Origin of the sequence: Streptomyces cinnamoneus, assembly GCF_014650495.1 — a bacterium.
Lineage (GTDB): Bacteria > Actinomycetota > Actinomycetes > Streptomycetales > Streptomycetaceae > Streptomyces > Streptomyces cinnamoneus.
In genome coordinates this window covers 57,672-113,955 of the sequence record NZ_BMVB01000023.1, presented here as the reverse complement: position 1 = coordinate 113,955, position 56,284 = coordinate 57,672, and the positions used below count along the sequence as shown (strand labels likewise).

Genomic DNA, 56,284 nt, shown 5'->3' with positions numbered 1-56,284 from the left:
CCTCTCGGGCTTTCCTCCGGGCGCTTCCCTTCGTTGTTTCCAACCTTACCAGATCCGTTTTCCGTTCCGTTTCCGGTCTGGAATTCGTTTCCGGCTCCCTGTTGGAGCGGGGTTCCGACTTTATCAGAATCATTTCCGCCGATTTACATCGGCTTCTTCGATCCCGAAGGGAGTCGGATGTGCTCCGCGTGAATTCTATTCACTGGCCGAAGCTGGTCAGATACTAGCCGTTGCGCTGGATCCAGTCCAGTTCGTCGCAACCGTTCGAATCTACCTCCCCACCCAGCCCGTGTCAACGGTCTGTGTGCGGCGAAGAGAACAGTACCAGGTTCAGGGGGCTCCCCAGGGCGACGGCGGGCTCTCCAGGTCCTCCAGTTCAAGGCCCGGGGCCGCAAGCACCACGTCGCCGGCCAGGTGGACGGCGTACTGCTCCCCCGTGTCCAGGGCGCTGACCTGGTACTCGTCCACTTCGAGAGGGCCGTTGTCAGTGGCGTGTGCTGTCCTGGCGACCAAGGCCCACGACTGGTCGGTCGTGAGGGGGGCCAGCACGGGGGCAGTGAAGTGGACCAATCGGATCCGCTTCCCTTCCCGGCCGGGCGACAGACGGAGGAGACGGGCGATGGCCACGTAGAACGCGGGGGACGTGCCGGTGAAGGCGTGCGCGCGGACGTTTCCTTCCGTGGCGTGCTCACCCGTGGGGTCGGTGCGGACCCAGGTGACGCCGTCGAGGGCGGCTCCGCGCACCTGCCAGTCGGCACTGCGCATCTGCAGGCGGATGGGGCGGCCGAGGTCGTCGATGGCGAGATCGACCGAGCCGGCGGGCGAGCCGGACGGGCCGGTGATCTGCGAGACGTAGCGCCAGCCGGAGGGGCCGGTGGCGCAGTGGAAGTGCTCTTCGCCGAGGGGGGAGTGGTCGTGGGGGTCGTGGAGGGAGTAACGGCCGCGGGGCATGGTGGTGGGGTCCTTGACGGGAAAGGGACAGGCCCCCGCCATGGGGGCGGGGGCCTGTTCTACCAGTTACGGGGGCAGACGCTCCGGCAGGCGCTCGCGCGCGTGGCGGCACGCCGGCTGCTGTCAGTAGCGGTAGTGGTCGGGCTTGTACGGGCCCTCGACCGGAACGCCGATGTACTCGGCCTGCTCGGGGCGCAGCGTCGTCAGCTTCACGCCGAGGGAGTCGAGGTGGAGGCGGGCGACCTTCTCGTCCAGGTACTTGGGCAGGACGTAGACGTCGGTCGGGTACGACTCGGGCTTGGTGAAGAGCTCGATCTGGGCCAGGGTCTGGTCCGCGAACGAATTGGACATGACGAAGGACGGGTGACCGGTGGCGTTGCCCAGGTTGAGGAGCCGGCCCTCGGACAGCACGATGAGGACCTTGCCGTCGGGGAACGTCCAGGTGTGAACCTGCGGCTTGACCTCGTCCTTGACGATCCCGGGGGTCTTCGCCAGGCCGGCCATGTCGATCTCGTTGTCGAAGTGGCCGATGTTGCCGACGATGGCCTGGTGCTTCATCTTGGCCATGTCCGCGGCCATGATGATGTCCCGGTTGCCGGTGGTCGTGATGAAGATGTCGGCGGTCTCGACGACCTCGTCCAGGGTGGTGACCTGGTAGCCGTCCATCGCGGCCTGCAGCGCGTTGATCGGGTCGATCTCGGTGACGATGACGCGGGCGCCCTGGCCGCGCAGGGACTCGGCGCAGCCCTTGCCGACGTCGCCGTAGCCGCAGACGACGGCGACCTTGCCACCGATGAGGACGTCGGTGGCGCGGTTGATGCCGTCGATGAGGGAGTGGCGGCAGCCGTACTTGTTGTCGAACTTCGACTTGGTCACCGCGTCGTTCACGTTGATCGCGGGGAAGAGCAGCGTGCCGGCCTGCTGCATCTCGTAGAGGCGGTGGACGCCGGTGGTCGTCTCCTCGGTGACGCCGCGGATCTCGGACGCCAGCTGGGTCCACTTCTGCGGGTTCTCGGAGAGGGTGCGGTTGAGCAGGCCGAGGATCTGGGCGTACTCCTCGCTGTCCGCGGTGGCAGGGTCCGGGGCGGCGCCCGCCTTCTCGAACTCGACGCCCTTGTGGACGAGGAGGGTGGCGTCGCCACCGTCGTCGAGGATCATGTTCGGGCCGCCGGTGGGGGTGCCGGGCCAGGTCAGGGCCTGCTCCGTGCACCACCAGTACTCCTCCAGCGTCTCGCCCTTCCAGGCGAAGACGGGGACGCCCTGCGGGTCCTCGGCCGTGCCGTCGGGGCCGACCGCGACGGCGGCGGCGGCGTGGTCCTGGGTGGAGAAGATGTTGCAGGACGCCCAGCGCACCTGAGCGCCGAGCGCGACGAGCGTCTCGATGAGCACCGCCGTCTGCACCGTCATGTGCAGCGAGCCGGTGATGCGGGCGCCGGCCAGCGGCTGCGCCTCTGCGTACTCCTTGCGGATCGCCATCAGGCCGGGCATCTCGTGCTCGGCGAGGGTGATCTCCTTACGACCGAAGGCCGCCAGCGACAGGTCCGCGACCTTGAAGTCCTGACCGGTGGTGGTAGTCATACGGGCTGCTCCTCCAGAAGGGGCGAGCGGGCGTTGGGCACGGCTGTGCACGCGGTCGGGCCCAGCGTGGGCACGTTCCGGCTGCACGCTGTATGCCTGGCCGCAGCGCAGTCCGTCGGAGGCCCTCTCTCCCTCGGCCGGTCCGACGTGCGGGCCGCCCGACCGCCATCAGCAGCGACGTCTGGCTCTGGCACGAATCTACACCGGGGGCGGCGACGGGCCCCAGCCCCCTTTCGACAAGTTGTGGACTCGCCACGTCCCACCTGTCCGTTGGTGCACCGGGTGTTGCAGGATGCGGTCAGCCCGAGTTGTGAGGAGCTCCGTGTGACGCCGTCCGCCGATCCCCCCGCCTCCACGACGCCGAGCGGAGGACGGCTCAGGCTGCTCGCGGTGACCGCCTGTCCGACGGGCATCGCCCACACCTATATGGCGGCCGAGAAGCTGCAGCAGGCTGCGGAGGCGCTCGGGCACGAGATCAAGGTGGAGACGCAGGGCTCGATCGGTGCGGAGAACGCGCTGACCGACGACGATGTCGGTCGCGCGGACGGGGTCATCGTCGCCGCCGACAAGGACGTCGACCTCAGCCGCTTCGCGGGCAAGCGGGTGCTGGTGGTGGGGGTGGCCGAGGGCATTCACCATCCCGGGGAGCTGATCGAGCGGGTGCGTGCGGCGCCGGTGTACCAACCGGGTGGCGGGCCGGGTGGCGTCGGCTCGGGGGGTGTGCCGGGAGCGGTGGGCGCGGGTGCGGTGCCCGGGGGCGGAGGGGGCCGGGGTGGCCGGGGTGTTGTGTACAAGGCGCTGATGAACGGCGTCTCGTACATGATCCCGTTCGTGGTCGTGGGCGGTCTGCTGATCGCGGTGTCGCTGGCGCTGGGGGGTGAGCCCCGGCCGGACGGCGGGTTGGTGATCCCGGACGGGTCGTTCTGGAAGCACGTCTTCGACATCGGCGACATCGGTTTCAAGCTGATGATCCCGGTGCTGTCGGGCTACATCGCCTACGCGATCGCCGACCGGCCCGCGCTCGTGCCCGGAATGATCGGGGGCTGGATCGCCAACACGGGTGCGCTGTACGACTCCTCGTCGGGTGCGGGCTTCATCGGGGCGATCGTGACGGGCTTCCTCGCCGGCTACGTCGTGCTGTGGATCAAGAGGGTTCCGGTCCCCCGCTTCGTCCGGCCGGTCATGCCGGTCATCGTGATCCCGGTCCTGGCGACCTCGGTCGTGGGCCTGTTCTTCATCTATGTGCTGGGCCGGCCGATCTCCTGGCTCTTCGAGCACCTCACCACCTGGCTCGGCAGCCTGACCGGGGCGAGCGCGGCGGTGCTCGGCATGGTGCTCGGCCTGATGATCGCGTTCGACATGGGCGGCCCGGTGAACAAGACGGCCTTCCTGTTCGGGGCCGGGCTGGTCTCGCAGAACCCGGAGGTCATGGGCATGTGTGCGGCCGCCATTCCGGTGCCGCCGCTCGGTCAGGGGCTGGCCACGTTGCTGCGGCGCCGGTTGTTCGACGAGCAGGAGCGGGAGACGGGGCTGGCCGCGCTGTTCATGGGCTTCTTCGGCATCACCGAGGGGGCGATCCCGTTCGCCGCCGCGCGTCCGGCCCGGGTGATCCCGGCGAACATGCTGGGCGGTGCGGTGGCCGGGGCGATCGCGGGGCTCGCCGGGGTCACGGACAGCGTGCCGCACGGGGGGCCGGTCGTGGCCGTGCTCGGGGCGGTGGGCGGGGTGCCGATGTTCGTGATCGCGGTCGCGGTGGGGGCCGTGGTGACGGCTTTGACGACCGTCACGCTCATGGCGTGGGGGGCGCCGACGGCCGGCCGGGGCCTGCCGGCGGGTGGGGTCGTCGGTACGGCCGGGTCGGCCGGCCGGGGCCGTACGGGTGCCGGGGGGCCGGTGCGGACGGAGGCCGGCGTGGTGCCCGAGGTGCTCTCCGGCTACCTCACCGAGGGAACGGTGCGGCAGGAGCTCGCGGCGGGACGGAAGGACGCGGCGATCCGGGAGATGGCCGAACTCCTCGCGACCAGCGGCAAGGTGCGGGACGTGAACGCGCTCGTCACGGCGGCTCTCGCCCGCGAGGACCTGGGGACGACCGGGCTGGGGGAGGAGATCGCGGTGCCGCACGCGAAGACGGACGCGGTCACCGCACCTGTCGTGGGGTTCGCCCGGTCGCGTGAGGGGATCGATTGGGGGGCGCTCGACGGAAGCCCGGCGCGGCTCATCTTCATGATCGCCGTGCCGGAGGAGGCGGCAGGGGACGAGCATCTGCGGATCCTGGCGCTGTTGGCGCGGAAGTTGCTGGACGCCGGCTTCCGGGAGCGGTTGTCGCAGGCTACGGGGACGGATGCCGTGATGACGGTACTGGCGGAGATCCGGTAGCGCCGGCCGGACCGGCGGTCGGCGGCGGTTCGGCGGCGGTTCGGCGGCAGTCGGCGCCGGTTCGGCGGCAGTCGGCGCCGGTTCGGCGGCAGTCGGCGCCGGTTCGGCGGCCGACGACGGTGGGCACGTCGTCGTCGGCCTGCGGCAACGGCGGGCATTCGCCTCGGCACCGGGCCGTTGGGGCCGGGCCGTTGGGGCCGGGCCGTTGGGGCCGGGCCGGCGGCTCCCGCTCACGTGCAGGCCCGCCGGCCCCTCCCTCCGGGCCCTCCGTGCCCCTGACTACTTGCCCGTGCCGCCCGGTGTTGCGGCCGGGTCTTCGCCTGCCGCTGCCGCCTTCTCGTCGTAGATGTCCGGCTCCAGGTAGATGACCCTCGCGATCGGGACCGCCTCGCGGATGCGGACCTCTGCCGCGTCGATGGCGCGGGCCACCTGGGCGGCGGTGTCCTCGCCGCGTACTGCGATCTTGGCTGCCACCAGGAGTTCCTCGGGGCCCAGGTGCAGCGTGCGCATGTGGATGACGGAGGTGACCGACTCGCCGTCGACGGCCGCCGCGCGGATCCTGGCGACCTGCTCCGGGCCCGCGGCCTCGCCGAGCAGCAGGGACTTGGTCTCCGCGGCCAGAACGAGCGCGATGAGGACGAGCAGTGCGCCGATGCACATCGTGCCGATGCCGTCCCAGATGCCGTCGCCGGTGAGGAGCGTCAGGCCGACGCCGCCGAGGGCGAGGACGAGGCCGACCAGAGCGCCGAAGTCCTCCAGCAGGACGACCGGCAGTTCGGGGGCCTTCGCCGTGCGGATGAAGGAGCTCCAGCTCTGCTTGCCCCGCAGCTCGTTCGACTCCTGGATGGCCGTGCGGAACGAGAAGCCCTCGGCGATGATCGCGAAGACGAGGACTCCGATGGGCCAGAACCAGTTGTCGAGCTCGTGCGGCTCCACGATCTTCTCGTACCCCTCGTAGAGGGCGAAGACGCCACCGATGGTGAAGAGCACGATGGAGACGAGGAAGCCGTAGATGTAGCGCTCACGGCCGTAGCCGAAGGGGTGTTCCTCGCTGGCCTTCTTCTGGGCCTTCTTGCCGCCGAGCAGCAGCAGTGCCTGGTTGCCGGAGTCGGCGACCGAGTGCACGCCCTCGGCAAGCATCGACGACGAGCCGCTGAACGCGAACGCGACGAACTTCGCGACCGCGATGGCCAGGTTGGCGCCCAGCGCGGCGACGATGGCCTTGGTTCCGCCTGATGCACTCATGGGTGCGGGATGTCCCTTCCGCCACTGCGGCAGCTTTGCTATTCCTTTACGGGGTTACGGCCGGTCATTGTCGCAGTCGCCGCGGCGGAGTGCGCGTCAGGAGGCCACCGTGGCGCGGAAGGCGGCCCCCTCGCCGCCGAGCTCCACCCGCTCCCCCGCCCGGACGAAGGCGGATTCGCCCCGCCGCAGGGGCAGTTCCGTGCCGTCGGCGCCGCGCAGCAGTGCCGTGCCGGCGGTGCACAGGAGGATCTGAGCGGTGCGGGCGTCGAGGGCGTGCGGCGGCGCCCCGGCGGCGAGCGCGTACCGGGAGAGGCGGAACTCCTCCGCGGGCGTCACGTACACCTCCGCGCCGTCGACCTCGGCCTCCGGGCGGAGCACGGCGGGCGTCGTCGCCTCGAAGCGGACCACCCTCAGCAGCTCGGGGACGTCGACGTGCTTGGGGGTCAGGCCACAGCGCAGCACGTTGTCGGAGTTGGCCATGAGCTCCACGCCGAGACCTTCGAGGTAGGCGTGCGGGACGCCGGCACCGAGGTAGAGGGCCTCGCCGGGCTGGAGGCGGATGTGGTTGAGGAGCATGGCGGCGATGACGCCGGGGTCGCCGGGATGGTGGCGGGCGACGGAGGCGTACGCGGCGTACGCGGCACGGTGGGGGCCGTCCTGGCCGGCGAGCCGCTCGGCGGCCGCCGCCGCCAGGCCGACGGTCTCGGCCATGGCCGTCCGCTCGGCACTGAGCACGGCGGTGAGCACCTCGCGCAGGGCGGCGCTCTCCGGGTGGGCGTGCAGGAGGTCGACGTAGGGCTTGAGGGAGTCGACGTCGAGGGCGGCGAGCAGGTCGGCGGTGGCGTCGGGGGCGCGGAAGCCGCACAGGCCGTCGAAGTGGGTCAGGGCGCAGATCAGCTCGGGCTTGTGGCTGGTGTCCTTGTAGTTGCGCTGCGGGGCGTCGATCGGGACGCCGCGCGCCTCCTCGGCGGCGAAGCCGGCCCTGGCCTGGTCGAGGTCGGGATGGACCTGCAGCGACAGCGGATCGGCAGCGGCGAGGATCTTGAACAGGAACGGCAGCCGGGGGCCGAAGCGCTGCACCGCTTCGGCGCCGAGCTCGCCCTCGGGGTCGGCCGCGATCGCTTCGCCGAGCGGGACGGGGCCGTTGCCGCGGTCGACACGGGACGGGGCCCCGGGGTGGGCGCCCATCCAGAGTTCGGCCTGGGGCTCGCCGGTGGGCGCAGTGCCGAGCAGCTCGGGGATCGCGGTGGTGGAGCCCCAGGCGTAGGGGCGCACGGTGGTGACGAGGCGGTCCATGGGGCGGTTCCTGACTGTTGTGCGAAGACTCGGCTCGTGTGGCGATGCGAAAACTCGGGCGGTGACTGCGGTGACTCGGGCGGTGCGAAGCATGGTGCAAAGGCTCGGCCCGGGCCCGTCCGGGGAGGGCCGGGAGGGGCGGTTCGGTGCTCGGTCCGGCGCCGCCGCGCCGGCTCCTGCGGCCGGGCCTACGGGCTGGACGCGAGCGCCAGGTACACGGCGGCGAAGTCCGTGATGGCCAGGAGCTCGGCCACCGTCTCCAACGGGCTGCTGTCCGCCGTGGCCTCCAGCTCGCTGACGGGCGTGTCGCGGTGCAGGGCCAGCTCGCGGGCGGCGGGCGCGGGCGAGGTGACGGCGGGTTCCCGCTCGCGGAGGAGGACCACCCGGGCGTGCAGCGCCTCGGGCTCCTCGACGCGGTCGCGGAAGAAGTCCTCCGGGTCGGCCCCGGCGGCGAAGGCCCCGGCGAGGAGGGTGCCGTGGGCGGTGAGCGCCTCGGGGAGCTCGGCGGCCAGGGCGGGGCGGCCGGCGAGGGCGGCGAGCACCCTGGCGAAGCGCCGGCCGGCGGCGGCGGCGAGCTCGCCCTCCGTCCAGATCAGCGGGAGGGTGTCCGCCAGCTCGGCCGCCAGGGTCTTGGCGGGGTTGCTGTAGGTGGCGATGGCCGGTCCGCAGCGCTCGGCGATGCTGTCGAGGCGGTCGGCGAGCGATTCGAGGACCGCCGGCGGGGCGGTGAGCAGGCCGACGCGGTCGGCGATGGCCAGCAGCGGAGTGAGCAGCGACCAGAGCGTGCCGGGGCCGGAGGGCAGGACGGGGTCGCTGGGATCGCCCAGCATGCCGCCGGACTCGCCGCCCGCCATGGCGGCCTCGTACGGGGTGGTGGTCAGCGGGACGGCGAGGCCGCGGACCTGGAGGGTGGCCTCGGCGAGCGGGGAGCCGGCCGGGGTGACGCAGACGACGGAGCAGCCGCGCCGGTATGCCTGTTCGAGGAGGAGGGCGAGGCCCGGCTCCGTGCCGTCGGGGCTGGCGACGAGCAGCAGGTCGAGGGGGCCCGTCCAGCCGGGGAGCGTCCAGCGCAGGGCGCCGGGGGCGGGGGCCACGCCGGCGGGGCGGATCAGGGTGACGGGACAGCTGTCGCCGGCGAGGGCGGCGAGCAGGTCGGCCGTCGAGCCGCCTGCCGGGCCGGGGCCGGCGACGAGGACGGCGCGCGGGCGGCCGTCCGGCTGCAGGGAGCCGACGCCGGCCTCGGCCGCGTTGCGCACGGCCGTGCGGACCCGGGCGCCGGATTCGGCGGCGCCCCGCAACAGGCCGTGCAGGTCGGCGCGGGAGAGGCCGTCGGGGTTGTCGAGGAGGGACTCGTCGAACACCGTTGATCAGTCTCCGATCGCCGTGGGTACGGGGGCCTTGCCGGCAGCGGTGCGGGTCAGGCGGGGCGGCGCGCCTCGTCGACGAGGAGGACCGGGATGCCGTCACGGACGGGGTAGGCCAGGCCGCAGCTCTGGCTCTCGCACAGCAGCTCGGGGGTCTCCTCGGAGGCCGTCTCCTCGCGGAGGGGGGCGTGGCACGCCGGGCAGGCGAGGATCTCCAGGAGGCCGGCTTCGAGTGCCATGGGGTTCCCTTCAAGGTGAGCGGGTCTTGGGATCAGCGTAGCCCTTCGGCGGGCCGCACCGGCGTCGGACCTGCGGCCGGCGTCGCGGTTCGGCGACGCCGGAGCCGGTGCGGAGGGGGCGGTTCCGTCACCGCCCCCTTCCCCGGATCGTCCTCGGGTGGATCAGGCCCGGACGATGGCCAGGACCTCGTCCCTCACCCTGGCCACCGTGGCCTCGTCCCGGGCCTCGACGTTCAGGCGGAGGAGGGGCTCGGTGTTGGAGGCGCGGAGGTTGAACCACCAGTCGGCGGTGGTGACCGTCAGACCGTCGAGCTCGTCCAGCTCGGCGCCGTCGAGGCCCTCGTAGGCGGCCCGGACGGCGGCGGCACGGCCGGCCTGGTCGGCGACGGTGCTGTTGATCTCGCCGGAGGCGGCGTAGCGGTCGTACTGCCTGACGAGCTCGGACAGGGGGCCGGCCTGGCCGCCGAGCGCCGCGAGGACGTGGAGGGCGGCGAGCATGCCCGTGTCGGCGTTCCAGAAGTCGCGGAAGTAGTAGTGCGCGGAGTGCTCGCCGCCGAAGATGGCGCCGCTGCTGGCCATCTCCTGCTTGATGAAGGAGTGGCCCACGCGGGTGCGGACGGCCCGGCCGCCGTTCTCCGCGACGACCTCGGGCACCGACCAGGACGTGATCAGGTTGTGGATGATCGTGCCGCCGGGGTGCTTGGCCAGCTCGCGGGCGGCGACCAGGGCGGTGATCGCGGACGGCGGGACGGGCTCGCCGCGCTCGTCCACGACGAAGCAGCGGTCGGCGTCGCCGTCGAAGGCGAGGCCGATGTCGGCCTGGGCCTCGCGGACCTTGGCCTGCAGGTCGACGATGTTCTTGGGGTCGAGGGGGTTGGCCTCGTGGTGGGGGAAGGTGCCGTCCAGCTCGAAGTACATCGGGACGAGGTCGACGGGCAGTCCGTCGAGGACGCTGGGGACGGTGTGGCCGCCCATGCCGTTGCCCGCGTCCACGACGACCTTCAGGGGGCGGATCCGGCCGAGGTCGACCAGCGAGCGCAGGTGCGTCGCGTAGTCGGCGAGGACGTCGCGGCCCGTGATGGTGCCGGGCGTCCCGACGGGCTCGGGGGCGCCGGTGTCGGACCACTGCTCGACGAGCGCGCGGATGTCGGCGAGGCCGGTGTCCTGGCCGACGGGTGCGGCACCGGCGCGGCAGAGCTTGATGCCGTTGTACTGCGCGGGGTTGTGGCTGGCGGTGAACATGGCGCCGGGGAGGTCCAGTTGGCCGCTGGCGAAGTAGAGCTCGTCGGTCGAGCAGAGGCCGATCTCGGTGACGTCCACGCCACGGGAGGCGGCGCCGCGCGCGAAGGCGCGGGACAGCTCGGGCGAGGAGGGGCGCATGTCGTGGCCGGTCACGATGGCGGTGGCGCCGGTCACCTGCGCGAAGGCGGCGCCGAACAGCTCGGCCAGTGAGGCGTCCCACTGGTCGGGCACCACGCCGCGCACGTCGTACGCCTTAACGATTTGCGACAGATCAGCCACAGCCAACCCCTCCTGGAGTCCGATTCGGGACAACAAACCTACCTGCCGGGACCGGTGGTCCGGTCGGTGCAGGCGTCGGCCCGGTCGGTGCAGGCGGTCGACGTCCCGGGACGGGCCGTCAGGAGTCGGGCGAGCGCAGGACCCTGAGGTGGCCGCGGCGGGCGACCTCCATCGGGTCGACACTGCGGCCGGTGGAGGCGACGGCGCCCTGTCCCGCGCCCGGACCGGCCGCGCGCTCCTGGGGGCGCGCCGCCTCGCGCACGGCATTGGCCAGGGCTTCGAGGTCGTCGCCGCTGGGCCGGGCGGGGCCGCTGTCGACGGCGAGACGGACGACGTCCCAGCCGCGCGGCGCGGTCAGCCGCTCGGAGTGCTCGGCGCACAGGTCGTAGCAGTGGGGCTCGGCATAGGTGGCGAGCGGGCCGAGAACGGCGGTCGAATCGGCGTAGACGTACGTCAGCGTCGCGACGGCCGGGCGGCCGCATGCGGTGCGCGAACAGCGACGTACAGGGCTCACGAGGTTGGACGGTACCGCACTCTTGAGCGGGCCGCGACGACTCACCCCCGGCTCACCCCTCCGTGTCGTCCCGGTTCGTCCGGTGGACGCCGTTTACCGAAGGCCCTGGTCGCCCTGGGAGCCAGCGGGTGGGGCGGCGTCCCGCAGTGCGGAAAACTGTCACCAGCAGGTGCACATAGTGTCATTCGGGATGAGATCGCCGGTCCCGGAGGTGGCTCCAATTGATCGCATAGATGGCTGGAACGCTCAGCATGCGACATGCGCCGAGATGCGCAGCTACCGCGTGCGTACGGCCGGCCGGCGGATACCCTCGGGGGTGATGGACAGCCCCGTACCTCCCCCAGCCGACGCCGGGGGTGCCTCCGGTCCGAGCGGACCGCGACCGCGCCACCGCGACCGCCACGGACGCGGCATGCGCGGCCCGATCGCACCCCCACAGGTGCCGCTGTCGGTGAGCCGGGCGGAAGCCTTCGTCGACCTGGTCCAGGACTCGGCGGAGCGGCTGGAGCGGCGCTGGCCGCAGCTGGCGTCCGTCGACTTCCTGGTGCACGAGGTGCCGGTGCCGACCTCCGGGGCCGGGGCGGCGGACGCCGCCCTGGAGGCGCTGCTCGACGGCGAGAGCGTGCCGCTGGGCCGGTACCTCGCGGCGCACGGCGACACGCCCGACCGGATCGTCGTCTACCGCCGTCCGGTGGAAATCCGCACGAAGACGCGGGACGAGCGTGCTCTGCTCGTGCACGAGGTCGTGGTCGAGCAGGTCGCCGAGCTCCTCGGGCTCGCCCCCGAGTCGGTCGACCCGCGCTACGGGCAGGACTGAGCCCGGCCGGGCAGGCCCCTTCGACCACGGCAAGCACCCACGGCAAGCACTCACCGCATGCACCCACCGCAAGCACCCACCGCGGTGCCCGTCCGCCGTGGATGTCAGTCGTTCAGCAGCGACAGGTCCTGTTCGGCCTCCGGGACCGCCACCGTCGAGCGGTCGTCCGGCACCGGCTGGATCGTGAACATCGGCACGCCGTCCTTCGGCAGGGCCAGCATCCGCGAGGCGTGCACCGGGCCGCCGGAGACCTTCTCGACCGTCAGGGCGTACGCGCCCTTGCCGCCGTCCGGCTGCGGGGGCTCGACGGACAGCGTGGTGCCGGCCTTGACCGTGTAGGTCCTGCTGACCGGGCGTCCGCCCTCGGCGCCCGCCGACGCCGTCACCTTGACCTGGGCGTCCTTGCCGGGGGCGACCAGGGCCAGCGTGGCGGCCTTGGGACGGTTGTCGGCCACCGTGCCGCGTTCGAGGACGGCGGGGGTGGCAGGGATGAACGCCGTCTCCTGCTTGTCGTCCTTGCCGCGCGTCACGCGCAGCGCGGCGACCACCGGCGCGCTGCCGCGCTCGGCGGTCAGCAGCAGCGAGCCCGCCTCGCCCTTGGTGAGGTCCCCCAGGTCCACGGCCGTCGTCATGCCGCTCCTGATGTGCAGCGACTCGTGCCCGGCCGGAGTGATCGAGCCGCTCGGCCCCGCGAGCCGCAGCTTCACGTCGGCGTCGTTCGTGCCCGGCGCGAAGGCGACGAGCCGGACGGACGTGGCGTCGGCCGGAATGCCGGGCAGGACCAGGCTCGGCGACCCGTCGGCCGAGGCCGGCAGCCAGTCGCCGCCCGTCTTCTCGTCCGACGCCTGCACCGCGGCCCCCACCCGGCCGGAGCGGGCCGCCACGTGCAGGGTGAGGTTCTCGTCCGTCACGTCGGTGAGCGTGGACAGCAGAACGGGGACGGTGGAACGCGGCGGAACGTTGACGCCCTCCCCGGTGACGGACTTGATCCGGCCGTCCTTGCCGTACAGCTCCAGGTCGACGACGGCCGCCGCGCTGTCGGGGTTGGTCAAGTGGACGTAGTCCTGACGGCCTTTAGCAGTACTCGCGGCGGGAAACCAGAACGACGTGTCGGGTGCCGTGCACGCCAGTCCGTGCAGTCCGCGGCCGCTGCCGGCGGCGACCGCGGTGGTCTGCTGGACGGTCCAGCCCGGTGCGAGCGGACCGTCGGCGGTGCCGATGAGGGCGGGGGCGTCGGAGCGTTCCGTGCCGGCGGTGACGGGCCGGCCGGGCTCCTTCAGGGAGAGCACGGGCTTGTCCGGATCCTGCTTCTCGCCGCTCGCGCCCTTGTCCTTCTGCACGTCCTTCCGGGCTGCGTTCTTGCCGTCCTTCGCGGCGTCCTTGGCGTCCTTGGCGTCGTCCTTCTTGGCCGGTGTCCGGGCCGGGCCCGCCGCCGGCAGCAGGTCCGCTGCGGACGTCCGCCCTCCGCCGCCCTTCCCGGGCGGGGTGAAGGCGGTGTACGTGGTGTCGCCCACGTCCGAGGAGGTGGGCGCCGGGCAGAGCAGCGTGGAGCGCTGCACCGGCATGCGGGCGGCGGTCGTCCGCGTCCCGCTGTCGTCCCCGTCGGAGGGCGGGTTGAGCGCGGCCACGCCCGTGACGACGGCGAGGGAGGCCGTGACGGCGAAGAGGGAGAGGGTGGTGCGCTTCACTGCTGGTCGCTCCCGCCGCGGTAGGGCTGCTGCTGTCCGTAGCCGTACGGGTCGTACGCGCCGTCACCGTAGGGGCCGGGGTAGTGCGCCTGTTGCCCGTACGGATCCCCGTGCGGCTGTTGCCCGTACGGACCATCGTGGCCGGTGGCGTGGCCCGTGGCGTGGCCGGTGGCGTGGCCGCCCTCCTGGTACGTCTGCTGCCCGTAGCCGCCGTAGCCCTGCTCCCAGTCGGCGTACGGCTGCTGGTGCGGGACGGCGGCATAGGGGTCGGCGTCGGCGACGGGCTGCTGCTCGTAAGGGACGTACGGGCCCTCGTCCGGGGCGGGCGCCTGCTCCGGAACGGTGGCCGTGGCGCCGCCCGCGGCCGCGGCGCCCTCCGCCGCGGCCCGCAGCCGGCGGGCGCGACGGCCCTCGCCGGAGGTGGCCTGCGCCGGTACGGCGACCGCGGCGACGGCCTCGGCACCGCCCTCCGGCAGGTCGTCGTCCACCTGGCGCCGGCGGCCCGGCAGCGCGAGGACGACCAGCACGAGGGCCAGCAGCCCCTGCGCCCACAGCCACGCGGTCCGCGTGCCCGGGGTCTCGTACGTCAGGGCCAGCTTTCCGCCCTGTGCGGGCAGCGTGAAGCCCTGGGCCCAGCCGTCGACGGTGACGCGGGCGAGGGCGCGGCCGTCGAGGGTGGCCCGCCAGCCGGGCGCGGCCTTGTCGGCGACCCGCAGGACGCGGTCGCCGGAGCCGGCCGGAAGGGTGGCGTGCGCGGCGACGGGCCCGGCGGCGACCGGGACGGGGGCGGTGCGCAGGCTGCCGTCCGGCTGCCGCGCTCCGCTGACGATCGTGACGCGGGCGACCTGGCGGTCGACCCGCCACAGCGCACGGTGGTCCTCCTGGCTCAGGCGTGTCAGGCCGGGCGTGGCGTCCAGGACGCGGGCCGTCTGCCGGGGTGCGCTGTCCTGCAGGAGGACGTAGCCGACGGCGTAGTCGGCGAGACGGCCGGCCTGGTCGGCGCCGGAGCCGGCGACGAGGTGGGCGACCACGGCGCCCAAACGCTCGTCGCGGCCCGCGGCGGCGGCCGGCTCGGCGTCGCCCAGCCGGGCTCCCGCGCCGCGCACGAGGGTGTAGGCGACCCGGCCGCTGTCGCCGCCGAGCATCAGGGTGCGGGCCTGGTCGCGGGTGCCGGCCTCCTCGGCGACGAACGCCGGGACCTGCACCGGGTCGCGGCGCTCCAGCGGCCCGGCGGCGCCCCCGGCCGTCCACGCGACGGCGGCGACGAGAGGTGCGGCCCCGGCGGCCAGGGCGATGAGGCCCGCCACGGGCTGCCGCCAGCCGAAGTTCTGCGCCGCGACGCGGTCGCGGGCGCCCTCGGCGCCGATGGCGGCGGCCGCGATCAGGGCGAGGCCCTGGACGAGGGTCGCGGGGCCCGTCCAGGCCGAGCCGTTGGCCAGCGCCGCGCAGAGCAGTCCGGCCAGGGCCGCCGCCCAGGCCGTGCGCACCGCGAGCGTGCGGTCCGAGCGCAGCAGGGCGGCCAGCGCGGCCAGGACGATGCCGGCGAGCAGCAGCGCCCCGGCGGTCCGGGGGCCGCCGGGGTCGCCCGTGAGCAGCTGCAGCGGGGAGGCCGGGGCGTGCTCGTAGGCCAGGCCGGCCTCGGCGAGGAAGCGGGAGGGGTGGGCGAACAGCCCGAGGGACCAGGGCGCGAGCACGACGACCGGCGCGCCGGCCACCGCGAGCAGGCGCGGCCCGTGCACGGCCGCCGCCCGGGCCGCGCCGCCGCGCACGCAGTGCAGGACGAGCACGCCGAGGCCCAGCAGCACGGCCACCGGCCACACGACCGGCGTGAAGGCCGTGGTGACCGTCAGCAGCAGGGCGTAGGACCAGCAGGCCCGCCAGGAGGGCCGGGCGTCCGGGGTGCCGAGGCCCGCGGCCGTCACGGCCGCCCGGGACGTGAGCGGCAGCAGGACGGCGAGGACGGCGGTGCCCAGCCGGCCGGTGGCCAGCGCGCCGGTGACGGCCGGCAGGAAGGCGTACGCGACGCTCGCCCAGGCCCGCAGCGGGCGGGAGGCGACGAGCGGGCGGGAGGCGACGTAGGCGCTCAGGCCGGCCAGCGGCACGGAGCAGACCAGCAGCAGGGTGAGCGTGAAGCCCGTGGAACCGAGGAAGAGGGCCGCCAGTGCCGCGAGGACGGCCAGGTAGGGGGGTGCGCCCTCGGTGCTGCCCACGCCGACCGGATGCCAGCCGTCGCCGTAGGCGGCCCACAGGGCGGAGACGTGGTCGGGGACGGGCAGCAGGGCGCCGCCGGCGAGGGAGCCGCCGCCGAGGAGGCCGCGGCAGGCGGCGGCGGAGACGAGCAGCAGGAGGGTGAAGAGGACGGGGGCCGGTCTGCGCGCGATGCGTCTCAGCCGGGCGAACTGCTCGACCTCCAGGTAGTCCGCGTCGTCCCCGCCGGGGCCCGACTCGACGGCGCCGTGCCGGCCGGCGGTGGAGTGGGAGTCGTCCGCCCGGCCGCCGAGGTCGGCGGCGAGCTGCTCGACCGTGGCGCGCACGGTGGCGCCGGGGGGCGGGAAGAGGGGCCGCAGCTCGTCCGGTGCGCTGCGGGGCTCGCCGCGTCGCTTGCGCGCCGCCCGGATGCGCCCCGGGCGCAGCAGGACGCCCACCAGGCCGGAGATCTCGTCGAGCGCCTGTCCGGGCGCCTTGCCGACGAGGTAGCCGAGCATGCGCAGCAGGGTGCTCAGGACGATTCGGAACAGGACGTAGGGCAGGAGCGCACCGCGCGTGTTGGCGAGGAGGGTGTGGACGGCTCCGGCCTTGTCCACGCGGTGGGGTCCCACGGGCTTGCGGCCCGCGCAGTCGACGGGGCGCCGTTCGCGGGCGGCGGCCTCGGCGTGGCGCAGGACGGCCTCGGGGGCGACGAGGACGCGGTGGCCGGCGGCGTGGGCGCGCCAGCACAGGTCGACGTCGTCGCGCATGAGCGGCAGGCGGGTGTCGAAGCCGCCGAGTTCCTCCCACACGTCGCGGCGGATGAGCATGCCGGCGGTGGAGACGGCCAGGACGGGCCGCACCTGGTCGTGCTGGCCCTGGTCCTGCTCGCGGCGCTCCAGGCCGGTCCAGCGGCGGCCGCTGCGGGCGATGGAGACGCCGACTTCCAGCAGCTGTCTGCGGTCGTACCAGCTGCGCAGCTTGGGTCCGATGATTGCGGCGTCACGGCCGGCGGCGATCTCCGCGTCGGCGACGCGCAGCAGCTCGTGCAGGGCGCTCGGCTCGGGGGCGCAGTCGTCGTGGAGGAGCCACAGCCACTGCACGGGTTCGAGGTCGGTGTGGCCCTGGGGGAAGGCGGTGTCGTGGGCGTCCTCGGTCCAGGTGCGGCCGACCGGGTCCCATCCGCTGGAGCGCCTCAGGTACGGCAGGTCGTCCGCGCTCTGCACGGGTGCGGTGCGGACCGCTTCGGCGACGGCGGTGCCGAACCCGGCGCGGCGGGCGAGGTGCAGGACGTGGTCCGCGCCGAGGGCGTCGGCGAGCAGCCGCCGGGAGTCGTCGCCGCTGCCGGTGTCGGCGGCGACGGCGTGCTGCACGGGCCGCTCCTGGCCCAGCAGGCCGGAGAGGGCGTCGGGCAGCCAGCGGGCGCCGTCATGGGCGACGAGCACGGCGGTGACGACGTGACGGGGGAACGCGGGCGGGAGGGCCGGGTCGAGCAGCGCGGGGATGGTGGGGTCGAACATGGCAGGTGCGGGCCCCGGTTCAGGAGACTGCAGTGGACGTGTGAGCGACCCGGGGGGGCGTCGGCCCGCGAGGGTGTCGGTACGTCTCGGACGGGCCCCCACACTAGTGGCTGCGAACGCAGCGGTCCGCCTCTCGCGTGCGGGCTGCGAGAGGCGGACCGTGCGGTATGAAGCGTGCTGCGGGAGTGGGTGGGGCGGACGGCCCCTCAGCCCCGGTGGGCTGCCTCGGACACGACATCTCGTCAGGTCGTGACGCCCGGTCTCAGACCGCGGCCTTCTTGAGGCGGCGGCGCTCGCGCTCGGACAAACCGCCCCAGATCCCAAAGCGTTCGTCGTTGGCCAGGGCATACTCAAGGCATTCGGAACGGACTTCACAGGCAAGGCAGACCTTCTTCGCCTCACGCGTGGATCCGCCCTTTTCGGGGAAGAAGGACTCGGGGTCGGTCTGAGCGCACAATGCGCGCTCCTGCCAGCCGAGCTCCTCGTCCGCCTCCTCGACCAGCAGTTGCTGGAACAGCTCGGTCATGTGCGCCCCTCGTCTGTCATTGCGTCCCCGTGTGCTGCCGCGCGTCAGATGCGGCAGAACGACACGTGTGAAATTACAAGTGCGCCGATCCGGGCCAGTCAAGCCGGGATCTGCTATTGGGCCCCTTATTCACTCTGCGGAACCAAGGCTGAGCAGAAAGTTGCCAAACCGCCACAAGAGTGGACACTTCTCCCGCCCGCCACAGGCGCCCCGTCTCTCCCGGGCCCTCCCGTTCGCGGAAGCACACAGAAGAGGACGCAGCGCACGGCCGGGCCGTTGCGGAACCACCGCAGAACGATGTTTACGACGCCTCTCGTCGGGCGACTGTCCGCACACTCCGCGACCGAAACCTTCGCCCCCGGTAACCAACCGGACGAGTGAAGGATTGCCACCAAAACGGACACCCGGTTGACAGAGGCCGTGCCGAGCCGGTCTCCTTGTTGCCATGCCAGCGACCTCCCTCCCCCTGACTGCCGTCACGGGGACCCCCAGCTTCAGCCTGACCCGTGCCTACGGGTCCCGCTGTGCTGTCCAGGCGCGCTGTCGCTGTTCCAGCTGTTGATGCCGCAGAGCTCCCGCTTCCGCTCCAGCTGATCTTCCGGGCTCCCGGTCCCGCCGTCGTACGGCCGTGCCGCGCCCGCACATCCTTCGAGGAACGCATTCCCATGAACAGCGACGTCCAGATCGCCGGCGACCCGCTCGCCGTCCCGCACCTGATGCCGCCGCCCGCCGCCCACCCCGCCACCGTCGCCGAATTCGCCGGACTGGCCCGCACCCTCGCCGCCGACACCGGCAGCTGGGCCCCGCTCGTCCGCTACGACGCCGCCAGCCGCTGGTACCACCGGCTGCGCACCGGCCCCGGCTACGAGGTCTGGCTGCTCAGCTGGGTCCCCGGACAGGGCAGCGGCCTGCACGACCACGGCCGCTCCTCCGGCGTGATGACCGTGCTGCGCGGTGAGCTGACCGAGCACGCCGGCGACGCGCGGCGCACCCTGGCCGCCGGCACGCAGCGCGTGTTCGCCCCGGGCTACGTCCACGAGGTCGTCAACGACTCCCTCGAACCCGCCGTCAGCCTGCACGTCTACTTCCCCGGCCTGACCGAGATGCCCATGCACCCGGCCCGTCCCCACGCCCACTGCGCCTCCGTGCCCGGGACGGCCACCGCCGCGACGCGGTAGCCCGGCCCTTCTGCGGAGCCACGGCCCGCTGCTGACAGACTGCACCTCATGCAGCGCATTGTGGTTCTGGCCGGCGGGATCGGGGGCGCCCGCTTCCTCCGTGGCCTCAAGTCAGCAGTCCCCGACGCCGAGATCACCGTCATCGGGAACACCGGCGACGACATCCACCTGTTCGGGCTCAAGGTCTGCCCCGACCTCGACACCGTGATGTACACCCTCGGTGGCGGCATCCACGAGGAGCAGGGCTGGGGCAGGGCCGGCGAATCGTTCGCCGTGAAGGAGGAGCTGGCCGCCTACGGGGTCGGACCCGAGTGGTTCGGCCTCGGCGACCGCGACTTCGCCACGCACATCGTGCGGACGCAGATGCTCGGCGCCGGCTATCCCCTGAGCGCCGTGACCGAAGCGCTGTGCGACCGGTGGCAGCCGGGCGTGCGGCTGCTGCCCATGAGCGACGACCGCGTCGAGACGCACGTACTGATCGACGATCCGGACGGCGGCGAGGGCGCCCGCAAGGCCGTGCACTTCCAGGAGTACTGGGTGCGGATGCGGGCCTCGGCCGACGCGCACGCGATCGTGCCCGTCGGGGCCGAGCAGGCGAAGCCGGCGCCCGGCGTCCTGGAGGCGATCGCCGCCGCGGACGTCATTCTCTTCCCGCCCTCCAACCCCGTGGTCAGCATCGGCACCATCCTGGGTGTGCCCGGCATCCGGGAAGCCGTCGCCGACGCCACCGCCCCCGTGGTCGGACTCTCCCCCATCGTCGGCGGAGCGCCGGTGCGGGGCATGGCCGACAAGGTGCTCGCCGCCGTCGGCGTCGACTCCACCGCCGACGCCGTCGCCCGGCACTACGGGCCCGGGCTGCTCGACGGCTGGCTCGTCGACACCGTCGACGCCGCGGCCGTGGGCGGCGTCGAGGACGCCGGGATCCGGTGCCGCGCCGTGCCGCTGATGATGACCGACGTCGAGGCCACCGCCGCCATGGCCCGCGAGGCCCTGGCCCTGGCCGAGGAGGTCCGCCGGTGAGCGCCGCCGCCCCCTCCTACCGGGTCTGGGCGCTGCCCGGCATCCCCGAGGTGCACGAGGGCGACGACGTCGCGAAGCTCATCGCCGCCGCGGCCTTCACCGACGGCCTGCCCGGCCTCGCCGACGGCGACGTCCTCGTCGTCACCTCGAAGATCCTCAGCAAGGCCGAGGGGCGGATCCTCCGCGCCGAGGACCGTGAGGCCGCCATCGACGCCGAGACCGTGCGGCTCGTGGCGCGGCGGGGAACCCTGCGCGTCGTCGAGAACCGGCTCGGGCTCGTCATGGCCGCCGCCGGAGTCGACGCCTCCAACACCGAGGCCGGCACGGTCCTGCTGCTGCCTGAGGACCCCGACGCCTCCGCCCGGCAGATCCGGGAAGCGCTGCGCACCAACCTCGGCGTGGACGTCGGCGTCGTGATCACCGACACCGCCGGGCGGCCCTGGCGCAAGGGCGTGACCGACTTCGCGATCGGCGCGGCCGGGGTGCAGGTCGCCAACGACCTGCGGGGCGGCGTGGACGCCCACGGCAACCCGCTGGTTGCCACCGTCGTCGCGACCGTCGACGAGCTCGCCGCGGCCGGAGACCTGGTCAAGGGCAAGGCCGGTGGCCTGCCCGTCGCCGTGGTGCGCGGACTCCCGCACGTCGTGGGCGACGCCGGCGAGGAAGGCGCGCGCTGGCTCGTACGGCCCGCCGTCGACGACATGTTCCGGCTCGGCACCTCGGAAGCCGTGCGGGAAGCGGTCTCCCTGCGGCGGACGGTGCGGGAGTTCACGGACGACCCGGTCGACCCGGGCGCGGTGCGGCGGGCCGTCGCCGCCGCCGTGACGGCACCGGCGCCGCACCACACGACGCCGTGGCGGTTCGTCCTGCTGGAGTCCGAGGCCGCCCGGGTGGGGCTGCTCGACGCCATGCGGGACGCCTGGATCGCGGACCTGCGGGCGGACGGGCGCTCGGAGGAGAGCATCGCGCGGCGGGTGCGGCGGGGCGACGTCCTGCGGAAGGCGCCGTACCTGGCGGTGCCGTGCCTGGTGACGGACGGTTCGCACGACTACCCGGACGCGCGGCGGTCGGCGGCGGAACGGGAGATGTTCGTGGTCGCGGCCGGCGCGGCCGTACAGAACTTCCTGGTGACGCTGGCGAGCGAGCGGCTGGGGTCGGCGTGGGTGTCGTCGACGATGTTCTGCCGGGACGTGGTGCGGAGTGTGCTGGACCTGCCGGAGGGGTGGGATCCGATGGGGGCCGTCGCCATCGGGCGGCCTGCCGTTCCGGCGCCGGAGCGGGCCGCGCGGTCCGCCGACGCGTTCGTCGTGGTGCGGTGACCCCCGGTCGGGGCGGGGGTCGCCGGCTGTCCCCTAGATGCGGGTGAAGTCCCTCGGCGCGAAGCGCGGGGCCCTGCGGGGCGGGGCCACTCCGCTCAGGAGGATCAGGCGGCACGCCCGGTGGCGCTGGCCCTCGTAGGGGGACAGGAGTTCCAGCATCGTCTCGTCGGTCGTGCCTCGTGTGCCCGTGAGGGCGTAGCCCACGATCCTCGGCAGGTGCAGATCCCCGACCGTCACCGCGTCCGCCGAGCCGTTGGTGCGCTGCAGCGTCTCCGCCGTCGTCCACGGGCCGATGCCGGGCACCGCCTGCAGGCGCGCCGACGCCCGGGCGTCGTCCATCCCCGCCGCCTCTTCGAGGCGGGACGCCACGCGGGCCGCGCGCACGATCGTCGCCGCGCGCTTGTCGTCGACCCCGGCCCTGTGCCACTCCCAGGAGGGGATCAGGGACCAGGCGCGCGGGTCCGGCATCACGTGCATGCGGGGCGCCGGGCCGGGGGCCGGTTCTCCGTGGCGCTGGAGGAGCAGCCGCCAGGCGCGGTACGCCTCGTCGCTGGTCACCTTCTGTTCGAGGATCGACGGGACCAGCGACTCCAGGACCAGGCCCGTGCGGGCCAGCCTGAGGCCGGGGTTGCGGCGGTGCGTCTCGTGGACGAGGCGGTGGCGGGGGGTGAAGGCCGCCGGGTCGTCGGCCGCTCCCAGGAGGGACGGGAGGGTTTCCAGGAGCCAGTCGGCTCCCGGGCCCCATGCCTCTGCGTGGACCTCGCCGTCGACCGCCGTGATGCGGAGCGTGCCCGGGCCCTGCGGTGTGCGGCTGGCCCGCCAGATCGCGCCGTCCCCGGTCACCCGGTACGCGGGGTCGCCCGGGCCGCGCGCCAGGACGCACAGGGTGCGTCCCAGGTCGTACGGGCCCGGCGGGACCCACGTTCGGCTGGCCATCCGACCAGGGTATGCGGCTCTACTGGTCCGACGAGAAACGGATCGTTACTGGTCCGACGAGAAACGGATCGTTCCCTGCGGGATCCGGGCGTCGCACCAGATCCGGGCGCCGGCCCGCAGCTCGTTGTCGGGGCCGATGTGCGCGTGGTCACCGATGACCGCGCCGTCCAGGACCGTGCGGGCCCCGACGCGGGCGCCGGCGCCGATCAGGGAGTCGCGGATCTGTGCGCCCGCCTCGATCACCGCGCCGTCCAGGACCGTGCTGCCGTCGATGCGTGCGCCCGCCTCCACGCAGGCACCCGCGCCCACCGAGGTGCCGCCCATGAGCTTGGCGTCCGGGGCGACCCGGGCGCCGTCCAGGACCAGGCTGTCGCCGCACCGGCCCGGCACCGCCGGGGACGGGGCGCGGCCCAGGACCAGGTCCGCCGAGCCGCGGACGAACGCCTGCGGGGTGCCGAGGTCGAGCCAGTACGCGGAGTCGACCATGCCCTGGAGGTGGGCGCCTGCGGCCAGGAGGCCGGGGAACGTCTCGCGTTCCACGGAGACCGGGCGGCCGGCGGGGATGGTGTCGATCACCGAGCGGTTGAAGACGTACGCGCCCGCGTTGATCTGGTCGGTGACGATCTCCTCGGGCGTCTGCGGCTTCTCCAGGAAGGCCGTCACCCTGCCCGTCGCGTCGGTGGGGACCAGGCCGAAGGCCCGGGGGTCCTCGACCCGGGACAGATGCAGGGAGACGTCCGCCCCGCTGGTGCGGTGCGTCTTCACCAGCGCCTCGATGTCCAGGCCCGTGAGGATGTCGCCGTTGAAGATCAGCACCGGGTCGTCGGGGCCGGAGTGCAGGCGCGAGGCGACGTTGCGGATGGCGCCGCCCGTGCCCAGCGGCTCCTCCTCCGTCACGTACTCCAGGTGGAGTCCCAGGGCGGAGCCGTCACCGAAGTACGGCTCGAAGACCTCCGCCAGGTAGGACGTGGCGAGCACGATGTGCTCGACCCCGGCGGCGCGGGCCCGCGCCAGCTGGTGGGTGAGGAAGGGGACGCCGGCCGCCGGGACCATCGGCTTGGGCGTGTGCACCGTGAGCGGGCGCAGCCGCGTTCCCTTGCCCCCGACCAGGAGGATCGCTTCTGGAGAAGAAGTCAATGTGTCTGTCTCTGCTTCCTGCTGGGGCCGGGCCGTGATCGGCGGCCAGTGTATGCAGAACGTTCGGCTCCGCCCCGCCGGGTCAGCGGCCCTGGAGCCGGGCCGCCGCGGTGCGGACCGCGCCGAGCCGGTTGTAGAGGCGGTCGCCGGGGCATTCGGTGGAGTAGCCGTCGCGGTGCCCGGAGATCACCTTGAGCCTGACCGTGGTCCCCTTCTTGAAGAGGTTGCCGCCGCCGGACACCAGGCGCGCGGTGCCGAGCGGATTGACGTCGTAGAGGCCGAGCTTCCATGCGGTGAGGCCGGCGATGGCGTTCACCACGGCGGTGGGCGGGTTGGTCCCTCCGAAGGATCCGAGGACGGCGATTCCCATGCTGTTGGCGTTGAAACCGAGAGTATGGGCGCCTCTGACGGGTTTCGCCACACCGCCTGCCCGGCCCTCGTAGACCGTGCCGCACTTGTCGATGAGGAAGTTGTAGCCGATGTCCCGCCAGCCGCTGCTCACGACGTGGTAGCGGTAGATACCGCGGACGAGGGACGCGGACTGCGCACAGCTGTAGCCGTTGCCGGAGGCCGTGTGGTGGACGAAGGCGGCGCGCACGGTCGTGGTGTACGGGAAGCCGCGCTCGCGGATCGACTCGTCGGCGCCCCAGCCGGCCCGGGTGACGATGCGCGGGCGGCCGCCGACGTAATGGCCCCAGGGGTCCGCGTCGTCCGCCTCGGGGTCGGTGTCGTCGGCCGGCCCGGAGACGGTTTCGCCCGGCGCCTCGGCACCCTCGCCCTCCGGGTCCGCCTCGCCGCGGCCGTCCGCCGGGGGCCGGGCGTCGGTGGCGCCCGTGAGGTCCACGTGGGTGGCGTCGATGTCCTTCTCCGACTCCGGTCTGGCCAGCGCCGGGATCTCGGTGGCCCCCAGCGGTGCCAGCGGGTAGTTGGCGGCCGAGCTGGCCGTCTCCTCGTCGGAGGGCGACGGGGCGGGCGCCGGGGCCTGCCGGCCCAGGCCGCGGCCGCGCGGGGCCGGGTCCCGGCCGGGGTCGACGAGCTCGACGCGCAGGCCCGGGGGCAGCGCCGGGGCCCCGGAGGCCCGGCCGGCCGGGGCCTTGGGGTGCACCCGCACCTGGACGGCGTCGGAGGCGCCGACCCACAGGGGTGCGGTGGCGCCGCGCGGGCGGCCGCGGCGGGCCTCGGGCGAGAGGGGGTCGGGCCGGTCGTCGTCGTGCGTCTGGACGTCCTGCCAGGCCGACCACGTCGTGGTGCCCGCTCCCCGCGTACGGACCTGGGCGCGACCCCTCAGCTCGGTGGCGGCGTCGTCCCAGACGATGCCGACCAGGGAGAACCGCGCCACCTCACGGGGCGGCAGCCCGCGCGCCACCGCACGGGTGCCGCCGGGGCGCGCGGCGCGGCGGGCGGGGCCGAGCGGCACCAGCGGCAGTGACTGCGTGGCCCCCGGCACCCCGTGGGCGCCGGCCGGTGTGCGGGTGGCGGGAACTGAGGCTCCGTCGGGGGGAGCGGGGACGGCCGCGGACGGAATGGCGAGGAAGGGCAGGGTCAGAGCGGCGGCGGCGCACACGGTGACGGCCGAGGAGACAAAGATTCCACGCATACCTGAAATCCTGGACATACATGAACAAATATGTCCATTTCTGAACTGACGGCGAGTCGACCCCGGCAGCCCTCCCCCGCCCTCGCACAGCTGACCGCCGGGGCCGCCGACGCGTACCCTGGCGCCGATGAACGCCACCGATCGCACCCCTGCCGACCTGCTGCGTTCCGCGCTCGCCGCGGACCCGGCACGCCCGCTCGTGACCTTCTACGACGACGCCACCGGCGAGCGCGTGGAACTGTCCGTGGCCACCTTCGCCAATTGGGTGGCGAAGACCGCCAATCTGCTTCAGGGCGATCTTGCCGCCGAACCCGGCGATCGTCTCGCACTGCTGCTGCCCGCGCACTGGCAGACCGCCGTCTGGCTGCTCGCCTGTTCCTCCGTCGGTGTCGTCGCCGAGGTGGGAGGCGACCCGGCCGGTGCCGACCTGGTCGTCAGCGGGCCGGACACCCTGGAGGAGGCGCGTGCCTGTTCGGGAGAGCGCGTCGCGCTGGCGCTGCGCCCCCTGGGCGGTCGCTTCCCGCAGCCGCCCGCCGGCTTCGCCGACTACGCCGTCGAGGTGCCCGGCCAGGGCGACCGCTTCGCCCCGTACGCCCCCGTGGACCCGCACGCCCCGGCGCTCGTCGTGGACGGGCGGGAGCTGACGGGCGCCGAGCTGACCGAGCAGGCCCGCACCGACGCCCGTCAGCACGGGCTCGGCCCGGGCTCCCGGCTGCTGTCGGGCCTGTCGTACGACAACTGGGAGGGGCTCTCCGCGGGCCTCTACGCCCCGCTGGCCGCCGGCGGGTCCGTCGTGCTCTGCCGCCACCTCGACCGCCTGTCCGGCGGCGGCCTCGACAAGCGCCGCGAGAGCGAGCGCGTCACCGTGACGGCCCTCTGACGCTGCCGGACCGCCGCTCCCGGGCGATGATCGACGGTACGTGCGTGTGCCCCCGCGGGTGCGCACGCCGCCGACTCCGCACAGGAGGGACGCAGCGCAGCCGTGCACCGCAGCCCCGGCCAGCCCTCGCGGCCGGGCGGCCCCTTCGCCGGGGAGCCGCCCGGCCGAAGGCGCACGTCCCGCCGGCGGCGCTGGGTGCGCAGGCTGCTGGTGGGGCTGACGGTGCTGGTGCTCCTGCTCGCCGGCATCGGCTGGGCGCTCTACGAGCGGCTCGACAACAACATCACCACGGACACCGAGACCGCCGAGGAGCTGCGGCGCTGGGAGAAGGAGCGGCCCAGCGCGCTGGTCAGCGGCGCCCAGAACATCCTGATCATCGGCTCGGACACCCGGGCCGGCGCCGGCAACGGCAAGTACGGCGAGGACGGCGGCAGCCAGCGCTCGGACACCACGATCCTGCTGCACGTGGCCGCCGACCGGAAGAGCGCGACCGCCGTGAGCCTGCCCCGCGACCTGATGGCGACGATCCCCAGCTGCCGCAAGCCGGACGGCACCTACACCAACGAGCGCTTCGCCCAGTTCAACTGGGCGTACGAGCTCGCGGGCACCGCCTGCACGATCCGCACCGTCGAGAACATCACCCGGATCCGGATCGACCATCACATCGTGCTGGACTTCAACGGCTTCAAGCAGCTGGTCGACGCGATCGACGGCGTCGAGGTGTGCCTGAGGAAGCCCGTCGACGACCGCGAGGCCCACCTGCGGCTGGCGGCCGGACGCCAGGTGCTGCACGGGGAGGAGGCGCTCGGCTACGTCCGGGCCCGCTACAGCATCGGGGACGGCAGCGACACCGAGCGGATGGGGCGTCAGCAGCTCTTCCTCGGGGCGCTGGTGCGCGAGATGCAGAGCGACGGCGTGCTGCTCAACCCGGCGCGGCTGTACCCGGTGCTCGACGCGGCGACCAAGTCGCTGACCACGGACGTCGGGCTCGGCTCGCTCAAGAAGATGTACAACCTGGTGCGGACCGTGCGCAACATCCCCACCGAGCACGTCCAGTTCCTGACGGTGCCGCGCCGCCCGTACCAGTACAACAGCGCCCGCGACGAGCTCGTGCAGCCGGACGCGGACCAGCTCTTCGAGCAATTGCGCAACGACCGCCGCGTGTCGGTGAGCGCGCACGTCCGCCCGGCGGACAGCAAGCCGGGGGGCCGGCGGCCCGGGCGGGAACCGGGGCCGGACGGGCCCGAAGGACCGGAGGGATCGGGGAGCGCCGAGGGGGCCACGGGCGGCTACGAGCCCGGCGGCCCGGCGTACGTGCCGCCGGCACCCCCCGCCCGGCCTTCCGCGTCGCCGTACGCACCGCCGCGCGGATCGTCGTACGCCCCGGAGGCCCCCTCGGCGGCTCCCGCGGCGCCGACGGCCGCCCCGGCGGGCTCGCCGTCGGACCGGCCGACCACGCCGCCGACGTACGAGGGGACCACCGCCGCGCGCGGTGTCTGCGGCTGACGGACGTAAAGAACACTCATAATCACGGCAAAAGGCGCAGAAACCTTTTCGCCCCGGTGTTCGTTGCAACATCCGTCTCCGCGAAGGGATTGGGCAGATTGCCCAGTTGTAGGGGAGTGCAATTTGTCACCGGCGTCGCTTGACGCTGAACTGGGCGGATAGTGTGAGCGATCCGGTGCGCACGGCCGGCTGACCGCGCACTGCACAGACGACATTCGAGCGCCTCGGGGGGCAGGCGCCGCGTGGCACCGACGGAGGATTCAAGCGACCGTGGACGCGCAAGGCCGTGGGCAAGCGGGCGGCATCGACCCCGCCGACCAGTGGGTGTTCGACCCCGATACGGGCAGCTACGAGCTGCGTCTTGATCATGCCGGAGAGCCCGTGGCGGCGTCCGGCAACAGTCCCTCCGCGGCGCCCTCGCCCGCTCCCCGCTCCGACGCCAGACAGGGAGCCGCCGCCCGGCAGAAGCCGAAGCCCGGCGGCGGGCGTTCGGTGCCCGGCCAGCGCGGGACCGGTGGCGGGCGACGGGCCGGCGCGGCCAAGGCGGCCACCGGCCGCCGCAAGCCGAAGCCGAAGAAGACGGCGAAGAAGAAGGCCCTGATGTGGACCGGGGGCACGGTCGGCGTCGTGCTGGTCGTCACCTCGGTCGGCGGCTACCTGCTCTACCAGCACTTCAACAACAACATCGACAAGATCGACGTCGGTATCAACAACGACGCCGTCACCAAGGGCCCGGTCAACATCCTGGTCATCGGCACCGACAAGCGCTCCGGCGACGGCAACACCGGCTACGGCGACGACGGCAGCGTCGGCCACGCCGACACCACGCTGCTGTTCCACGTCTCCGAGGACCGCACGAACGCCACCGCGCTGTCGATCCCGCGCGACATGATCACGGACATTCCGGACTGCCCGACCAAGAAGGGCGGCAGCACCCGGACCATCCGCGGCTCCAAGGGCGTCCGCTTCAACGAGAGCCTGGGCCAGGAGGAACGCGACCCCGGCTGCACCTGGCGGACCGTCGAGCAGCTGACGGGCCTGAAGGTCACCCACTTCATGATGGCCGACTTCAACGCCGTCAAGAAGCTGTCCTCGGCGGTCGGCGGCGTCGAGGTGTGCCTGGGCAAGGACATCGACGACCCGAAGTCCCACCTGAAGCTGAGCAAGGGCCGGCACGAGATCCAGGGCGAGGACGCGCTGGCGTTCGTCCGCACCCGGCACAGCGTCGGCTTCGAGAGCGACCTGGACCGTATCAAGCTGCAGCAGCAGTTCCTGAGCTCGATGATCCGGAAGATGAAGTCCGGCGACACCCTCAGCAACCCCAAGAAGCTCTACAACCTGGCCGACGCCGCGACCAACTCGCTCACCGTCGACACGGGCATAGGATCCGTGTCCAAACTGACCGCCCTGGCCAAGGAGCTCAGCAAGGTCAACCTGAAGAACATCACCTTCGCGACCGTGCCCGTCGTCGACAACCCGGCCGAGGGCAAGAACCACAAGACGGTCGTCCTGGACAAGCCGAAGGCCGAGCCCCTCTTCGCCATGGTCCGTCAGGACGTCTCCCTCACCGAGGTGAAGGAGAAGGAGAAGAAGGCGCAGGAGGACGCGGACGCCAAGCAGGCCGCGCTGCTGCAGGGGCCCAAGGCCGAGCCGGCGGCCGTGCGGGTCAAGGTGTTCAACGGCAGCGGCCGGGTCGGTGCCGCGGGCGAGACCGTCAGCTGGATGCAGAACTCCAAGGGCATGGTCCGCACCAGCAACGGCGGCAACGCCACCGGCGGCAAGAAGGACAAGACCCTCCTGGAGTTCGCCCCCAACCAGGCCGACCAGGCCCGCCGTCTGGCGGAGGCCATGGGCCTGCCGGCGGACGCCCTGAAGCAGACCGAAGGCACCGCGGCGCCCACCGCGGAGATGACCCTCACGCTCGGCGCGGACTTCAAGGGCGCCGGCACCCCGATCGCGGCCCCGGAGAAGGTGCCCGAGGGGGTCCAGAAGGTCGAAGCCGATGATGACAACATTTGTGCGAAGTGAACCCCGGGAACGGGCTTTCGCATCTCATTAGGCAGTAATACTCATCAGGTACAACTTCAGGTACATCACGCCTGCCCATCGGGCCGGACGCACCATTCAGGGGAGGCCCGATGCGGCAGAGCAGCGGCGTGCGGGGGGACAGGCCCGAAGAGGCCGAGGACGCCGCGGAGTCGAAGGGCTCGAAGAGCGCCAGGAAGTCCAAGGGGGCTGAAGGGGCCGAGGCGGCCAAGGACTCGGGGGATGCCGAAGGGGGCACCCAGGAGTCGGACGGCTCCGGCCCGGGCGACGACTCCGGCTCCATATCCGGCGGCGGCCCGCGCCGCCGCCGCATCGGGCGAATAGCCCGCTGGACCGCGCTCACCCTCTCCGTCCTCATCCTCGGGGTCGCCGCCGCGGGCTACTTCTACTACGAGCACCTCAACGGCAACATCCGGAAGAACAAGCTCAACCTCGGCGACAAGCAGCTCGACCGCAGCGTCGCCAACGCCGACGGCCAGCGCCCGCTGAACATCCTGATCCTGGGCTCCGACAGCCGGAACAGCAAGGAGAACGTCGCCCTCGGCGGCGCCCGCGACGACGCCGACCGGCCGCCGCTGGCCGATGTGCAGATGCTGGTGCACGTCTCGGCCGACCGCAGCAACATGTCGGTCATCAGCGTCCCCCGCGACACCCGGGTCACCATCCCCAAGTGCACCGACCCGGAGAGCGGCAAGGTCTACAAGGGGACCGAGCGTCAGATCATCAACACCAGCCTGGGCAACGGCGGCCCCGGCTGTACGGTCGCCACGTGGGAGGAGCTCACCGGCATCCCCGTCGACCACTTCATGATGATCGACTTCTCTGGTGTGGTGAGCATGGCCGACGCGGTCGGCGGCGTGCCGGTGTGCGTGGACGCCAACGTCTACGACGACAAGTCCGGCCTCCGGCTGCCCAAGGGCACCCACACGATCAAGGGCAAGCAGGCCCTGCAGTGGCTGCGCACCCGGCACGGCTTCGAGGACGGCAGCGACATCGGCCGCACCCATGCCCAGCACATGTACATGAACGCGATGGTCCGTCAGCTGAAGTCCGGCACGAAGCTCACCGACCCCGGTCAGCTCACCGGTCTCGCCGAGGCCGCCACCAAGGCGCTCACCGTCGACAAGGACCTGGGCTCGGTCAAGGCGCTCTACGACCTCGGCAACGACATCAAGCGGGTGCCCTCCAGCCGGATCACGATGACCACGATGCCCTGGGTCTCCGACCCGCAGAACCCGGACGCGCACGTCATCCCCAAGCCCGGCGACGCCGACAAGCTGTTCTCGCTGGTGCGCAACGACATCGCGCTCGACGGCAAGGACAAGAAGAAGGCCGACAAGAGCCCGCCGCCCACCGTCCCCGCCGGCCGCAAGGGCGACATCGCGGTCACCGTCTTCAACGGCACCGGCACCGTCGTCGAGCCGCCGGCCACCGGCCGTGGCTCGGACATCGCCGCGCTGCTGGTCAAGCAGGGCTTCGCCAAGGCCACGTCCGATTCCACGCCCCGGGCCCAGGCCGACACCACGATCACCTATCCGAGGGCCACGCAGCGCGCCGACGCCCTGGCGGTGGCCAAGGCCCTCGGGCTGCCGGAGAGCGCGGTGCGCCACTCGCCCGGCGTCCAGCAGATCACGCTGGTCGTCGGCGGGGACTGGCGCACGGGCACGACGTACCCGAAGACCGAGGGCGACGAGCCGGTGACCGAGCCGAGCGGGTCGCCGAGCGGCACCCCGGGCGAGCAGGACGGGAAGAACGGCGAGAAGAAGGGCGACGGGAAGAAGGGCGACGGCAAGGGCGAGAACAAGGCCCCCGAGAGCTCGGACCCGCTCAACGGCGACGACAAGTCGGCCTGCATGAAGGTCAACTCGCTCAACCGCTTCTGAACGCTCCGGCGAAACGCCTGAAACATCTGGACCGCCCGAAGCGTCCGGAACGTCCGGAAACATTCAGAAACGGCCGCGTGCCGCCCGGGCGGCACGCGGCCGGACGGCTACTCCCCCGCCGGGACCGCCGGGCGGCGGCTGGCGATGACCTTCTTCGCGAGCGAGCGCGGGCTGGTCAGGAAGCCGAACCCCCACGACATGTGCATCGTCGCCAGCGCCAGCGGGATCCGCACCCGCGCCCCGGCGGGCAGGCCCTTGCCGGCCGGCACCGAGCCGGCCGTGATGGCCGCCACGTATCCGGCCGGGACGATCAGGCCCCAGGGGGTGACGGTCGCGCCGACCACCACGCCCGCGGCGATGGCGAGCACCGCGGCCGGGGCGGCGAGGTAGCGCAGGTTGATCGAGCCCTGGTGGTAGCGGGCGACGACGTGCCGCCAGCGTCCGTAGTTCTTGTACTGCTTGGCCAGCGCCCTGACATTGGGCCGCGGCCGGTAGGAGACCTTGAGCTCCGGCGAGAACCAGATCAGGCCGCCCGCCTCACGGATGCGGAAGTTCAGCTCCCAGTCCTGGGCGCGGATGAACTCCTCGTTGTACCCGCCCTGCCGCTCCAGCACCTCGCGCCGGAAGACGCCCAGGTAGACGGTCTCGGCCGGGGCCGCGGCGCCGCCGGTGTGGAAGGCGGCGTTGCCCACGCCGATCTTCGAGGTCATCGCCGCCGCGACGGCCTTCTCCCAGTTGTTCTCGCCCTCGGCGTGCATGATGCCGCCGACGTTCTGCGCGCCGGTCTCGTCCATCAGCCGCACGGCCGTCGCGATGTAGTCCGGGGAGAGCATGCCGTGGCCGTCGACCCGTACCACGATCGGGTGACGTGATGCCTTGATCGCCGCGTTCAGTGCGGCGGGCGTGCGACCCGTCGGATTCGGCACCGTATGCACCCGGGAGTCCTCCCGGACCAGCTCCGCGGCGATCTCGTCGGTGCGGTCGGTGGACGGCCCGAGGGCGATGACCACCTCCAGCTCACCGGCATACTCCTGCTCCAGGATGTGTCGCACGGAGGTGCGCAGATGCCGCTCTTCATTGAGCACCGGCATGATCACGGAAACGGCGGGCAGCTGCTGATCGGGCATGGTTCCTCGGGGGTACGGCGGTCGGGGGAACCCCCCGGCGGTCGGCGGAAACGTCGGCCACGTTACCGCCAACGGGGGACACTCTCCCGCCCCGCCCGGGTGGCGGGGGCGCTGCGGACGGCGTGGGGCCGCAGACAGCTCATCGTATGGGCCTACGGTGTTCCCGGTTTCTCCGCCGTCCTCTCCCCTGTCTTCTCCCCCGTGTTCCGCAGCCCGATCGTCGCGGAGGTCTCGCAGTGACCGCACCCCGATCCTCGCGTCCCCGCCCGGCCGGACACCGCCCGCAGTGGGGCAAGCGCGTGGCCATGGGCGCCGCGGTGGTGGTGCTGTGCACGGGCGGCATCGGGCACGCGGTGGTCACCGGGATCGGGGACGGCATCAAGCGGGTCGACGCCTTCGAGGGCCTGTCGGACCGGCCGGGCGGCGGCCGCGGCACCAACGTCCTGCTCGTCGGCACCGACGGCCGCGACAAGATCACCGCGGCGGACCGGCAGCGCTACCGCCTCGGTGGCGCACCCTGCCACTGCACCGACACGATGATGCTCGTCCACCTCTCCGCCGACCACGACCGGGCCACCGTGGTCAGCCTGCCGCGGGACACCTACACCGAGATCCCCGAGCGCACGGACGAGACCGGCAGGTTCCGCCCGGCCCACGCCCTCAAGCTGAACGCCGCCTACGCGGAGGGCGGCCCCGGGCTGACCGTGCGCTCGGTGGAGCGGCTGACCGGCGTGCACGTCGACCACTACATGGAGGTCGACTTCAGCAGCTTCATGAAGACCGTCGACGCGGTGGGCGGCGTCCAGGTGTGCACCGTGCGGCCGCTCAGGGACACCTACACCGGGCTCGACCTGCCGGCCGGCACCAGCACCCTCGACGGCGGCCGGGCCCTGCAGTACGTACGCTCCCGGCACCTCGACGGGGCCGCGGACCTGGGCCGGATGCAGCGGCAGCAACGATTCCTCGCCTCCCTCATGCACAAGGCCGCCAGCGGCGGAGTGCTGCTCAACCCGGTGAAGTTCCAGGACGTCGCCTCCAGCGTGATCGGCTCGGTCCGCGCCGACCGGGGCTTCGGCCCCGACGAGCTCGTCGGGCTCGGCCAGGCGATGCGGAACCTCACCCCCGCCTCCTCGGAGTTCACCTCCGTGCCGATCGCCGTCGCGGACTTCCCCGTGCCGAACGTCGGCTCGACCGTGAAGTGGGACGACGCCGGGGCCGCCAAGCTCTTCCAGGCCCTGCGCGAGGACCGGCCGGTCAACACGGCCCCGCGCGCCCCCCACCAGGCCGTCGACGCCAAGCCGCCCGGGCCGGGGGAGGAGCGGCCGCCCACGACCGTCGAGGTGGCCCCCGAGCAGGTGCGCGTGCAGGTGCTGAACGGCAGCGGCCGCGCCGGGCTGGCCCGCACCGTCGACGCGGCGCTGCGTGCCGCCGGCTTCACGACGACCGGCGTGACCGACGGCTCGACGCAGCCCGCCAGGGCGCACACGCTGATCACCTACGACCCGCGCTGGGACCGTTCGGTGCGCTCGGTGGCCGCCGCGCTGCCGGGAGCACAGCTGCGGGCGGTGCCGGGGCAGGGGCCGGCGATGCGGGTGACCCTGGGCAAGGACTTCACCGAGGTGCACGCGGTGCGGGGGCAGGAACAGCCCCGTCCGCGGCGCGCGGGCCTGCCCGTGGTCACGGGCGACCAGGTGGTCTGTCCGGAGACCGCATAGGGAGGACGCGCGGCAGGAGTCCGCGCAGGGACGCTGCGGAGGGAGAACGCGCAGGGCGACCGCGCAGGGGCCCAGGTGTCCCCGCGGACGTCAGTCCTCGAAGCCCTCGGCGGCGCGCTGCTCGCGCAGCTCCATGATCGCGCGGCGCCGGGCCAGCCGGTGCGTACGGCGGATCTGGGCCTCCTGGTAGCGCCGCCGGTCCCGGTCGGTCTCGGGCAGGACGGGCGGCACGCGCCGGGGCTTGCCCTCCGCGTCGACCGCGGCGAAGACGAGGTAGGCGCTGCCGACCTGGACGGCGGGGGTGGACTCGTTCCACCGCTCGGCGAGCACCCGCACGCCGATCTCCATGGACGACCGGCCGGTCCAGTTGCACTGGGCCTTCACATGGACGAGATCGCCCACGCGGACCGGCTCCAGGAAGGCCATCTCGTCCATGGAGGCGGTGACCGCGGGCCCGCCGGAGTGCCGTCCGGCGACCGCACCGGCGACGTCGTCCACCAGCTTCATGATCACACCGCCGTGCACGGTGCCCAGCAGGTTGGTGTCACTGCCGGTCATGATGTGGGAGAGCGTGGTGCGCGCAGCGGAGGTCGGCTTGCCGGGTATCTCCGGGTCCGGGCTCCGGTCCTGAGTGGTCATGCCCTCCACTGTATGCGGGGGCGGGGCACGGGGCGGATTTTGCATCAGCTCTGCAACAGCAGTGCCCCGGATTCGTCCACCCCCTGTGTGGCGGCGCGCCCCAGCAGGCACACTCGGACCCATGAACGATTGGCCCGAAGGGCGGACCCACGACCGCCGCGAGCGGTACGGGCGCGGTGGCACCAGCGCCGAGCCGGAGGGTGCCCGCGCCTTCCCGCACGCCCGGCAGGACGGACCGCCACCGCAGTACCGGCCGCCCCAGGGCTACGACTCCCCGGACCGCCTCGACGGCTACAACACCGGACAGGTCTACGGCCACGGCAGCGGCCGTCCCGCGGGCCCCGGCGGCCCGGGCGGGCCCGGCGGCGGGGCTCCCGGCGGACGTGGCCCGCGGGCCGGCGCCCCGGACTGGCGCAAGCGCATCAAGATCGGGTCGATCGCCTTCGTCAGTGCGCTGCTGGTCGTCTCCGTCGGCACGTACTTCTGGGCGGACGGCAAGCTGCGCCAGGAGGTCGACCTGAGCAAGGTCAAGGACCGGCCCGAGGCGGGCGAGGGCACGAACTACCTGATCGTCGGGTCGGACAGCCGTGAGGGCCTGTCCGACGAGGACAAGAAGGAACTGCACACCGGGTCGGCGGACGGCAAGCGCACCGACTCGATGATGATCCTGCACACCGGCGACAACGGCACCACGATGCTGAGCCTGCCGCGCGACTCGTACGTCACGATCCCCGCCTTCACCGGGAAGCAGTCGGGCAAGCAGTTCCCGGCCTCCACGCACAAGCTCAACCAGGCGTACGCGGACGGCGGCCCGGAGCTGCTGGCGCAGACCATCGAGTACAACACCGGCCTGCGCATCGACCACTACGCGGAGATCGGCTTCGGTGGCTTCCGCAATCTGGTGGACGCGCTCGGCGGCGTGGAGATGTGCCTGGACAAGCCGCTGAAGGACCGCGACTCGGGCGCGGACTTCAAGGCGGGCTGCCAGGAGCTGAACGGCGCCCAGTCGCTGGCGTTCGTCCGCCAGCGCCACCAGGAGGCCGACCAGGACCTGGGCCGGATGCGCAACCAGCAGAAGTTCCTGAACACCCTCGCCAAGCAGGCCGCCTCCCCCTCCACGGTCCTCAATCCCTTCCGCCTCTACCCCGTCATCGGCTCCGGGCTCGACACGCTCATCGTCGACAAGGACATGGGGCTGTGGGACCTGATGGACATGTTCTGGGCCATGAAGGGCGTCACCGGCGGTGACGGGCAGCAGATGACCGTGCCGATCGCCAACCCGAACTTCCCCACGCGCAGCGACGGCGTGGCGGTCAAGTGGGACACGGCCAAGGCGAAGCAGCTCTTCGACCAGCTGAAGAAGGACCAGAAGGTCACCGTCACCGACAAGTGACGCCCGCGCCGCCCGGGTGCCGGCCCGGCCGGCACCCGGGCGGCACCGGGACCGTCAGCCGCCGGACGACATCGGGACCGGGGTGATGAGGGCGAAGACCGCGCCCTGCGGGTCCTGCACCACGGCCATCCGGCCCGCCACCATGTCGAACGGCGGCTTGAGCACGTTGCCGCCGGCCCTGGTCAGCGCGTCGACGGTGCTGTCGGTGTCGTCGACGTTGAAGTACGTCAGCCAGTGGGAGGGCGATCCGGGCGGGGATTTCTCCAGGCTCTGCATGCCGCCGACCGCCTGGTCGCCCGTCTTGAGGGCGAAGTAGCCAGGGGCCTCCTTCATGGTGGTGGCCGTCAGTCCGACGGTCTCCTCGTAGAACGTGGCCGCCGCCTCCGGGTCGGCGGTGTTCAGCTCGTTCCACACCACCGAGCCCGGCTCGTTGACCACCTGGGCGCCGATGAACTCCCCGGCCTGCCACAGCCCGAACACCGCACCCGTGGAGTCCGCCACGACGGCCATCCGGCCCAGGGAGAGGACGTCCATCGGATCCATCAGCGGCGTCCCGCCGTGCTCCCTGACCTTCTGTACGGCCGCATCGGTGTCGGTGACGGCCAGGTACGTGGTCCACGCGGGCGGCGGTTTGGACCCGCCCTCCTGGGCCATCGAGGTCATGATCCCCGCCACGGCCTTGCCGTTCAGGGTGCACACGGCGTACCCCCCGGTCTCCGGCGGCCCGGGCTCGCCCTGCCAGCCGAACAGGTCCCGGTAGAAGTCGAGCGCCTCCCGCTGGTCGGGGATCACGAGATCCACCCAGCAGGGCGTGCCGGGAACGTAGGGCTCGGTTACCTCGGGCATGACGCGTCGCCTCCCTGGCAGTACGGACACCCCCCGCGACCCACCTTCACCCGCCGGACGCCGCGCCGCCACCGGAGACGGCGAACGGCCCCCGGCGCTCTGCACCGGGGGCCGTTCGCGCTGCTCGCGCCGGACGCGGGTTACGGCAGGTTCCTCGCCATGACGATGCGCTGAACCTGATTCGTGCCTTCATAAATCTGCGTGATCTTGGCGTCGCGCATCATGCGCTCGACCGGGTAGTCACGGGTGTAGCCGTAGCCGCCGAGGAGCTGGACGGCGTCCACCGTGACCTCCATCGCCACGTCGGACGCGAAGCACTTCGCCGCCGCGCCCTGGAAGGTGAGGTCGCTGTCACCGCGCTCGGACTTGGCGGCGGCCGCGTAGGTCAGCTGGCGGGCGGCCTCGATCTTCATGGCCATGTCGGCGAGCATGAACTGGACGCCCTGGAAGTCCGCGATCGGCTTGCCGAACTGCTTGCGCTCCTGGACGTAGCCCTTGGCGTAGTCGAGGGCGCCCTGGGCGATGCCGAGGGCCTGGGCCGCGATGGTGATGCGGGTGTGGTCCAGGGTCTTCATCGCGGTGGCGAAGCCGGTGCCCTCCTCGCCGATCATGCGGTCGGCGGGGATGCGGACGTTGTCGAGGTAGACCTCGCGGGTCGGCGAGCCCTTGATGCCGAGCTTCTTCTCCGGGGCGCCGAAGGAGACGCCTTCGTCGGACTTCTCGACGACGAAGGCGGAGATGCCCTTGGAGCGCTTCTCCGGGTCGGTGACGGCCATGACCGTGTAGTACTCGCTGACGCCGGCGTTGGTGATCCAGCGCTTGACGCCGTTGAGGACCCAGAAGTCGCCGTCGCGGACGGCGCGGGTCTTCATGCCGGCGGCGTCCGAGCCGGCGTCGGGCTCGCTGAGGCAGTACGAGAACATCCCCTCGCCCTTGGCGAGCGGGCCCAGGTACTTCTTCTTCAGCTCGTCGGAGCCGGAGAGAACGACCGGCAGCGAGCCGAGCTTGTTGACGGCCGGGATGAGGGAGGACGAGGCGCACACGCGCGCGACTTCCTCGATCACGATGACGGTGGCGAGCGCGTCCGCGCCGGCTCCGCCGAACTCCTCCGGGACGTGCACGGCGTGCAGGTCGGAGGCGGTGAGCGCGTCGAGCGCCTCCTGCGGGAAGCGGCCCTCCTCGTCCACCTCGGCGGCGAACGGGGCGATCTTCGCCTCGGCGAGCGAGCGGACGACCTTGCGGAGCTCGTCGTGCTCCTCGGACGGCCGGTACAGGTCGAAGTCCTTGTTTCCCGCCAAGGCGTACTCCCCAGAGAGTTAACTACCGTTTAGTAACCCCGATTCTAGGGGCGCCCCCTACGGAGGGGATACGTGAGCTTGCCGACAGCGGCCGATCTCCCCGGGAGCCTTCCCGACCATGGCCCGACTATGCTCGGGCATCGCAATCCGGCAGGTCGGCCGGTCGGCACGTCGGCACCACGAGTCAGCACCTGGAGAACGGCATGGCCCTCAAGATCACCGTGATCGGCACCGGCTACCTCGGCGCCACCCACGCCGCCGCCATGGCCGAGCTCGGGTTCGAGGTGCTGGGCCTGGACGTGGTGCCCGAGAAGATCGAGACGCTCTCGCGCGGCGAGGTCCCGATGTACGAGCCCGGCCTGGAGGAGCTGCTGCGCAAGCACGTCGCCGGCCTGGAGGGCTCGACCGGGCGGCTGCGCTTCACGACCTCCTGGCAGGAGGTCGCCGACTTCGGCGACGTCCACTTCGTCTGCGTGAACACTCCGCAGAAGCACGGCGAGTACGCCTGCGACATGTCCTACGTCGAGAGCGCCTTCAGCTCGCTGGCCCCGCTGCTGCGCCGCCCGGCCCTGGTCGTCGGCAAGTCGACCGTCCCGGTCGGCAGCGCCGCGCGGCTCGCACGCCTGCTCACCGGCCTGGCCCCGGCGGGCGAGGACGTCGAGCTGGCCTGGAACCCCGAGTTCCTGCGCGAGGGCTTCGCCGTCGAGGACACCCTGCACCCCGACCGCATCGTCGTGGGCGTCGGCGGCGAGCGCGCCGAGAAGCTGCTGCGCGAGGTCTACGCCACGCCGATCGGCGAGGGCTCGCCGTTCGTGGTCGCCGACTACCCCACCGCCGAGCTGGTCAAGACGGCCGCCAACTCCTTCCTCGCCACCAAGATCTCCTTCATCAACGCCATGGCAGAGGTCTGCGAGGCCGCCGACGGCGACGTGGTGAAGCTGGCGGAGGCCATCGGCCACGACGAGCGGATCGGCAAGAAGTTCCTGCGGGCCGGCGTCGGCTTCGGCGGCGGCTGCCTGCCGAAGGACATCCGCGCCTTCATGGCCCGGGCCGGCGAACTGGGCGCCGACCAGGCGCTGACCTTCCTCCGCGAGGTCGACTCCATCAACATGCGCCGCCGCGCCCACATGGTCGAGCTGGCCCGCGAGAGCGTGGGCGGCAGCTTCCTCGGGCAGCGCGTCGCGGTGCTCGGCGCCACGTTCAAGCCGGACTCCGACGACGTGCGGGACTCTCCCGCGCTCAACGTCGCCGGGCAGATCCACCTGCAGGGCGGCCAGGTGACGGTGTACGACCCCAAGGGCATGGACAACGCCCGCCGGCTCTTCCCGACCCTCGCCTACGCACCGAGCGCCCTGGAGGCGTGCCGGGGCGCCCACGTGGTGCTGCACCTGACGGAGTGGGCGGAGTTCCGGCAGCTGGACCCGGTGGCGATCGCCGACGTGGTGGTGGAACCGCGACTGCTCGACGGCCGCAACGCGCTCGACCCGGCCGTGTGGCGCGCCGCCGGCTGGACCTTCCGCGCGATGGGCCGCCCGCAGGCGTAGCCGACCCGGACGGGCCGGAAATCCAGCCCGTCCGGGGGCACCTCCCAGCGGTAGCTGGGGGAGTTCGAGGACCGGGGTCCGGGGCGGAGCCCCGGTTACCCGTCCAGCTGCTCGATCGTCGCGACCGACGGCCTGCGCACCGTGGACAGCTCCCGGGCCACGTCCTCCGCGGCCCTCAGGACGCGCACCGCGTTCTGCCACGTCAGCTTCGCCAGGTCCGCGTCGGACCAGCCGCGCCGCAGCAGCTCGGCGATCAGCCGGGGGTAGCCGGCGACGTCCTCCAGGCCCTCGGGCGTGAAGGCCGTGCCGTCGTAGTCGCCGCCGATGCCGATGTGGTCGACGCCGGCGACCTCACGCATGTGGTCGAGGTGGTCGGCGACCGTGGCCACCGTCGCGACCGGGCGCGGGTGCCCGGCCTCGAACGCGCGGTGCACGGCCATCGCCTCGGCACTCGTGTCGAGGTGGTGCAGGCCGTGGGCGCGCATGTTCTCGTCCGCCGCCCGGGTCCACGCGACCGCCTCGGGCAGCACGAACTTCGGGACGAACGTCACCATGGCCACGCCGCCGTTCACGGCCAGCGAGCCGAGGACGTCGTCGGGCACGTTGCGCGGGTGGTCGCAGACGGCCCGCGCGGAGGAGTGCGAGAAGATCACCGGCGCCTCGCTGACGCGCAGTGCGTCCCGCATGGTGTCGGCGGAGACGTGCGAGAGGTCGACGAGCATGCCCATGCGGTTCATCTCGCGGACGACCTCCTCGCCGAAGCGCGTCAGTCCGCCCGCCGCGGGCTCGTCGGTCGCCGAGTCGGCCCACGGCACGTTGTCGTTGTGGGTGAGCGTCATGTAGCGCACGCCCAGCCGGTGCAGGGCGCGCAGCGTGGCCAGCGAGCAGTTGATGCTGTGGCCGCCCTCGGCGCCCATCAGGGAGGCGATGCGGCCCTCGGCGCGCGCGGCCTCCATGTCGTCGGCGGAGAACGCCAGGCGCAGGTCGGCGGGGTGGCGGGCGGCCAGCTGCCGGACGACGTCGATCTGTTCGAGGGTGGCGCTGACGGCGTCGTCGCCGGCCATGTCCGTCCGGACGTAGACGGACCAGAACTGGGCGCCGACCCCGCCCGACCGCATCCGGGGCAGGTCGGTGTGCAGGCCCGTGGCGCTCTGGTCGGTGGCGATGTCGCGCCGGTCGAGGTCGTAGTGGACGTGCTCGCGCAGCGCCCAGGGGAGGTCGTTGTGTCCGTCGACGACCGGGTGGGCGGCGAGGAGTTCGCGGGCGCGGGCGAGGTGATCGGCGGTCACGGCGCTCACTTCCCGAAGCCGAAGCCGGTGGTCCCCTGCACCTTGGAGCGCAGTCGCTTGCCCTTCTGGGTGGCCTGGTCGTTGAGCTCGTCCTGGAAGTGACGCATGCGGGCGAGCAGGTCGTCGTCGTGGGCGGCGAGCATCCGGACGGCCAGCAGCCCGGCGTTGCGGGCGCCGGCGACGGAGACGGTGGCGACCGGCACGCCGGCCGGCATCTGCACGATGGACAGCAGGGAGTCCATGCCGTCCAGGTACTTCAGCGGGACGGGTACCCCGATCACCGGCAGCGGGGTGACGGAGGCCAGCATGCCGGGGAGGTGGGCCGCTCCGCCCGCGCCCGCGATGATGGCCTTCAGGCCGCGGTCGGCGGCCTGCTCCCCGTAGGCGACCATCTCGCGCGGCATCCGGTGCGCGGAGACGACGTCGACCTCGTAGGGGACCTCGAACTCGTCCAGGGCCTTGGCCGCGGCTTCCATGACGGGCCAGTCGGAGTCCGAGCCCATGACGATGCCGACGACGGGGGAACCAGTCATTCCGTGATCGTTCCTCGCAGGTATCCGGCGGCGTGGCTCGCGCGCTCGCGCACATCCGCCAGGTCGTCGCCGTAGGTGTTGACGTGTCCGACCTTGCGGCCGGGCTTGACGTCCTTGCCATACATATGGATCTTCAGGCCCGGGTCCCGTGCCATGCAATGGAGGTAGGCGGAGTACATGTCGGGGTAGTCGCCGCCGAGGACGTTGGCCATGACCGTCCAGCGGGCGCGCGGGCGCGGGTCGCCGAGCGGGAGGTCCAGCACGGCACGGACGTGGTTGGCGAACTGCGAGGTGATCGCGCCGTCCTGCGTCCAGTGGCCGGAGTTGTGCGGGCGCATGGCGAGCTCGTTGACGAGCACCCGGCCGTCGCGGGTCTCGAACAGCTCCACCGCCAGGTGGCCGACCACGCCCAGCTCCTGGGCCACCTTGAGGGCGAGCTGCTGGGCGTGCGCGGAGAGCTCCGGGGAGAGGTCCGGTGCGGGAGCGATGACCGTGTCGCAGACGCCGTCGACCTGGACGGACTCCACGACGGGGTAGGAGACGGCCTGACCGTGCGGGGAGCGGACGACGTTGGCGGCGAGCTCCCGGACGAAGTCGACCTTCTCCTCGGCGAGCACGGGCACGCCGGCGCGGAACGGTTCCTGCGCCTGCTGGGCGTTGCGGACGACCCACACGCCCTTGCCGTCGTAGCCGCCGCGCACGGTCTTGAGGACGACGGGGAAGCCCTCTCCTTCCTCGGCGAAGCGCGCCACGTCGGCCGGGTCGGCCACGATCCGGTGCCGTGGGCACGGCACGCCGATCTCCGTGAGCTTCGCCCGCATCACGCCCTTGTCCTGGGCGTGCACCAATGCGTCGGGCCCCGGGCGGACGGGGATGCCGTCGGCCTCCAGGGCCCGTAGGTGCTCGGTCGGAACGTGCTCGTGATCGAAGGTGATCACATCGCAGCCTTGTGCGAACGCACGAAGGGTGTCCAGGTCGCGGTAGTCGCCGATGACGACATCGCTCACCACCTGGGCCGCCGAGTCCTGCGGGGTGTCGCTGAGCAGCTTGAACTTGATGCCGAGGGGGATGCCCGCCTCGTGGGTCATGCGGGCGAGCTGACCGCCGCCGACCATGCCGACTACCGGGAACGTCACGCCCCCAGAGTATCCGTACGCACGAACCATCCCTACCGCCCCTGGATGATCCTCCAATTCCGGAGGCAGAAATTCCGCTGACCGGAAGCCGTCGGACCACGGGCCGATAAGGACCGAAAGCTCCCGTTAGCCGGTCATTCACCGACTCTCCGAGCCGCCGCCCGCGGCCCCTGGTTAGCATGAAGGACATGACTCGACCGCGCACAGCTCGACCGCGCACAGTGCGTTCCCGGCTGGAGCGGCTGGCCCGTGAGATCGCGAAGTTCGGCGCCGTGGGCGCGATCGGCTTCGTGGTCAACTTCATCGTCTTCAACATCTGCGTCCACGGCTTCGGGCTCGCCGTGGTGCGCTCCGGCGTCATCGCCACGGCCGTCGCCATCGGTACCAACTACATCGGCAACCGCTACTGGACCTACCGGCACGACGGCGACAAGAACCGCCGCAGCCGCGAGCTCTCGCTGTTCCTGCTGTTCAGCGGCATCGGGCTGGTCATCGAGAACGGCGTCCTGGCCCTCTCCCACTACGGCCTCGGCCTGACCACCCCGCTCGCCGACAACGTCGCGAAGAACGTCGTCGGCCTGGGCCTGGGCACGGTCTTCCGCTTCTGGTCCTACCGCACCTGGGTCTTCCGCACCCTGCCCGCCGACACGGCCGTCGTGACCGCCGATGCGTTCGCCGTCGAGACCGCCGAATCGTTCCTGGCCGTGGCGCCGCCCCCGCAGCCGCAGCGCGTCGACGCGACGAAGTGAGCCGGGCGGGCGGGCGGCGGCGTCAGTCGTGCGGGTCGGCTTCCCGGCTCAGGAACAGCGCGAACACCGGCGGCTGCTGCTGCAGCAGCTCCAGCCGCCCGCCGTCCGCCTCCGCCAGGTCGCGGGCGACGGCCAGGCCCAGGCCCGTCGAATTGCGGCCGCTGACCGTCCGCTCGAAGACCCTCGACCCCAGGTCCGCCGGCACGCCCGGCCCCTCGTCGGAGACCTCCACGACCGCCTGGTTGCCGGTCACCCGGGTGCGGATGGCGACCGTGCCGTCCCCGTGCATCAGCGAGTTCTCGATCAGCGTCGCCAGCACCTGGGAGACGGCGCCCGGGGTGCCCACCGCCCGCAGCCCCTGCTTGCCGGAGCGCACCAGGGCCCGCCCGGCGGTGCGGGTGGCGGGCCGCCACTCCTCGATCTGCTGCTTGACGACCTCGTCGAGGTCGAAGGTGACGGCGGAACCCGTCTGCGGGTCGCGGGAGTTGGTCAGCAGCCGCTGGACGACGTCGGTGAGCCGCTCCACCTGCGTGAGGGCGATCGTCGCCTCCTCCTTGACCGTCTCCGGGTCGTCGGTGAGCGTGATCTCCTCCAGCCGCATGGACAGCGCGGTCAGCGGCGTGCGCAGCTGGTGCGAGGCGTCGGCCGCCAGCCGCCGCTCGGCCGTGAGCATCCGGGCGATCCGCTCGGCGCTGGCGTCCAGCACGTCGGCCACCCGGTCCAGCTCCGGCACCCCGTAGCGGCGGTGCCGGGGGCGGGGGTCGCCGGAGCCCAGCCGCTCCGCCGTCTCGGCGAGGTCGGTCAGCGGGGCGGTGAGCCGGTTGGCCTGGCGCACCGCGAGGAAGACGGCGGCGATCACGGCGAGCAGCGCCACGGCCAGGATGACCAGCAGCGTGCGGCCGACCTCCCGGCTGACCGTGGAGCGGGACTCCTCCACGCGTACGGTCTCGCCCTGCTCGCCCTTCAGCGTGGCGGTGATGACCCCGCCCTCGGGCCGGCTGCCGATCTCGATGGACTGCCGGCCGGGGATGTCGATGCGCGCGTACCGCTTGGGGGTGATCTGCTCGCGCAGGATCTCCGACTCCACGCGCTCGCCGCCCGCCAGCCGGCTGTCGACGATGCTCACCAGGCGCACGGCCTCGGACTGCACGCTCTCCTGGGCGCTGCTCTCGATCGTGCGGGTCTCGACGATGACCAGCGAGATGCCGAACACGGCGATCACGACGAGCACGACGGCGAGGGTTGAGTTGATCAGTCGGCGGCGCACGATGCCCTCCGGGCGCGGTGGTACGGGGTCAGCCCGGGAGGGGCCCGGTGCCGGCTCAGCTCTTCTCGAAGCGGAAGCCGACACCGCGGACGGTGGCGATGTAGCGCGGGTTCGCGGCGTCGTCGCCCAGCTTCTTGCGGAGCCAGGAGATGTGCATGTCCAGGGTCTTGGTGGAGGACCACCAGGTGGTGTCCCAGACCTCGCGCATCAGCTGGTCGCGCGTGACGACCCGGCCGGCGTCGCGCACCAGGACCCGCAGCAGGTCGAACTCCTTCGCCGTGAGCTGCAGTTCCTCGTCGCCCATCCAGGCGCGGTGCGACTCGACGTCGATGCGGACGCCGTGCGTGGCCGGCGGCTGCTGGTGGGTGTCGGCGGTGCCGCGGCGCAGCAGGGCCCGGACGCGCGCGAGCAGCTCGGCCAGGCGGAAGGGCTTGGTGACGTAGTCGTCGGCGCCGGCGTCCAGGCCGACGACGGTGTCCACCTCGTCGGCGCGGGCGGTGAGCACCAGGACGGGGAAGCCGTGGCCCTCGGTGCGCAGTCGGCGGCACACTTCCAGACCGTCCATGCCGGGCAGCCCGAGGTCGAGGACGAGCAGGTCCACCCCTCCCTGAAGGCCGGCGTCCAGCGCCGTGGGACCGTCTTCGCGTACCTCCACCTCGTACCCTTCGCGGCGCAGTGCGCGTGCGAGCGGCTCCGAGATGGAAGCGTCATCCTCGGCGAGCAGTACTCGGGTCATGCAGAGATGGTAGTCCGCTCGGGCGCACGTCAGAGGTGTAGTGGAGGGGTCCTGGGGCAACACTTCACCGAAAGTGCTATCACCTTCGAATATGCGTCAGCGGTTCCGGAAAACGCTGTGATCCATGTCTCAACGGCTTCCATTCCGGGGCAGGGTGTGACGTATGGTGACCCGACGTCTGTAGCACCACCGAGGGACCTTCGGCTTGTCCGACGCGCCGAAGGTCTCTGTTGTGCGCAGGGCTGGACCCCCAGTCTTGTTTCACAGTGAATGACCTGTCGGCCGGGTCCGTCGCGCGAAGGTGCGCGCGGACGTGGATCCCGGCGTGCGGCCGTCCTGCCGGCTCCTCGTACCCCGAGGGACCGAACCCCTCGGGCGTGGGGGCGGGCGGCGCGTAGCCGGTGCCGGCCAACCCCCACCCGGGCGCGCACCCCGCTCCACCGCGCGTCCCGAGAACACAAGGATTGACCATGGCGTCCAGCCTGACGAAGGGCACGGCGGAGCAGGAGAAGACCTCTCCGGCCTCCGGCAAGACGTTCTTCGGCCACCCCCGCGGCCTGGCCCCCCTCTTCCTGACGGAGATGTGGGAGCGCTTCAGCTACTACGGCATGCGCGCCCTTCTCGTCGTCTATCTGATCGCCGGCGGTCCGGACGCGAAGCCCGACAGCCAGGGCGGCGGTCTGGCGATGCCCGAGGCCAGCTCGGTGGCCATCTACTCCGTCTACGTGGCGATGGTCTACCTCCTCGCCATGCCCGGCGGCTGGTTCGGCGACCGCGTCTGGGGTCCCCGTAAGACGGTCGCCATCGCGGCGGGCATCATCATGGCCGGCCACCTGGCGCTGGCGATCCCGGGCAAGCCCTCCTTCTTCGCCGGCCTCGCGCTGGTGGCGATGGGCTCCGGTCTGCTGAAGGCCAACATCTCCACGATGGTCGGCCACCTCTACGACGGCCCTCAGGACCCGCGCCGCGACGGCGGTTTCACGATCTTCTACATCGGCGTCAACGTCGGTGCGTTCGCCGCCCCGCTCGTCATCGGCACGGTCGGCCAGAAGGTCAACTGGCACCTGGGCTTCTCGATCGCCGCGCTGGGCATGGGCCTCGGCCTGATCTTCTTCATGCTGGGCACCCGCCACCTCAGCCCCACCAGCAGCGTCGTCCCGAAGCCGCTGACGGCCGAGGAGCGCAAGGCCACGCTGACGAAGGCCCTGCTGTGGCTCGCCGTCGCCGCCGCCTTCTACGGCGTCGTCGGGGGCACCGGCCACTTCACGCAGAAGTGGGCCACCGTCCCGCTCGCCCTGCTCGGCGTGATCATCCCGATCACGGTCCTGACCCGCATCAAGCGCGACAAGGAACTGTCCGCGAGCGAGCAGACCAAGGTCAGCGGCTACATCTGGTTCTTCGTCGCCGCCGCCGTGTTCTGGATGATCTTCGACCAGGCCGGCTCAACGATGTCGACCTTCGCCGAGAAGAAGACCGCGGACAACGTCTTCGGCATCGACTTCCCGTCGACCTGGTTCCAGTCGGTCAACCCGCTGTGGGTCATGGCCATCGCCCCGGTCTTCGCCTCGATGTGGATCTGGCTGGCCCGCCGTGACCGCGAGCCGAGCACCACGGTGAAGTTCTCCATGGCCATGGTCGGCATCGGCGCCTCGTTCTTCGTCTTCGCCATCCCGATGGCCATGGCCACCGACGGCACGAAGGTCACCCCGGCCTGGCTGCTGATGATCTACGGCATCCAGACCATGGGCGAGCTGTGCCTCTCCCCGGTCGGCCTGTCGCTCACCACGAAGATGGCGCCGCGGAAGTACGCGAGCCAGATGATGGGTGTCTGGTTCCTCGCGGTGACCGCGGGCGACTGCACGATGACCCTGCTGTCCGAGTCGGGTGTCGACCTGAACGGCATCGGCGTGATCCTCGGACAGGCGGCGGCCGCCACCCTGGCCGGTTTCGCGGTGTGGATGTACCGCAAGCGGATCGAGGCCCTGATGGGCGACGTGCGCTGACGCTGATGCGATCGGCCCGTACGTGACCCGTCCGTACACGTGAGAAGTGCCCCCGGCGCAATGATGCGCCGGGGGCACTTCGCGTTTCACCGCGCGCCCCCGCCCGGCTCCTGCCGCGGCGCCGCGCCCGGACCGGTGGCCGGGGCGAACCAGGGCAGGGACGCGCCGGCCGCCGCGCCGCCCGGTCCCGGCGCGGGCCCTGCGGGCGCACGGGGGCGGAGCCGGTCCACCACGGCCATGCCGGCGCGGAAGACCGCCAGCGGCACCACGACGCACAGCAGGATCCAGAACAGCGTCACGCCCCACGGGCGGCTCACGTCCCACGGCTGCTCGACGAGCACCGTGCCGCCGTACTGCAGCGAGACGAGGTAGTCCCCGTACGCGCCCGCCGCCAGCTCGACGTCCAGCGACACCCGCTCCTTGCTTCCGGCGGCGACGGTGCCGCGCCAGGGCCGGTCCTCCCAGGACGGGGCGAGCACCCCGCGGGACGTACCGAGCCGGAAGGCCGGGTCCACGGCGGGCGTCGGCCCGAGGTTGGCGACGGTGACGACGAGGCGGCGCTTGGGCGGGGCGCCGAACCAGGTCAGCAGGGAGCCGCCACCCTCCAGCCGGGCGTCGAGCACGCTCAGCCGCTCGCCGCCGGTCCGCTGCGGCAGGGGCTCGACCGGGTGCCCGGTGACGGAGAACGCCGCGTCCGCCGCCGCCGGCTCGCCCGTGACCGTCGCGACGTGCACCACGCACGGGCACGGCTCGGGCGGCGCCGCGACGGGCAGGACGCGCCGGAAGGTGCCGTCGGGGGCGGTGGTGACGGTGCGGCCCTCGGCGTTGGCGCAGGCGTTGGTGCCGCCGATCATGTTCTGGCCGCAGACGAGCAGGGTCAGCAGGGCCCCGGGCCGCCAGCCCTTGCCGCTGACGGTGACGCTCGCGCCGCGGGCGGCCTCGGGGTGGTCGAGGGTGACGCCGGGGGCCTCGGCGCGCTGGGCGAATGCGGCGGCCGATGCTGTGGCTGTGGCTGCTGCGACGGCTGGTACTGCTGCGATGCCTGTGGCGGGGGCGGTGCCGAGCAGGAGCGCGGCGAGCAGCGCCACGAGCCGGGCCCGCACGCCTCGGCCGTTCATGAGCGGGCCTTGCGGCGGCGTACGAGCCGTACGGTCGCGCCTGCCGCCGCCAGGGCGGCCGCGCCGGCGAGGGCGGGGCCCAGCCACGGCAGGGGCGTGTACGCGCCGGAGGCGGCTGCACGGATGCCGTCCGGGGTCGTGGCCGTGACGCGCACCCGCACCCGGTCCAGGCGCGGGGCGTCCGGCCACTTCTCGGTCAGCCGCACGCTGCGGCCCGGCAGCAGCTCGGCGGGCACGCCGGAGGCGGGCCGGCTCAGGACCTCGCCGAAGAGCCCCTCGGCGCGCAGGGCGAGGCGCGGGGCGAGGGCGGTGTTGCCCCGGTTGACCAGGGAGTAGCGGATGACCGCGGCGCCGCCCGTGCCGCTGACCCGGACGTGCTCGACCGAGAGCGCGGACAGGGCCGGGCCGCCGACGCGTACCGCCAGGGGGACCCGCAGCAGCCGGCCCTCCCCCGTCGCGACCACGGCGGCGGCGTGGCGGCCGGGCCCCGTGCCCACGGGGACGGTCACCGTCAGCGGCACGTCCGCGCGGGTGCGGGGCGGGACGGTCACCCGTGCGGTCGCGAGGGCGACCCACGGGCCGGTGGCGCGCAGCTCGACGGTGCGGGGCCGGTCGCCGGGGTTCACGACCGACAGCTTGTCCTGCAGCACCGTGCCGGGCGCGCCCTCCAGGTAGAAGGCGGACCGGTCCTCGGTCGTGGGGCCCTTCGCGCCGGCGGGGGCGGGGACGGCCGTCCACGGCGTCGCGTCCGCGGCGGCCGCGCCGGGGGCCGCCGGGAGGGTGATCAGCACCAGTACGGCCGAGAGCGCGGCGGCGCGGGTGCGGGACGTCATCGGCGGCTCCCTGGGCGTGGGGGGATACGGGGGTCAGCCGGTGGTGCGGCGCCTCCGGGTGAGCCAGAGGGTGCCGGCGACGCCGGCGAGGAGCACCGTGCCGCCGAGGGTGCCGAGGGCGACGGCGGAGTCGCTGGGCCCGGTCTGCGGCAACTGACCGCCGCCGGACGTGCCGGACGTGGAACCGGTCGTGCCGCCCGTGCTGCCGCCGGTGCTGCCGGAGCCGCCGGTGGACGACCCTCCGGTCGAGCCCGCGGTGGAACCGCCGGTCGAACCGCTCGTCGATCCGCCGGTGGACCCGCCCGTGGACCCGCTCGTGGAGCCGCCGGTGGAGCCGCCGGTGGAGCCGCCCGGGGCCTTGACGTCGAGGGTCAGGGACGGCTTGGGGTTGTTCGCGGGGTTGCAGGTGGTCGTGGTCCCGAGCGCGGAGATGGTGAGGGTCGAGGCCGTGAAGGTGACCTGTCCGGCCTTCTTCGGCGTGTACGTACCCGACAAGTCGCTGATCTTGATGGGGGTGTTGGGCGGTATCGGCTGGTCGTTGGCGGGGCCGGAGACCGCCACCGTGCCGCTGTCGGCGCCGCCGAGCTTGATGACGGCGCTCGGCTTCATCGCGCCCTTGCCGAGCTCGATGGGGCTGGAGGAGACGCCCTTTTGGAAGGACATGGTGAGTGTGTACGCGTCGCCGCTCGCCACGGCCTTGATGTCGATGGGGGAGACGGCACTCTTGTCCCCGATGGGGGTCTTGCAGTGGTACTCGACGTCGACGGTCTGGGCCTGCGCGGCCGGGGCGACCAGCAGGATCGTGCCACCGGCCAGCGCCGCCGAGACCACGAGCGCACCGGCGCGGCGCACGGGGTGGCGTGGGATGTGGGACACCTGGGGTTCCCCTCTCGTCCGGTGCCGCAGCCGAAATTCACTGACGGCACATCAGATCGGGCGCCGACAGTACGCCGGGGACCGTGGAGAGGGAAGACAAAGAACACGCCGCACTCGATGCGCGGCGTGCTCCGGGAGGGTGTGTCCGGACGGGGGTCCCGTACGGGGCAGGCGTGTCCGGCCCGTCAGGACGGGGCGGCCAGCTCCGCCCAGACCGTCTTGCCGGCGACGCCGTCGCGCCGCAGGACGCCCCAGTCCAGGCAGAGCCGCTGCACGATGAACATGCCGTGGCCGCCCGGCCGTCCCGCGCGGTGCGGGGTGCGGGGCGCGGGCGTGCCGGCGCCGAGGTCGGCGACCTCCAGCCGCAGCACCTTGCCGGTGCAGCTGACCCGCAGCTCCTCGGGGCCGTCGGCGTGCAGACAGGCGTTGGTGACCAGCTCGGAGACGACCAGCAGGACGTCCTCGGCGGCGGCGCGGTGGTCGGCGGTGCCGGCCGGCAGCCAGCCCCAGTCGTGGAGCGCCTGCCGGGTGAAATCACGGGAGAGCGGCACGGCGCCGCCCACGCCGACGAGGCGCAGCCTGCGGCTCTGGCCGGCCGGTGGCGGTGAACCGGCCGGGACGGCGCCCGGTCCATCCGGACCGGGACCGTCCGGCGGTGGGCACGCCCGGGGGGTGCTCATCAGCGCTTCACCTCACCGATTCACCGAAACGAACACGAACATCTACAAGGGATTCAGCTGTCTCCTGCCCGGCGGAATCGTGAGAACACCCACGAATTCGACATGACGCCTGTGACACAGGCAACTGCGGACCGGAAGGAGATATTCGGACGAGCTCAGTCGGCGAGGGCCGCATCGAGCGTGTCGTGAACGGTGAAGACGGCTCCGGCGCCCGTGATCTCGAAGACCCGGGCGACGACGGGGCCCATGGCGGCCAGATGGATCGCCCCTCCGGCGGCCTCGGCCTTCAGCCGCGCACCGAGGAGCACGTTCAGTCCGGTGGAGTCGCAGAAGTCGAGCTGCGAGCAGTCGACCACCACGCGTGCGTCGCCGTCACGGACGCAGTCCTCGAGTGGTCCACGCAACAATTCGGCCGTGTGGTGATCGAGCTCACCCGCCGGTGACACGATCGAGCTCGCACCATGACGCCGGACCTCCACCTGCAGTCGGCCTCTACTCGGATTGCCGACCATCCCGCGTTCCATGCGCTCCCCTTCGTGCCTTACGTGCCTTCATGGCGTACCCGTGTGGCGCAGGCAAAACCCTACGCCTTCCTGACGCGCGTCCGGAAGCCGAACTTCCGCCATTTCCGACGTAACCGGACAAACGGCACTTGCCACAGGAAGGCAAAGACCGGTAGGGCTAGTAGGGACACATCCACCACGGACGGCTCGGAGGCGCCGCAAACCGCAGCAAAAGGGTCACGGCATCGGCAGCCATGTGCCGAGAATGATGGAGGAGACCATGTCACCCCGGCTCGACGAAAAGCATTCCGATACCTCGTGCGCCGCCCCGGCGGAGCGCACCTCCGAGGACCGGGAGACCGCGTCGTCGACAACCCCGCCCGAGCACAGCGACCCCGGTCTCACCGGGCTCCCCGACATCCCGCCCTACGAAGAGGTGGGAGCGGTCGACGCACGTGCTCTGTCCAAGACGCTCTTCGCGCGCCTCGCGTCGCTCGAAGAGGGCACCCACGAGTACGCGTACGTCCGCAACACGCTGGTCGAACTCAACCTGGCACTGGTGAAGTTCGCGGCCTCACGGTTCCGCACCCGCAGCGAACCGATGGAGGACATCATCCAGGTCGGGACCATCGGGCTGATCAAGGCCATCGACCGCTTCGAGCTGAGCCGCGGCGTCGAGTTCCCCACCTTCGCGATGCCGACGATCATCGGCGAGATCAAGCGCTTCTTCCGTGACACGAGCTGGTCGGTGCGCGTTCCCCGGCGCCTGCAGGAGCTCCGGCTCGATCTGGCCCGGGCCGGCGACGAGCTGGCGCAGAAGCTCGACCGCTCCCCCACCGTGGGCGAACTGGCCGAGCGGCTGGGCCTGTCGGAGGACGAGGTCGTCGAGGGCATGGCCGCGAGCAACGCGTACACCGCGAGCTCGCTGGACGCCCAGGCCGACGAGGACGAGCCCGAGGGTTCCCTCTCGGACCGTATCGGCTACGAGGACCACGGCCTCGAAGGCATCGAGTACGTCGAGTCGCTCAAGCCCCTCATCGCCGAACTGCCGCCGCGGGACCGGCGGATACTCTCCCTGCGCTTCGTGGCCAACATGACGCAGTCGGAGATCGGCGACGAACTGGGCATCTCCCAGATGCACGTCTCACGGCTGCTGTCGCGCACCCTGGTGCGGCTGCGCCGGGGGCTGCTGACCGAGGAGTGACACCGGCGCCGCACCCCTGCGGGACGGCACCGCCTCCGCTCACCGGCCCGCGCGCCGCACGGATCACGCCGTGCGGCGCGGCGCGGGTCGCGCCGCCGGCGGTGCCCCGTCGGCGGACGCGTCGCGGAGCGGGGCGAGCACCAGGAGGAACAGCAACGCGCCCACGGGTATGAGGTCCAGGCTCGCGGCGGTGACCGCCACCCCGGCCACGACGGCCGGCGGCCGCCAGGCCGCGGTCGCACGCTGAACCGCCAGCTGCCCCACGAGCAGCACCAGTCCCACGTAGAAGAGCAACGGGCCGACGGTGTAGAAGGCGGGCTTCACCCCGGCGTGGCTCTGGATGCGCTCGAAGAGCGCGTCCATGGTCGCCCGGTCCTCCGACCGGGAGCCGACGAGCAGGTCGATCCCCGCCTGCACCGTCACCGCCGCCACGCCCAGCAGGCCCAGGACGAGCCCGGTACCGGCGGACCACCGGCCGGCCGCTCCCCTTCCGCGCGCCGCCCGGGCGCCCAGCCCCACGAACACCGGGGCGAACAGCACGACGCCCGCCAGCAGGGCGAGGTGGCCCAGCGTCCAGGCCGGCCCCGGGCCGCGCTCCTCGTCGACCAGCCGTACGAGGCCGTAGGCCCCCATGCACACGGGCCCCGCGACGTATGCCGCCCGCCCCCACGTCTTCTCTGCCATGGCCCGATCCTTTCGGCCCGGGCACCCCTGTGACGTCGGGGAACACCCTGATGCCGCCCTGACCGGGCCCTGACGTCCTCTCAGAGGGCGCGGATGCCCCGCCGCCACACGGCCGACACCAGCGGCACACCGGGCCGGTAGGCGAGGTGGACGTGCGAGGGGGCGTCCAGCAGGGCGAGGTCGGCACGGGCGCCCGGCGTCAGGCGGCCGATGTCCGTGCGGCGCAGGGCGGCCGCCCCGCCCGCCGTGGCGGCCAGGACGGCCTCGTCGGGGGTCATGCCCATGTCCCGGACCGCCAGGGCGATGCAGAAGGGCATGGAGCTGGTGAAGGACGAGCCGGGGTTGCAGTCCGTGGACAGGGCGACCGTGGCGCCCGCGTCCAGGAGGCGGCGGGCGTTCGGCCACTGGGCACGGGTGGAGAACTCGGCGCCGGGGAGCAGCGTGGCGACGGTGTCGCCGCTTGCCAGGGCGTCGACGTCCGCATCGGTGAGGTGGGTGCAGTGGTCGGCCGAGGCCGCGCCCACCTCCACCGCGAGCTGGACGCCGGGGCCGTGGCCGAGCTGGTTGGCGTGGACGCGCGGGGTCAGTCCGCGCTTGCGGCCCGCCTCCAGGACCGCCCGGGCCTGGTCGCCGTCGAAGGCGCCCCGCTCGCAGAACACGTCGACCCAACGGGCGTGCGGGGCACAGGCGTCGAGCATCTCGCCGGTGACGAGCGCGACGTACGCCTCGGGGTCGTCGGCGAACTCCGGGGCCACGATGTGCGCGCCGAGGTAGGTGACCTCGTCGGTGTGGGCGGCGGCGATGCGCAGCGCCCGGGCCTCGTCGTGGGTGGTCAGGCCGTAGCCGGACTTGGTCTCCAGCGTCGTGGTGCCCTGGCGCAGGGCCTCGCGGAGGTAGCGGACGAGGTTGGCTTCGAGCTCCTCGTCGGTCGCCGCACGGGTCGCCGCGACCGTGGTGCGGATGCCGCCGGCGCTGTAGCTGCGGCCGGACATGCGGGCGTTGAACTCGGCGGTGCGGTCTCCGGCGAAGACCAGGTGGGAGTGGGAGTCGACGAAGCCGGGGAGGCCCGCGCGGCCCTCGGCGTCGACGGCGTTGTCAGTGGCGGGTGCTTTGCTGGTCTCACCGATCCAGGCGATGCGGTCGCCGTCGATGACGACTGCCGCGTCCCGGATCAGGCCGAGAGGGCCTTCGCCGAGGGAGGGGTCGTTGGTGACGAGACTGCTGATGTTGATGATCGCCGTGCTCATGCTTACTCCGGTCCTCGGCGTCAGCCGCGCAGGGCGGCGATGGAATCGGCCAGGGCCTGCGGTACGTCCGGTACGAGCAGGTGCACCCCGTCGCGCACGACGTGCCGGCCCCCGACCACCGTGTGCCGGACGTCCGCGCCCGTCGCGGCGAATACGGCCGTCTCGGCGGCGTGCAGGGGATCCGGCCCCGCGGTACGGACGGAGTCCAGTGCGACGGTCGTGAGGTCGGCGAGCGCGCCCGGCGCGATGCGGCCCGCGTCGTCCCAGCCGAGGGAGGCGTGGCCGTCGGCGGTGGCTGCGCGCAGCAGGGCGGCGGCGGTCCAGTGGCCGCGGGTGCGGGTGCGCAGCCGCTCGTCGAGCTCCATGGCGCGCGCCTCCTCCAGGAGGTCGATCACGGCGTGGCTGTCGCTGCCCAGCGACAGGGGGCTGCCGGCCTGCTGGAGCCGGACGGCGGGGCCGATGCCGTCGGCGAGGTCCCGCTCGGTGGTGGGGCACATGCAGATGGTCGAGCCGGCGCCGCCGAGGAGGGCGATGTCGTCGTCGGTCAGGTGCGTGGCGTGCACCGCGGAGGTGCGGGGGCCGAGCACTCCGTGGTCGGCGAGGAGCCGGGTGGGGGTGCAGCCGTGCGCGGCCAGGCAGGCGTCGTTCTCGGCGGTCTGCTCGGAGAGGTGCACGTGCAGGGGCGCTTCGCGGTCCTTCGCCCAGTCGGCGACGGTCGCCAGCTGGCCGGCGGGCACGGCCCGCACGGAGTGGACGGCCGCGCCGATGCGGGCGTGGCCGGCGGGCTTGAGGGCGGCGGCCCGCTCGGCCCAGGCGTCGGCCGTGCCGTCGGAGAAGCGGAGCTGGTGACGGTTGGGGGGCTCGCCGAAGCCCGCGGAGAGGTAGGCGGTGTCGAGGAGGGTGATGCGGATGCCCGCGTCGGCGGCGGCCGCGATCAGGGCCTCGCCCATGGCGTTGGGGTCGGCGTAGCGGGTGCCGCCGGGGGCGTGGTGGAGGTAGTGGAACTCACCGACGCAGGTGATGCCGGCGAGGGCCATCTCGGCGTAGGTGGCGCGGGCGAGGGCGTGGTAGCTCTCGGGGGTGAGCCGGTCGGCGACGCCGTACATGACGTCGCGCCAGGTCCAGAACGTGCCGCTGCCGACCTGGGTGCGGCCGCGCAGGGCGCGGTGGAAGGCGTGGCTGTGGGCGTTGGCCAGGCCCGGGAGGGTCAGCCCGCGCAGGGCGACCGCCCCCGGGGGCGGGGCCGGGACGTCCGTGCGGACGGCCCCGATGCGGCCTTCGGCGGTCACGTCGATGGCCACGCCCGGCTCGACGTGGGTGCCGAGCCACGCGTGCTCGGCCCAGTAGGTCACCTGCACGCGAGGCCCTCCAGTACGTCGGCGAGTGCGGTCACCCCGGCGAGGCAGTCGTCCTCGGCGGCCGTCTCGGCTGGCGAGTGCGAGACGCCGGTCGGGTTCCGTACGAACATCATGGCGGTGGGGATGACGCCGGAGAGGATACCGGCGTCGTGTCCGGCGCCGGTGGGGAGCACGGGGACGCC

Annotated in this window: 47 protein-coding genes (1 of these 47 running past the window's edge); 15 read left to right on the top strand and 32 right to left on the bottom strand. The window is 72.7% G+C overall.

Annotation, left to right across the window (positions count from 1 at the left end; all coding sequences use genetic code 11):
* Nucleotides 1-330: 330 nt before the first annotated feature.
* Nucleotides 331-951 (bottom strand): hypothetical protein, encoded by a 621-nt coding sequence (locus IE182_RS25920; protein ID WP_190112347.1) that lies wholly within the window; start codon nt 949-951, stop codon nt 331-333.
* A 123-nt stretch (nt 952-1,074) separates the two neighbouring features.
* Entirely contained in the window at nt 1,075-2,529 is a 1,455-nt protein-coding gene (gene ahcY, locus IE182_RS25915) for an adenosylhomocysteinase (protein ID WP_190112346.1), read from the bottom strand.
* A 324-nt stretch (nt 2,530-2,853) separates the two neighbouring features.
* On the opposite strand from ahcY, the gene IE182_RS25910 reads away from it, so the two are divergent.
* Nucleotides 2,854-4,905: a fructose-specific PTS transporter subunit EIIC gene (locus IE182_RS25910; protein WP_268249638.1), complete on the top strand. Its 2,052-nt coding sequence runs from the start codon at nt 2,854-2,856 to the stop codon at nt 4,903-4,905.
* A 279-nt stretch (nt 4,906-5,184) separates the two neighbouring features.
* On the opposite strand, the gene IE182_RS25905 is transcribed toward IE182_RS25910, so the two are convergent.
* The 6 genes from IE182_RS25905 to IE182_RS25880 form a co-directional block, all read right to left on the bottom strand.
* On the bottom strand, nt 5,185-6,150 hold the full coding sequence (locus IE182_RS25905) for a cation diffusion facilitator family transporter (protein WP_190112345.1): 966 nt from the start codon (nt 6,148-6,150) through the stop codon (nt 5,185-5,187).
* 96 nt (nt 6,151-6,246) lie between these two features.
* On the bottom strand, nt 6,247-7,446 hold the full coding sequence (gene manA, locus IE182_RS25900) for a mannose-6-phosphate isomerase, class I (RefSeq protein WP_190112344.1): 1,200 nt from the start codon (nt 7,444-7,446) through the stop codon (nt 6,247-6,249).
* A gap of 188 nt (nt 7,447-7,634) precedes the next feature.
* Nucleotides 7,635-8,807 carry an SIS domain-containing protein gene (locus IE182_RS25895; RefSeq protein WP_190112343.1) on the bottom strand — a complete coding sequence of 391 codons (1,173 nt, stop codon included), beginning with the start codon at nt 8,805-8,807 and terminating at the stop codon, nt 7,635-7,637.
* Nucleotides 8,808-8,863: 56 nt separating this feature from the next.
* Nucleotides 8,864-9,049 (bottom strand): Trm112 family protein, encoded by a 186-nt coding sequence (locus IE182_RS25890; RefSeq protein WP_190112342.1) that lies wholly within the window; start codon nt 9,047-9,049, stop codon nt 8,864-8,866.
* Between the two features lie 162 nt (nt 9,050-9,211).
* Complete coding sequence (locus IE182_RS25885) at nt 9,212-10,570, bottom strand: phosphomannomutase/phosphoglucomutase (protein ID WP_190112341.1); 1,359 nt, start codon at nt 10,568-10,570, stop codon at nt 9,212-9,214.
* A gap of 118 nt (nt 10,571-10,688) precedes the next feature.
* Nucleotides 10,689-11,129, bottom strand: a complete 441-nt coding sequence (locus tag IE182_RS25880) for a DUF3499 domain-containing protein (protein WP_190112340.1) — start codon at nt 11,127-11,129, stop codon at nt 10,689-10,691.
* A 274-nt stretch (nt 11,130-11,403) separates the two neighbouring features.
* On the opposite strand from IE182_RS25880, the gene IE182_RS25875 reads away from it, so the two are divergent.
* On the top strand, nt 11,404-11,901 hold the full coding sequence (locus tag IE182_RS25875; RefSeq protein WP_190112339.1) for a metallopeptidase family protein: 498 nt from the start codon (nt 11,404-11,406) through the stop codon (nt 11,899-11,901).
* 104 nt (nt 11,902-12,005) lie between these two features.
* Here the strand turns inward: IE182_RS25875 and IE182_RS25870 are convergent, their stop codons facing one another.
* The 3 genes from IE182_RS25870 to IE182_RS25860 all read right to left on the bottom strand — a co-directional run bounded on the left by IE182_RS25870 (nt 12,006) and on the right by IE182_RS25860 (nt 17,822).
* Entirely contained in the window at nt 12,006-13,589 is a 1,584-nt protein-coding gene (locus IE182_RS25870; RefSeq protein WP_190112338.1) for a DUF5719 family protein, read from the bottom strand.
* Nucleotides 13,586-17,296, bottom strand: coding sequence for a glycosyltransferase family 2 protein (locus tag IE182_RS25865; RefSeq protein ID WP_190112337.1), 3,711 nt, complete (start codon nt 17,294-17,296; stop codon nt 13,586-13,588). Before IE182_RS25865 ends, IE182_RS25870 begins: the two co-directional genes overlap by 4 nt.
* A gap of 262 nt (nt 17,297-17,558) precedes the next feature.
* The gene (locus IE182_RS25860) at nt 17,559-17,822 is read right to left on the bottom strand and encodes a WhiB family transcriptional regulator (protein WP_004952403.1); all 264 of its coding nucleotides are present in this window, start codon (nt 17,820-17,822) and stop codon (nt 17,559-17,561) included.
* Nucleotides 17,823-18,487: 665 nt separating this feature from the next.
* On the opposite strand from IE182_RS25860, the gene IE182_RS25855 reads away from it, so the two are divergent.
* Genes IE182_RS25855 through IE182_RS25845 form a run of 3 tightly spaced genes read left to right on the top strand, consistent with a single transcriptional unit; the run spans nt 18,488 to nt 21,339 of the window.
* Nucleotides 18,488-19,000 (top strand): cysteine dioxygenase, encoded by a 513-nt coding sequence (locus IE182_RS25855; RefSeq protein WP_190112336.1) that lies wholly within the window; start codon nt 18,488-18,490, stop codon nt 18,998-19,000.
* Between the two features lie 48 nt (nt 19,001-19,048).
* Complete coding sequence (cofD, locus tag IE182_RS25850; RefSeq protein ID WP_190112335.1) at nt 19,049-20,020, top strand: 2-phospho-L-lactate transferase; 972 nt, start codon at nt 19,049-19,051, stop codon at nt 20,018-20,020.
* Complete coding sequence (locus tag IE182_RS25845; RefSeq protein WP_190112334.1) at nt 20,017-21,339, top strand: coenzyme F420-0:L-glutamate ligase; 1,323 nt, start codon at nt 20,017-20,019, stop codon at nt 21,337-21,339. The genes cofD and IE182_RS25845 overlap by 4 nt, the downstream gene beginning before the upstream one ends.
* 33 nt (nt 21,340-21,372) lie before the next feature.
* Here the strand turns inward: IE182_RS25845 and IE182_RS25840 are convergent, their stop codons facing one another.
* From IE182_RS25840 to IE182_RS25830, 3 genes are all read right to left on the bottom strand, one after another.
* Entirely contained in the window at nt 21,373-22,275 is a 903-nt protein-coding gene (locus tag IE182_RS25840) for a DNA-3-methyladenine glycosylase family protein (RefSeq protein WP_190112333.1), read from the bottom strand.
* 45 nt (nt 22,276-22,320) lie between these two features.
* Nucleotides 22,321-23,412 (bottom strand): mannose-1-phosphate guanylyltransferase, encoded by a 1,092-nt coding sequence (gene manB, locus IE182_RS25835; protein ID WP_190112332.1) that lies wholly within the window; start codon nt 23,410-23,412, stop codon nt 22,321-22,323.
* Between the two features lie 82 nt (nt 23,413-23,494).
* Nucleotides 23,495-25,009 (bottom strand): N-acetylmuramoyl-L-alanine amidase, encoded by a 1,515-nt coding sequence (locus IE182_RS25830; protein WP_229845094.1) that lies wholly within the window; start codon nt 25,007-25,009, stop codon nt 23,495-23,497.
* A gap of 127 nt (nt 25,010-25,136) precedes the next feature.
* On the opposite strand from IE182_RS25830, the gene IE182_RS25825 reads away from it, so the two are divergent.
* From IE182_RS25825 to IE182_RS25810, 4 genes are all read left to right on the top strand, one after another.
* On the top strand, nt 25,137-25,889 hold the full coding sequence (locus IE182_RS25825; RefSeq protein WP_190112330.1) for a TIGR03089 family protein: 753 nt from the start codon (nt 25,137-25,139) through the stop codon (nt 25,887-25,889).
* Between the two features lie 102 nt (nt 25,890-25,991).
* A complete protein-coding gene (locus IE182_RS25820) occupies nt 25,992-27,395 on the top strand; it encodes an LCP family protein (RefSeq protein ID WP_373303616.1) in 1,404 nt (467 codons plus the stop codon).
* 270 nt (nt 27,396-27,665) lie between these two features.
* The gene (locus IE182_RS25815; RefSeq protein WP_190112329.1) at nt 27,666-29,423 is read left to right on the top strand and encodes an LCP family protein; all 1,758 of its coding nucleotides are present in this window, start codon (nt 27,666-27,668) and stop codon (nt 29,421-29,423) included.
* Between the two features lie 110 nt (nt 29,424-29,533).
* A complete protein-coding gene (locus tag IE182_RS25810) occupies nt 29,534-31,324 on the top strand; it encodes an LCP family protein (protein ID WP_190112328.1) in 1,791 nt (596 codons plus the stop codon).
* Nucleotides 31,325-31,431: 107 nt separating this feature from the next.
* Here IE182_RS25810 and IE182_RS25805 read toward each other — a convergent pair whose 3' ends face one another.
* Complete coding sequence (locus IE182_RS25805) at nt 31,432-32,451, bottom strand: glycosyltransferase family 2 protein (protein ID WP_190112327.1); 1,020 nt, start codon at nt 32,449-32,451, stop codon at nt 31,432-31,434.
* A 146-nt stretch (nt 32,452-32,597) separates the two neighbouring features.
* Here IE182_RS25805 and IE182_RS25800 point away from each other — a divergent pair, with 146 nt between their 5' ends.
* A complete protein-coding gene (locus tag IE182_RS25800; RefSeq protein WP_190112326.1) occupies nt 32,598-34,166 on the top strand; it encodes an LCP family protein in 1,569 nt (522 codons plus the stop codon).
* A 90-nt stretch (nt 34,167-34,256) separates the two neighbouring features.
* Here IE182_RS25800 and IE182_RS25795 read toward each other — a convergent pair whose 3' ends face one another.
* Complete coding sequence (locus tag IE182_RS25795) at nt 34,257-34,805, bottom strand: acyl-CoA thioesterase (RefSeq protein ID WP_190112325.1); 549 nt, start codon at nt 34,803-34,805, stop codon at nt 34,257-34,259.
* Between the two features lie 121 nt (nt 34,806-34,926).
* Between IE182_RS25795 and IE182_RS25790 the strand changes: the two genes are divergently transcribed.
* Nucleotides 34,927-36,198, top strand: coding sequence for an LCP family protein (locus IE182_RS25790; protein ID WP_190112324.1), 1,272 nt, complete (start codon nt 34,927-34,929; stop codon nt 36,196-36,198).
* 54 nt (nt 36,199-36,252) lie between these two features.
* On the opposite strand, the gene IE182_RS25785 is transcribed toward IE182_RS25790, so the two are convergent.
* Nucleotides 36,253-37,044 carry a VOC family protein gene (locus tag IE182_RS25785; RefSeq protein WP_190112323.1) on the bottom strand — a complete coding sequence of 264 codons (792 nt, stop codon included), beginning with the start codon at nt 37,042-37,044 and terminating at the stop codon, nt 36,253-36,255.
* 140 nt (nt 37,045-37,184) lie between these two features.
* Nucleotides 37,185-38,342: an acyl-CoA dehydrogenase gene (locus IE182_RS25780; protein WP_190112322.1), complete on the bottom strand. Its 1,158-nt coding sequence runs from the start codon at nt 38,340-38,342 to the stop codon at nt 37,185-37,187.
* 203 nt (nt 38,343-38,545) lie between these two features.
* Here IE182_RS25780 and IE182_RS25775 point away from each other — a divergent pair, with 203 nt between their 5' ends.
* Nucleotides 38,546-39,886 (top strand): UDP-glucose dehydrogenase family protein, encoded by a 1,341-nt coding sequence (locus tag IE182_RS25775; RefSeq protein WP_190112321.1) that lies wholly within the window; start codon nt 38,546-38,548, stop codon nt 39,884-39,886.
* A 95-nt stretch (nt 39,887-39,981) separates the two neighbouring features.
* Here IE182_RS25775 and IE182_RS25770 read toward each other — a convergent pair whose 3' ends face one another.
* Genes IE182_RS25770 through IE182_RS25760 form a run of 3 tightly spaced genes read right to left on the bottom strand, consistent with a single transcriptional unit; the run spans nt 39,982 to nt 42,844 of the window.
* Entirely contained in the window at nt 39,982-41,175 is a 1,194-nt protein-coding gene (locus IE182_RS25770; RefSeq protein ID WP_190112355.1) for a dipeptidase, read from the bottom strand.
* Nucleotides 41,176-41,180: 5 nt separating this feature from the next.
* The gene (gene purE, locus IE182_RS25765; protein ID WP_190112320.1) at nt 41,181-41,708 is read right to left on the bottom strand and encodes a 5-(carboxyamino)imidazole ribonucleotide mutase; all 528 of its coding nucleotides are present in this window, start codon (nt 41,706-41,708) and stop codon (nt 41,181-41,183) included.
* Nucleotides 41,705-42,844, bottom strand: coding sequence for a 5-(carboxyamino)imidazole ribonucleotide synthase (locus IE182_RS25760; RefSeq protein WP_190112319.1), 1,140 nt, complete (start codon nt 42,842-42,844; stop codon nt 41,705-41,707). Before IE182_RS25760 ends, purE begins: the two co-directional genes overlap by 4 nt.
* A 188-nt stretch (nt 42,845-43,032) precedes the next feature.
* Between IE182_RS25760 and IE182_RS25755 the strand changes: the two genes are divergently transcribed.
* Nucleotides 43,033-43,593 carry a GtrA family protein gene (locus tag IE182_RS25755; protein WP_190112318.1) on the top strand — a complete coding sequence of 187 codons (561 nt, stop codon included), beginning with the start codon at nt 43,033-43,035 and terminating at the stop codon, nt 43,591-43,593.
* 22 nt (nt 43,594-43,615) lie between these two features.
* On the opposite strand, the gene IE182_RS25750 is transcribed toward IE182_RS25755, so the two are convergent.
* Nucleotides 43,616-44,860: a sensor histidine kinase gene (locus IE182_RS25750; RefSeq protein ID WP_190112317.1), complete on the bottom strand. Its 1,245-nt coding sequence runs from the start codon at nt 44,858-44,860 to the stop codon at nt 43,616-43,618.
* A 55-nt stretch (nt 44,861-44,915) separates the two neighbouring features.
* Nucleotides 44,916-45,596 (bottom strand): response regulator transcription factor, encoded by a 681-nt coding sequence (locus IE182_RS25745; RefSeq protein ID WP_190112316.1) that lies wholly within the window; start codon nt 45,594-45,596, stop codon nt 44,916-44,918.
* A 470-nt stretch (nt 45,597-46,066) separates the two neighbouring features.
* Here IE182_RS25745 and IE182_RS25740 point away from each other — a divergent pair, with 470 nt between their 5' ends.
* The gene (locus IE182_RS25740) at nt 46,067-47,599 is read left to right on the top strand and encodes a peptide MFS transporter (RefSeq protein ID WP_190112315.1); all 1,533 of its coding nucleotides are present in this window, start codon (nt 46,067-46,069) and stop codon (nt 47,597-47,599) included.
* Between the two features lie 86 nt (nt 47,600-47,685).
* Here the strand turns inward: IE182_RS25740 and IE182_RS25735 are convergent, their stop codons facing one another.
* From IE182_RS25735 to IE182_RS25715, 5 genes are all read right to left on the bottom strand, one after another.
* Entirely contained in the window at nt 47,686-48,717 is a 1,032-nt protein-coding gene (locus IE182_RS25735; RefSeq protein WP_190112314.1) for a hypothetical protein, read from the bottom strand.
* Nucleotides 48,714-49,550: a COG1470 family protein gene (locus IE182_RS25730; RefSeq protein ID WP_190112313.1), complete on the bottom strand. Its 837-nt coding sequence runs from the start codon at nt 49,548-49,550 to the stop codon at nt 48,714-48,716. Before IE182_RS25730 ends, IE182_RS25735 begins: the two co-directional genes overlap by 4 nt.
* Before the next feature lie 33 nt (nt 49,551-49,583).
* The gene (locus IE182_RS25725) at nt 49,584-50,426 is read right to left on the bottom strand and encodes an LPXTG cell wall anchor domain-containing protein (protein ID WP_190112312.1); all 843 of its coding nucleotides are present in this window, start codon (nt 50,424-50,426) and stop codon (nt 49,584-49,586) included.
* 185 nt (nt 50,427-50,611) lie between these two features.
* On the bottom strand, nt 50,612-51,106 hold the full coding sequence (locus IE182_RS25720; protein WP_190112311.1) for an ATP-binding protein: 495 nt from the start codon (nt 51,104-51,106) through the stop codon (nt 50,612-50,614).
* A gap of 155 nt (nt 51,107-51,261) precedes the next feature.
* Nucleotides 51,262-51,630 carry an STAS domain-containing protein gene (locus tag IE182_RS25715; protein ID WP_190112310.1) on the bottom strand — a complete coding sequence of 123 codons (369 nt, stop codon included), beginning with the start codon at nt 51,628-51,630 and terminating at the stop codon, nt 51,262-51,264.
* Between the two features lie 259 nt (nt 51,631-51,889).
* Here IE182_RS25715 and IE182_RS25710 point away from each other — a divergent pair, with 259 nt between their 5' ends.
* Entirely contained in the window at nt 51,890-52,813 is a 924-nt protein-coding gene (locus tag IE182_RS25710) for an RNA polymerase sigma factor SigF (RefSeq protein ID WP_373303615.1), read from the top strand.
* 63 nt (nt 52,814-52,876) lie between these two features.
* On the opposite strand, the gene IE182_RS25705 is transcribed toward IE182_RS25710, so the two are convergent.
* From IE182_RS25705 to IE182_RS25690, 4 genes are all read right to left on the bottom strand, one after another.
* The gene (locus IE182_RS25705; RefSeq protein WP_190112309.1) at nt 52,877-53,497 is read right to left on the bottom strand and encodes a hypothetical protein; all 621 of its coding nucleotides are present in this window, start codon (nt 53,495-53,497) and stop codon (nt 52,877-52,879) included.
* 80 nt (nt 53,498-53,577) lie between these two features.
* A complete protein-coding gene (gene hutI / locus IE182_RS25700; protein WP_190112308.1) occupies nt 53,578-54,744 on the bottom strand; it encodes an imidazolonepropionase in 1,167 nt (388 codons plus the stop codon).
* Between the two features lie 20 nt (nt 54,745-54,764).
* A complete protein-coding gene (locus tag IE182_RS25695) occupies nt 54,765-56,102 on the bottom strand; it encodes a formimidoylglutamate deiminase (protein ID WP_190112307.1) in 1,338 nt (445 codons plus the stop codon).
* On the bottom strand, nt 56,093-56,284 hold the 3' portion of the coding sequence (locus IE182_RS25690; RefSeq protein WP_190112353.1) for an allantoate amidohydrolase. 996 nt of this gene lie beyond the right edge of the window; 192 of the gene's 1,188 nt are visible here — the last part of the coding sequence; its start codon lies beyond the right edge, outside the window; it ends in the stop codon at nt 56,093-56,095. Before IE182_RS25690 ends, IE182_RS25695 begins: the two co-directional genes overlap by 10 nt.

Bases quoted from the DNA above. Each gene is read 5' to 3' on its own strand.
- purE (WP_190112320.1), bottom strand. From the start codon at position 41,708: ATGACTGGTTCCCCCGTCGTCGGCATCGTCATGGGCTCGGACTCCGAC.
- IE182_RS25730 (WP_190112313.1), bottom strand. From the start codon at position 49,550: ATGACGTCCCGCACCCGCGCCGCCGCGCTCTCGGCCGTACTGGTGCTG.
- IE182_RS25840 (WP_190112333.1), bottom strand. From the start codon at position 22,275: ATGGCCAGCCGAACGTGGGTCCCGCCGGGCCCGTACGACCTGGGACGC.
- IE182_RS25720 (WP_190112311.1), bottom strand. From the start codon at position 51,106: ATGAGCACCCCCCGGGCGTGCCCACCGCCGGACGGTCCCGGTCCGGAT.
- IE182_RS25920 (WP_190112347.1), bottom strand. From the start codon at position 951: ATGCCCCGCGGCCGTTACTCCCTCCACGACCCCCACGACCACTCCCCC.
- cofD (WP_190112335.1), top strand. From the start codon at position 19,049: ATGCAGCGCATTGTGGTTCTGGCCGGCGGGATCGGGGGCGCCCGCTTC.
- IE182_RS25805 (WP_190112327.1), bottom strand. From the start codon at position 32,451: ATGCCCGATCAGCAGCTGCCCGCCGTTTCCGTGATCATGCCGGTGCTC.
- IE182_RS25905 (WP_190112345.1), bottom strand. From the start codon at position 6,150: ATGAGTGCATCAGGCGGAACCAAGGCCATCGTCGCCGCGCTGGGCGCC.
- IE182_RS25810 (WP_190112328.1), top strand. From the start codon at position 29,534: ATGCGGCAGAGCAGCGGCGTGCGGGGGGACAGGCCCGAAGAGGCCGAG.
- IE182_RS25745 (WP_190112316.1), bottom strand. From the start codon at position 45,596: ATGACCCGAGTACTGCTCGCCGAGGATGACGCTTCCATCTCGGAGCCG.
- IE182_RS25705 (WP_190112309.1), bottom strand. From the start codon at position 53,497: ATGGCAGAGAAGACGTGGGGGCGGGCGGCATACGTCGCGGGGCCCGTG.
- IE182_RS25735 (WP_190112314.1), bottom strand. From the start codon at position 48,717: ATGAACGGCCGAGGCGTGCGGGCCCGGCTCGTGGCGCTGCTCGCCGCG.
- hutI (WP_190112308.1), bottom strand. From the start codon at position 54,744: ATGAGCACGGCGATCATCAACATCAGCAGTCTCGTCACCAACGACCCC.
- IE182_RS25715 (WP_190112310.1), bottom strand. From the start codon at position 51,630: ATGGAACGCGGGATGGTCGGCAATCCGAGTAGAGGCCGACTGCAGGTG.
- IE182_RS25740 (WP_190112315.1), top strand. From the start codon at position 46,067: ATGGCGTCCAGCCTGACGAAGGGCACGGCGGAGCAGGAGAAGACCTCT.
- IE182_RS25710 (WP_373303615.1), top strand. From the start codon at position 51,890: ATGTCACCCCGGCTCGACGAAAAGCATTCCGATACCTCGTGCGCCGCC.
- IE182_RS25800 (WP_190112326.1), top strand. From the start codon at position 32,598: ATGGGCCTACGGTGTTCCCGGTTTCTCCGCCGTCCTCTCCCCTGTCTT.
- IE182_RS25875 (WP_190112339.1), top strand. From the start codon at position 11,404: ATGGACAGCCCCGTACCTCCCCCAGCCGACGCCGGGGGTGCCTCCGGT.
- IE182_RS25855 (WP_190112336.1), top strand. From the start codon at position 18,488: ATGAACAGCGACGTCCAGATCGCCGGCGACCCGCTCGCCGTCCCGCAC.
- IE182_RS25790 (WP_190112324.1), top strand. From the start codon at position 34,927: ATGAACGATTGGCCCGAAGGGCGGACCCACGACCGCCGCGAGCGGTAC.
- IE182_RS25785 (WP_190112323.1), bottom strand. From the start codon at position 37,044: ATGCCCGAGGTAACCGAGCCCTACGTTCCCGGCACGCCCTGCTGGGTG.
- IE182_RS25890 (WP_190112342.1), bottom strand. From the start codon at position 9,049: ATGGCACTCGAAGCCGGCCTCCTGGAGATCCTCGCCTGCCCGGCGTGC.
- IE182_RS25830 (WP_229845094.1), bottom strand. From the start codon at position 25,009: ATGCGTGGAATCTTTGTCTCCTCGGCCGTCACCGTGTGCGCCGCCGCC.
- manA (WP_190112344.1), bottom strand. From the start codon at position 7,446: ATGGACCGCCTCGTCACCACCGTGCGCCCCTACGCCTGGGGCTCCACC.
- ahcY (WP_190112346.1), bottom strand. From the start codon at position 2,529: ATGACTACCACCACCGGTCAGGACTTCAAGGTCGCGGACCTGTCGCTG.
- IE182_RS25775 (WP_190112321.1), top strand. From the start codon at position 38,546: ATGGCCCTCAAGATCACCGTGATCGGCACCGGCTACCTCGGCGCCACC.
- IE182_RS25825 (WP_190112330.1), top strand. From the start codon at position 25,137: ATGAACGCCACCGATCGCACCCCTGCCGACCTGCTGCGTTCCGCGCTC.
- IE182_RS25865 (WP_190112337.1), bottom strand. From the start codon at position 17,296: ATGTTCGACCCCACCATCCCCGCGCTGCTCGACCCGGCCCTCCCGCCC.
- IE182_RS25755 (WP_190112318.1), top strand. From the start codon at position 43,033: ATGACTCGACCGCGCACAGCTCGACCGCGCACAGTGCGTTCCCGGCTG.
- IE182_RS25795 (WP_190112325.1), bottom strand. From the start codon at position 34,805: ATGACCACTCAGGACCGGAGCCCGGACCCGGAGATACCCGGCAAGCCG.
- IE182_RS25860 (WP_004952403.1), bottom strand. From the start codon at position 17,822: ATGACCGAGCTGTTCCAGCAACTGCTGGTCGAGGAGGCGGACGAGGAG.